We start from the raw sequence: 46,517 nt of genomic DNA, 5'->3' as shown, positions 1-46,517 counted from the left end.
CCACCCCTGGGGCAAGGGGGCTCCGCCCCTGGCCTGCGGCCACCCCAGGCCCGGGCCTGCCTCCGGACCAGCCTGCCATGACGCCTCAAGAGGCTCCCCCACACACCACGGGACGGCGCTCTCGCCTCGATTGGGGGCCGGGCTCCCCGGCTGGCCCACTCCCGCACACGCCCCCTCCCGCACGCCCGCCCCCGCGAGCCCCCTCCCACACCTGCCCCCTCCCCCACGCCCGCCCCCGCGAGCCCGCTCCCGCACGCCCATCGGCGTACGGAAAGTCCCACCATCCGATGAACCCGCGGCGTGGCAGGGCCCACACCCCGGAGCCGGTCCGCCCCACCCGCACTAGCATCGCCACCGTGCCGTACGACGACAGCCCCCCGCCCCCGGAGTCCGCCCACGCGATCAGCCCGGACCGCCCGCGCCTGCGACGGTCCACGCTCGTGGTGGCGATCGCAGCCCTCGCGCCCACCGCGCTGGCGGGGTGGCTGCTCGTGAGCGTGCTCACCGGCGGCTCCGACCAGCAGCCTCCCCAGGTGCTCCCGCTGCCCTCCGCGGCGGCCGGGGACGCCAAGCCCACCACCCGGGCCGGCGCCACCGGCAGCCCCGCCGCGACCCCGGGCACCGGAACCGGCACCGGCACCGGTAAGGCCACCGTCCCCGCCGGCATCCCCACGGCCCCGCCCGACCCCCGCCCGCGCGGCCCGCTGGCGGGCCGTACCGTCGTCGTCGACCCCGGCCACAACCCGCACAACTTCGACCACGCCGCCGAGATCAACCGCAAGGTCGACATCGGCACCACGCGCAAGGAGTGCGACACCACCGGCACCACCACCAACGCCGGTTACACGGAAGCCGCGTTCACCCTCGACGTGGCCCACCGGCTGCGCGCCGCGCTCGAAGCCCAGGGCGCGAAGGTCGTGTTCACGCACACCGGCGAGCGCGCCTTCGGCCCCTGCATCGACGAACGGGCGCGGATCGGGAACGCGGCCGCGGCCGACGCCGTGGTCTCCATCCACGCGGACGGCTCCTCGGCCGGCAACCGCGGCTTCCACGTGATCCTCCCCGCCCGGGTCAAGGGCGGCGCGGCCGACACCGCGGCCATCGTGGGCCCCTCGCGCCAACTCGGCGTCCGCATCGCGGGCAACTTCGCGCGCAGCACCGGCCTCGGCCCCTCCAACTACGTCGGCGCCGGCACCGGTCTCGTCGTCCGCGACGACCTCGGCGGGCTCAACCTCTCCACCCGCCCCAAGGTGTTCATCGAGTGCGGCAACATGCGCGACCCGAAGGACGCGGCCCTGCTCACGAGTCCGCAGTGGCGGCAGAAGGCGGCACAGGGCATCGCGAACGGCATCGTCGGCTTCCTCGGCGGATAGAGCGGATAGAGCGGCCTCCCCGGCGGGTAGACAAGAACCCCGGACCACCAGCCCCGCGCCCGAACTCCGGGACGCGGGGCACCCGCGCGCGTTCGGATCCGTACGATGGTCCCCGCCCACCCCCTGCCGACGAGACCGAGAAGGACATCATCCAAGTGAACATCCGCTCCCTGACACGAGCCGACGGCGTGGTGATCGGAGCAGCGGCGCTGCTGTTCATCGCCTCGTTCCTCGACTTCTACTCCGTCGCGTGCGGAGCGGTCACCAACCGCTTCTGCGACCTGCCGAGCGCGTGGGACACCGACTACTACGGCATCGCGCTGCCGGCGATCTTCCTCACCGGCTTCGTCGCCGCCGCGCTGATCATCCTCGGTCGCGCGCTGCCGAACCCGCCGAAGTTCGCGAACCTGACCCTGGACAACTGGGGCACCGTCCTCTCCGTGGCCGCCCTGTGGTCGGCGCTGTGGGCGCTGGTGGTGGGCAACTCCAACCTGGGCCCGGGCGCGATCATCGCCTTCCTCGCCGTCCTGGCGCTGGCCGGCGTCGCGGTCTTCGGCGGCCAGGTCCCGGCACTCAAGGGCCCGCTCCTGCCCGCCCCCGGCCCGCAGCAGGCCGCGCCGTTCGGCGGCCAGCCCGGCCAGCCGGGCCAGCCCGACGGCTACGGCTACCCCGGCCAGGCGTACGGCGCCCAGGGCGCGAGCCCGTTCGGCGGCCCCGAGCAGGCCGGCGCCCAGCAGCACGCGCCCCAGCACCACCAGAACCCGCAGGACCACGGCGCGCACGCCCCGCAGCGCCAGCAGCCGAACCCGCAGGCCCAGGAGCAGGCCCAGCCCCAGCAGGCGGCCCCGGCCGGCGACTTCGCCCCCTTCTGGTTCGCGGTGCCGGTCGTCCGCCCGCTGCTCTCCGAGGACGGCTCCCCCGCCCCCGTCGCCGAACTCGCCCCCGGCAACTGGTACCTGGCCGTCGAGCAGCGCGGTGGCGCCCTGGTCGCCCAGACCCAGGACGGCCGCCGCGGCGTCCTCCAGGACACCTCGGGCATCCAGCGCGGCTGACCCGCCGAGCTCCGACGACGGCCCCCCGCCCTTCCGGACGGGGGGCCGTTGCCGTACAGTCCCCTGACCCAACGAATATGACGCCTCGTCAGATCGCCCCGCCGAACCTGGTGCACCCGCCGCACCCGCCGCACCGTAGGACACCGCCCGCCCGCAGAGGGGACCCGGCACCATGCGCCTAGGACTCGCACTCGGCTACTGGGGCCGCGGCCCCACCCCCGGCCACCTCGACCTCGCCGTCGAGGCCGAACGGCTCGGCTACGACTCGGTGTGGACCGCCGAGGCCTGGGGGTCGGACGCCTTCACCCCGCTCACCTGGATCGCCGCCCGCACCTCACGCATCCGGCTGGGCACCGCGATCGCGCAGATGGCCGCCCGCACCCCCACCGCCACCGCGATGCACGCCCTCACCCTCGACCACCTCTCCGGCGGCCGCATGATGCTCGGCCTCGGCCTGTCGGGGCCACAGGTCGTCGAGGGCTGGTACGGCCGGCCGTTCCCCGCGAGCCCGCTGACCGCCACCCGCGAGTACGTCGACGTGATCCGCCAGGTGCTGCGCCGCGAAGCCCCGGTCACGCTCGACGGCCGCTTCCACACCCACCCGTACGCGGGCCCCGACGGCACCGGCCTCGGCAAACCCCTCAAGCCCATCACGCACCCCCTCCGCGCGGGCCTGCCCGTCCTCCTCGGCGCCGAGGGGCCGAAGAACATCGCCCAGACCACCCGCATCGCGGACGGCTGGCTCCCCCTCTACTGGTCCCCCACCCGCACGGACGTCTACCGGGCCTCGCTCTCGGACCTCCCCTCCGGCTTCATGATCGCGCCGATGGCCCGCGCCCAGCTCTGCGACGACGTCGCCCAGGGCCTGCTGCCGGTGAAGGCCATGCTGGGCTTCTACATCGGCGGCATGGGCGCCGCGGCCCGCAACTTCCACGCCGACCTGATGGCCAGGATGGGGTACGGGGCCGAGGCCCGCCGCATCCAGGAGCTGTTCCTGGCCGGCCGCCGCGAGGAGGCGGTACTGGCCGTCCCCGACGCGTTCGCGGACGAGATCTCCCTCGTCGGCCCCCGCGAGCGGATCGCCGAACGGCTCGACCTGTGGCGCAAGGGCCCCGTCACCGACCTCCTGGTCACCGCCCCCGACCCCGCCACCCTCCGCGTCCTCGCCGAGCTCAACACCTAGGCCCGATCGTCGGTCTATCGTGTCGTCGGCCGACCCCCCAGTGGATCGCATCGAGCCCTTGATGCCGAAGATCTCGGAAGCCGTCCCCCGGCCCGGGCATCCGGGACTCCACAGGTGATCGGCGTGCGCCGGGGTGGGGACGGGGCAGGCCGAACCCTGCACGGAATACCGAGCATCCGTGCACGGAGGGCACATTGCGGCCACCCCAGGAAGGGTTTAATCGGGCACTGACCAACCCGCAGTGGAGCGCCGTCCACCACGCCCTGGGGAAGCCTCTTCTGCAACCGGGTCCGGCTTCGGCCCGCACCGTCGACGCCGTGCCGTCAGAGTTCTTGCCGTCAGATTTATGGAGATCACGCGACATTCACCTGGTTCAGGCGAAGGACGACCGTGATCGACTGCATGAGGGGGATTTGATTCCGTGCGCCTTGACATCACCAAGTCCGTCCGCCGCGTCCTGAGTGCCGCCGGGGGCGCGCTGCTCATCTCGCTGGCCCTGCCCGCCTCGCCCGCCGCCGCCGTCGACCTGTCCGAGTGGGGCACGCTGGTGAACCGCAACGGCGGCCTGTGCCTGGAGCTGGGCGCCTGGTCGACTGCCAACGGTGCCGGTGTCAGCCAGTGGTACTGCAACGGGGGCGCCAACCAGTCCTGGGCCGGGGTCGCGTACGGAGGCGGGTACCTGATCTACAACCGGAACAGCGGGAAGTGTCTGGAGGTGCAGGGTTGGTCCAAGGCCAACGGCGCCGCCATCGGTCAGTGGGACTGCCACCGCGGCGCCAACCAGCAGTGGATGGTGCGGGAGCTGGGTGGCGGAATGGTGAACCTGGTCAACGTGAACAGCGGGAAGTGCCTGGAGATCGGTGGCTGGAGCACCGACGTCGGCGCCCCGGCCACCCAGTGGGACTGCCACGGGGGTGTCAACCAGGAATGGCTCTAGTGGCCTGAGTCGGAGTTTCTTCGTCAGATACGACGTTCGATCACGGCCGGGCCGCGCCGCTGCTCGAGTTCGTTGATGCATCGCCCGACCGTGTTGCGTTGCCCGTAGGCGTCGCGGTCGGGGGCCGGCGGACGGCCGCCGCGGCGGCCGTCCGCCGCTTGCGGTTGGGCCGCCTGGGAGGCGGGCCCGCTCGGGCGGTTCGGTTCAGCGGAGGCCGTGGTCGTCGTGCGTCCGGTCGTAGGCGAGCCGCGCTTCGGCGATGGCGGCGCGGTTCCCGAGCGACCAGTCGGCGAGCGCCTTGACCAGGTGGGTCAGGCCGGCCCCGGTGTCGGTCAGGCGGTAGTCGACCCGGGCCGGCACGGTCGGGTACACGGTGCGCAGCACGAGGCCGTCGCGTTCGAGCCTGCGCACGGTGAGCGTCAGCATGCGCTGCGAGATGCCGTCGACCGCGCGCTGCAGTTCCCGGAACCGGCGCGGTCCGGCGGCGAGTTCGACGAGGACGAGCACCGACCACTTGTCGCCGATGCGGTCCAGCACGTCGCGGATGCCGCAGTCGGGGTGGTCGTCGCGACCGCAGGGTTCGAGGTCGGCGGGGGTGGTTACCCCGGTGTGCGTGGGTGACATCGAAGTGCCTTCTTGTGGCCGGTGGGCGGGCGTTCGAGGATCAAGCGTAGTGACCGACGAGAACCACGACGGAAGACTGCGACTGACATGATCTTGGTGACGGGAGCCAACGGGAACCTGGGCTCCGCCACTCTGGGGGCGCTCCGCGCCCGCGGCGCGGCCGTGACGGGTGCCAGCCGCACGCCGGGCGACGGGAAGCGGCGCCTCGACTTCGACGACCGCGCGGGCCTGGGCCTCACCGGTGTCTCGACCCTGGTGCTGGTCTCCGCCGGCTACGCCGAGGACGACCAGGTCGTCGGCCGCCACGCCGCGGTGCTGGACGCCGCCGTCCGCGACGGTGTCGCCCACGTCGTGTACACGAGCCTGACCACGGCCGGCGACCACCTCGGGTTCGCGCTCGCGCACCGGGCCACCGAACGCCTCGTGCGGGCCTGCGGGTTGCCGTGGACGATCCTGCGGAACGGCCTGTACGCGGAACTCTTCGGCGGCCTGCTGGCGTGGGCCGGCGACGGGCTGGAATCCCCGTTCGGGGACGGCGCCCTGGCGGCCGTCGCACGCGCGGACCTCGCCGACGCGGCGGCGGGCGTCGCGGCGGCCCCGGCAGGGCACGCCGGGCGCGTCTACGACCTCGTCGGCACGCCGATCACGGCGGGTCAGGTGGCCGAACGTCTGGGGGTGCCGCACCGCGTCGTAGGGCTGGGCGCGTACCGGCGCAGGCTCCTCGAAGAGACGCCGGGCCTGCTGCCGTTCCAGCCGCCCATGCTGGCCTCGATCGCGACGGCCGTCCGGCACGGCTTCCTGGACGGCACCTCCCCCGACCTCACGGACCTCCTCGGGCGCCCGGCCCGCGACCCGCTGGCCGCAGCGGTCGCGGCCGCCTCCGCCGCCCGCCCGGCGGCAGGCCGGCCGGAGGGGGATCTCCACCGGCGCACCGGTGGGGCCGGGCAGGGCACCAAGGTGCCAGGCCGCTAGCTGCCAGGCCGCTCCCCTTCCGCGGAGAACCCCGGTTCAGCAGGATGTTGATCACCGGGACGGCGGGGCAGGAGCCCCACCCAGGCCAGGGCCGCACGGCCGGACCGGTGCAGCGCTGATCCACCCGTCCACACCGTCGTGCCCGTCGCAGGAGATCCTCATGTCCCGTAGTCGGTTGACCTCCTCGGCCGACGGCCCGTCCACCACCACCGACGCCGCCACCGCCACTGCCGTGCCACGGGGCCACGCCCTGGTCCGGACGCACGCCAGGGGTCCCGCCGCCACCCGGGGACCCGTCCTCCGCACCGCCTGATCCACCGCACTTCCGGCACCCGCGTCGTCCGCGGGCGTCGACCGGCCGGCAGCCGGCTCCGCGTGATCGCTTCCGCCGCGCCCGCTGCCCGCCCTCCTCGCTTCGACCTCCCGGCACCGGCCGTTCCTCCGGCCTGCCCTCACACCAGTGGAGCACACCCATGTCCCGCGCCCTGCGCCGTACGTCCACCACCGCCCTGCTCGCAGCCGGCCTGGCCTCCGTCGTGCTGACCACGACCGTCCCGGCCCACGCGGCCGGCTCGCCCGCACCGCGGTCCACGACCGCCCGGGCGGGTCAGGGCACCATCACCCCGTTCACCCCGACGGTCCCCAACCCGACGACCGCCACCCGAGCCCAGCTCAACGCGGCGGTGCCCGCGGGCAGGAAGAAGGTCTCGCCGTTCCTCGCCGCGCCCCAGGGCCTGGCGGCCGCCTCGAGCGTGGCCGGCCCGATCAGCCGCGCCGAGGTCATCGCCCGGGCCAGGACCTGGGTGGACGCCGGCGTGCCCTACAGCATGTACAGCTACCGCACGGACGCGAACGGCCGCTACCGCACCGACTGTTCGGGCTTCGTCTCCATGGCTTGGCACCTCGCCTCGTCCTCGGCCAACAACTGGGGCGAGACCACCGGCACCCTCCTGGAGTTCACCTCCTCCATCGGCAAGGAGTCCCTCAAGCCCGGTGACGTCCTGCTCAACCCGGACCCGGGTGCCAGCGGCCACGTGGTCATCTTCAACGGCTGGGCCAACGCCGAGCACACCCGCTACGACGCCTACGAGCAGGCCGGCAGCGTCGGCGCGGTCCACCGCGAGATCCCCTACCCGTACTGGTCCGGGCACGGCACCTTCAGCCCCCGCCGCTACGACAACATCATCGACGACGCGGCGCCGGCCGCCGGCGCGGCCCGGACCATCGGGGCGGACTTCAACGGCGACGGCAAGCAGGACATCGCCGGCATCGACGCCTACAGCAACATGAAGCTCTACACCGGCGACGGCGCCGGCCACGTCTCCGGCGGCAGCAACATGCTCGGCGACAACGGCCTGTGGAAGAACTTCAAGTCCATCGCCGCGGGTGACTTCAACGGCGACGGCAAGCAGGACATCGCCGGCATCGACGCCAACGACAACATGAAGCTGTACACGGGTGACGGCGCCGGTCACGTCTCGGGCGGCGGCAGCATGCTCGGCGACAACGGCCTGTGGGCCAACTTCAAGGCGATCACGGCCGGTGACTTCAACGCCGACGGCAAGCAGGACGTCGCGGGCATCGACGCCAACAACAACCTGAAGCTCTACACCGGCGACGGCGCGGGCCACCTGGGCGGTGGCAGCGACATGCTCGGCAGCAACGGCCTGTGGGTCAACTTCAAGGGCATCACGGCGGGCGACTTCAACGCCGACGGCAAGCAGGACGTCGCCGGCATCGACGCCAACAACAACCTCAAGCTCTACACCGGCGACAACGCCGGCCACCTGGGCGGCGGCAGCGACATGCTCGGCAGCAACGGCCTGTGGAAGGGGTTCCGTTCCCTGCTCTCGGCCGACTTCAACGGCGACGGCAGGCGCGACGTCGCCGGCATCGACGCCAACAACAACATGAAGATGTACGCGGGCGACAACGCGGGCCACGTCTCGGGCGGCATCGAGATGCTCGGCAACAACGGCCTCTGGGCCGGCTTCTAGAGCACCCCTCCCCCGTTCCCGCGCCGTCCCTCACCCAGAATCGAGCCCGTTCCCGCATGCGCAAGAACAACAAGGCCCTCTCCGGCGCCGTCGTCGGCCTGGCCTCCCTCTCCTCCCTCCTCCTCGCCACCACCGGCGCGGACGCCGCGTCCGTCAGCACCTGGGACAAGGTCGCCGCGTGCGAGAGCGGCGGCAACTGGAGCATCAACACCGGAAACGGCTACTACGGCGGCCTGCAGTTCTCCGCGTCGACCTGGACCTCGTTCGGCGGCGGCGCGTACGCCTCCCGGGCGGACCTGGCCACCAAGAAGCAGCAGATCCTCATAGCCGAGAAGGTCCTCGCGGTGCAGGGGCAGGGCGCCTGGCCGAGCTGCGGCCCGCGCGCCGGCCTGGGCGCCGACCACGCCGACCCGTACCCGTCGACCCCCGACCCGCAGCCGACGAAGCCGATGGCCCGGACCGTGGCCGGTGACTTCAACCGCGACGGCAAGCAGGACATCGCCGGCATCGACGCCTTCAACAACCTGAAGCTGTACGCGGGCGACGGCGCCGGCCACGTCTCCGGCGGCAGCAACATGCTCGGCGACAACGGCCTGTGGAAGAACTTCAAGGCCCTCGCGGCGGCCGACTTCCAGGACGGTCTCGGCACGGACATCGCCGGCATCGACGCCAACAACAACATGAAGCTGTACATCAACCAGGGCCTCGGCAACGGGAACCTCTACGCCGGTGACAACTACATGCTGGGCAGCACCGGTCTCTGGGCGAACTTCAAGTCCGTCGCCGGCGGCGACTTCAACGGCGACGGCAGGCCGGACATCGCCGGCATCGACGCCTACGACAACCTCAAGCTGTACGTGGGTGACAGCGGCGGACTCACCGTCTCCGGCGGCACCGACATGCTCGGCAGCAACGGCCTCTGGAAGAACTTCAAGGCGATCACCGCCGGTGACTTCAACCGCGACGGCAAGACCGACATCGCCGGCATCGACGCCAACGACAACCTGCGGCTCTACACGGGCGACGGCGCCGGTCACGTGGGCGGCGGCAGCGACATGCTCGGCAGCAACGGCCTCTGGAAGGGATTCCGGTCCCTCATGGCGGCCGACTTCAACGGCGACGGCAAGCAGGACATCGCCGGCATCGACGCCAACGACAACATGAAGCTCTACACCGGCGACGGCGCCGGCCACGTCTCCGGCGGCACCGACATGCTCGGCAGCAACGGCCTCTGGGCGGGCTTCTGATGCGCGGCGCCCTCCTGACGTCGCGCCGTCACCGCCGGAAGGCCCGGCCGCGCGTGCCGCGCACGACGACCACCCTGGCGGTCACCGCCGCACTCGGAGCCTGCGCCGCCTTCTCGGCGGCGGCTCCCGCGGCCGCCGCCGTGCAGCCCGCACCGCCGGTGCTGCGGGTCATGCCCCTGGGCGACTCGATCACCGACGGCTACCAGAGCTCGACCTCCGCCGGCTACCGGCTGCCCCTGTGGCAGAAGTCGCAGGCGCACCCGCGCTTCCGCGTCGACTTCGTCGGCTCGCGGCAGTCCGGCTCGGCCCCGGACAACGACAACGAGGCCCACAGCGGCAGTATGACCAACGACTTCCGCGGCAAGGCCGGCGACTGGGTGCGCGGTGCCGAGCCGGACGTCGTCCTCCTCCACCACGGCATCAACGACCTGGACCGGGGGACCGACAAGGCCGGTGCGCCGGCCCGACTGGCGGCGGTGACCGACGAGATCCTCGCCGCGCGGCCCGGGGTCACCGTCCTCGTGATGGGTCTGATCCCCACGTCCGGACCGGCCGGCGTGCCCGCCTTCAACTCCGCGGTGCGGACCTGGGTCGGCGCCAGGGCGAAGGCCGGCGCCAAGGTCCGCTACGTCGACGCGCCCGCGTTGCTGTCCGGCGAGATGGCCGACGGGTTGCACCCCAACGACGCCGGCTACCGCAAGGTGGCCGACGCCCTCTTCGACGGCGTCGACAAGGCCGTCACGGACGGCACCGCCGTCCGTACCCACAAGGGTCGGGCGGGCACGGAGTCCGGCGGCGCCGACCGGCGGCGCTGGGCCGACTGGGACGGTGACGGGCGCGCCGACCGCGTCCTGGTCGCGGACAGCGGGGCGGTCCGCGTCCTGCTGAACCGCGGCGGTGACGGGCGGGGCGGCTGGGAGGACCTCGGGCAGGTCGCCACCGGTCTCACCACGGACCGGACACGGGTCAGGTTCGCGGACTGGGACGGCGACGGAAGGGCCGACTACCTCTGCATCGCGGAGACGGGCTCGGTGTCCGTCTACCTCAACCGCGGCGGCGACGGCCACGGCGGCTGGACCCCCGTCGGCAACGTGGCGACCGGGCTCACCCGGGACGCCGGCCAGGTCCGGTTCGTGGACTTCGACGGCGACGGCCGCACCGACTACACCCTGGTCCGCCCCGACGGCCCCGTCACCGTCTTCCTCAACAAGGGCGGTGACGGCCACGGCGGCTGGCAGGACCGCGGCACCGTCGCCGCCGGCGTGACCAACGATCCCGGCCGGGTCCGGTGGACCGACTTCGACGGGGACGGGTACGCCGACTACTCCGTGGTCCGGCCCGACGGGTCGGTGGACACCTACCTGAACCGCGGCGGCGACGGCCACGGCGGCTGGTCCGCCCCCGGCACGCCCGTCACCACGGGGACGGCGGCCGACCCGCGGTACACGGCCTTCGCCGACTTCGACGGCGACGGCCACAGCGACCACGTCCTGACCGGCCCCGACGGGTCCCTCACCGTCCGCCTCTGGAACGGCGGGAACGGCACCGCCGGCTGGACCGACCTGGGCACGGTCGCCGACCCCGGCTGAGCCCGACCGCCCGCCCCGAGGACGGCTGACACCACACCGGAGGGCGGGGCCCGGCATCCGGCCGGACCCCGCCCCCGCGCGCCTACCCGCCCAGCTGCGACAGGCTCGGCACCTGGTCGGTGACCGTGGCGCCAGCGCTCTGGCCCGCGCTCTTCACGTTGTTGATAACGTCCTCGAAGGACGAGATATCCCCGTCACCGGCCTGCCCCTTGCGGACCTTCGTGGTCAGGTTCTTGAGGGACTCGACGCCGGCCGTCAGCGGCGCCAGCGCCTTGGACAGCAGCGGGTCGCCCTTGGCGTTCTCGATGGCCGCCTTCAGCCGGTTGTAGGCGAAGGCGCCCGCGAGGCCCGCCTTGATGAGCGCGAACGTCCGGCCGCTCGCGCCCTTCTTGAACTTGCCCGCCCGGTACGGCTTGATGATCCACTGGTAGGTCGCCCCGGCCGCCAGGCCCGCGTTGAGCACGAACCGCGTCTTGGCGAACTTCTGGCGCTCGGCCGTGGTACTGGGCGAGGGCGAGGCCTCGACGGCGGCCACGGCGTCCGGGTCGGCGACCAGGGCCGCCTCCTGCAGCGCCAGGGCCTGCGCCAGCGCCGCCTGCAGTTGCACGGCCTCCAACTGGTCCGCCTGCGCCTGCCGGTGGGCGGCCGGGGCGACGTGGAGCGACCCCGCCCCGCCCCGGCCCGTGGCCTCCGCCCCGGCGGCGCTCGCACCACCCCATCCGGTGGCTCCGGCGAGCAGCGCGGCGGACAGCGTCACGGCCGTCAGGATGCGGCGGACTCGGATGGTCCTGCGTGTCGGCACGGTGCGGGACACGGTCTCGGACACGGATTCGGACACGGTTTCCTCCAGGTGCGTGAGGGAGGTGTCCCCCGCAGCGTCACCCGGACGGCGGGGCCCCGCCACTCGGGCCACCCGTTCGGACGCCCCCGGTGGCGCGGGCCCGTACCCGTACCGCATCATGCGGCGTTCGCCCCGCCCCGAACCGCGTCACCCGGCGGTCCGCCCCACCCCGAAACCGCATCGTGCGCGGGTTTCGCCCCGTCGATCGCGGCAAGAAGCGGGACATGCAGGAGCGAGTGGTCCCACGTGGGCCGGGCGCGACCGTGGGCCGGGTCGTGGCCCTGGCCGCCGACGTCGCGGCCCTCGTCCTGGTGGTCTGGATCGCCCTGGACCTGCTGGACGCCAACCAGGCCAACGCGGTCGTCCAGTGGTTCCACGACGCGGCGAACTGGCTGTCGGGCTGGTCCCGCGACCTCTTCGACATCCACCGCGAGTGGGTGCAGGTGGTCGTGGGCTACGGCCTGCCCGCCGTGGTGTACCTGCTGGTGGGGCACGCGCTGGCCCGCTTCCTCCACCGGGTCTGAGGGCCGCGGCGCGGCAGAACGTGTGGGGCTGCGCCCGAGGCTGCGCGCGGCCCCACACACCCGCTCCGGGCGTCCGGTGTCAGCAGCAGTCGGGGTCGAGCCCGGTCGGAAGGCGCTCGCCGCCGAAGACCTCCGTGGTGGCCTCGTCGCCGCCGAGCGCGGCCACCGCGAGCAGCAGCGAGCCCGCCGTCCAGGTGGTCTGCTCGACGGGCCAGACGGCGTCGTCCTCGAAGACGTACCCCGTCCAGTACATGCCGTTCTCGGCCCGCAGGTGGCCGATCGAGCGCAGGATCTCCAGCGCCCGGTCGGACTCCCCCATCGCCCACAGCGCGATCGCGAGCTCGCAGCTCTCGCCGCCGGTGACCCAGGGGTTGGGCAGCACGCAGCGCACGCCCAGCCCGTCCACCACGAACTCGTCCCAGCGCCCCTCGATGCGCGCCTTGGCGTCCGCGCCCGTGAGCGCCCCGCCCAGCACCGGGTAGTACCAGTCCATCGAGTAGCGGTCCTTGTCGAGGAACCGCTCCGGGTGGCGGCGGATCGCGTGCGCCAGTGCGCCCGCGGCCAGCTCCCAGTCGGGCTGCGGCTCCTCGCGGTGCTCGGCGATCGCCAGCGCGCAGCGCAGCGCCTGGTGGACGGAGGAGCTGCCGGTCAGCAGCGCGTCGGTCACCGGCGTGCCGTCCGCCTCGCGCTTCCAGCCGATCTCGCCGCCCGGCTGCTGCAGCGCGAGGACGAACTCGACGGCCGCGTAGACCACCGGCCACATGCGGTCGACGAAGGCGTCGTCGCCGGTGGCGAGGTAGTGGTGCCAGACGCCGACGGCGACGTACGCGGTGAAGTTCGACTCCTGGCCGGCGTCCTGCGGGGTGGTGGTGTCCACGCCCGCCGGGCGGTCGGCGTAGGCGGCGTACCAGGAACCGTCCTTGTTCTGGTGCCGGGCGAGCCACTCGTAGGCGCGCGCGGCGGCCTCGTGCTCGCCGGCGACGTCCAGGGCCATGGCGGCCTCGGTGTGGTCCCACGGGTCGAGGTGGTGTCCGCGGAACCACGGTATGGCGCCGTCCTCGCGCTGGACGGCGAGGATGCCGGCGACCGTCTGCGCGGCCTGCTCGGCGGTCAGGACGCCGGGCAGCACGAGGTGTTCGGTGCGGCCGGGGGAACTCACTTGCCCACACCCGCGGTCGTCGCGGCGGCGGTGTCGACGGCCACGCCCGGGAGGTGCGGCTTGGTCGCGTACGCCACGAAGCTCTTGCCGATGACCGGGTTCAGGGCCTGCTCGGCGAGGCGGGTGGCCAGGGGCTTCTTCATGATGTCCCAGACCAGGAGCTTGTGGTAGGCACGGACCGGCAGGGCCTTGTCGTTGTCGACGCCGAAGGCGCACTTGAGCCACCAGTACGGGGAGTGCAGGCCGTGCGCGTGGTGCGTGCCGTACGGCTTGAGGCCGGCCTCCTCCATCTTCTTCAGCAGCTCGTCGGCCTTGTAGATGCGGATGTGGCCGCCCTCGACCTCGTGGTACGCGTCGCTCAGCGCCCAGCAGATCTTCTCGGGGCCGTAGCGGGGCACGGTGATCGCGATGCGGCCGCCCGGCTTGAGGACGCGGACCATCTCGGCGAGCACGCCCTTGTCGTCCGGGATGTGCTCCATGACCTCGGAGATGATCACGACGTCGAAGGAGTCGTCGGGGAACGGCAGGGAGAGCGCGTCGCCCTCCATGGCGGTGGCGGTGGCACCGGCCGGGGCCTCGCCGGCCTCCTTCATGGCGGCGAACCACTTGGCGACCTCGCGGATCTCCTCGCCGTTGCGGTCGAGGGCGACCACCTGGGCGCCGCGCCGGTAGCACTCGAAGGCGTGCCGGCCTGCGCCGCAGCCCAGATCGAGCACGCGGTCGCCTGCGGCGAGCGGGAACCGGGAGAAGTCGACGGTCAGCACGGGGGCGGCCTGCTTTCGCGTGGGTGGTGGGTCGTGCGGGGTGCTGCGGAGTGCTGGGGTGGTGCGGTGCTGCGGTGCGTCGGGTCAGCGCGTCCGGGCGCCCGCGGCGCCGCGGGCGGCGGCGATCGCGGCACGGTAGTGCGCGGCGGTGCCCTCGGCGGCCCGGGCCCACGTGAAGTTGGCCAGAACCCGCTCGCGGCCGGCCGCCCCGAGGCGGGCCCGCAGTTCCGGGTCCTCGAACACCCGGCCGAGGGCGGCGGCGAGTGCCCCCGCGTCGCCGGGCGGCACGGCCAGGCAGGTCTCTCCGTCGCGGCCGGCGACCTCGGGGATGGCCCCGCCGGTCGTGGCGACCAGGGCGGTGCCGGTGGCCATGGCCTCGGCCGCGGGCAGCGAGAAGCCCTCGTACAGGCTGGGCACGCAGGCGACCTGGGCGCTGCGCACGAGGTCGACGAGCTCGGCGTCGGTGACGCCCTTGACGAACCGGACGGCGTCCTGGAGCCCGTACGCCTCGATGGCCTTGGCGACGGGGCCGCGCTCGGCGCGCTTGCCGACGACGACGAGGTGGGCGTCGGGCCGCTCCGTACGCAGCTTCGCGAGCGCCTCGACCAGGAAGACCAGGCCCTTGAGGGGCACGTCGGCGCTCGAGGTGGTCACGATGCGGCCCGGGACCTCGGCCACGGACGGGTCGGGGGACCACAGGTCGGTGTCGGCGCCGATGTGGACGACGTGGATGCGGTCGTCGCGGACGCCGAGGTGTTCCGCTATCTCCTGCTGCGAGGAGCCGGAGACGGTCAGGACGGAGGGCAGCCGGCGGGCGACCCGGCCCTGCATGCGCGTGAAGGCGTACCAGCGGCGCACCGAGAGCCGCCGCTTGCGGTCCTTGGCGGCGTCGAGCTCCAACTGGCGGTCCACGGTGATGGGGTGGTGGATCGTCGTGACGAGCGGCGCGCCCAGGTCGCCGAGCAGGCCGTACCCCAGGGTCTGGTTGTCGTGGATGACGTCGAACTCGCCGCGGCGGGCCAGGAGGTGGCGCCGGGCGCGCAGCGAGAAGGTCAGCGGTTCGGGGAAGCCGCCGGTCCACATGGTGGCGACCTCGAGGGCGTCGATCCAGTCCCGGTACTCCTCGCGCTTGGGCGTGCGGAAGGGGTCGGGCTGGCGGTAGAGGTCGAGGCTGGGGAGCTCGGTGAGGGTCTGGCCGGACTGCGGGTCCAGGACGGGGTAGGGCTGGGCGCCGATCACCTCGACGGTGTGGCCGAGGCGGGCCAGCTCGCGCGAGAGGTGCCGGACGTAGACGCCCTGACCGCCGCAGAACGGGTTCCCCTTGTACGTGAGGAGTGCGATGCGCAACGGGCGGTCGCCGTCAGTGCCGGAACCCGCGAAAGGGCTCGTCACCATGGCCTCAGCGGACACTCTCGGCCCCCTTCTCACTGCACTTTCGCCGGAGCGTAACCGCTCGGATAATGTAGAACAAGTTTCAGACTTGATCCGTCAAGGAGCATTGAATCTACCGGCCGGAAACCACACCGTAAGAGGCGGAGCAGGTGATTCGCGCCACGGCCCCGACGCCTGACATGCTGAGCGGCCCGACGGCCCGCGACACGGGTCACGGAGCCGGTTCACACCGGTACGCAGAGGCATACGGGCCGCTCGGGACCGGGGCACGGAGGCGGTTCGGGCCGGGGTGCGGAGCATCACCCGGGGCGGGCCGCGGAGGCGGCACGGACCGCAGGAAGAGAACGGCAACGCCGGGCGGACAGGCACCGGGAACAGGTGGGTCCGGCGAACGGCACGGATGGGGACTTGGGACTGATGTCAGCGGAAGCCAGAGCCGTCACCACCCCGGCGACCCCGCCCTTGACCGAACGCCAGGAGGCGCGTCGGCGGCGGATCCTGCACGCCAGCGCCCAGCTGGCCAGCCGGGGCGGGTTCGACGCCGTGCAGATGCGCGAGGTCGCGGAGTCGTCGAGCGTGGCGCTGGGCACGCTGTACCGGTACTTCCCGTCCAAGGTGCACCTGCTGGTCGCGACCATGCAGGACCAGCTCCAGCACATGCACACCACGCTGCGCAAGCGCCCGCCGGCCGGGGAGTCCGCCTCGGAGCGGGTGGCGGAGACGCTGATGCGAGCGTTCCGGGCGCTGCAGCGCGAGCCGCACCTGGCGGACGCGATGGTGCGGGCCCTGACCTTCGCCGACCGCAGCGTCTCGCCCGAGGTCGACACCGTCTCGCGGCTGACGACCGCGATCATCCTCGACGCGATGGGGCTCGACGCGCCGCCCACGGCCGAGCAGCTGTCCGCCGTGCGGGTCATCGAGCACACCTGGCACTCCGCGCTGATCACGTGGCTCTCGGGCCGGGCCTCCATCGCCCAGGTCAAGATCGATATCGAGACGGTCTGCCGCCTCATCGACCTCACGTCCCCACCCCGCCCCTGAACCGGGCCGCCCGCGCCCGCCCCGGCACATCCAGCCCGCGCGGCGTTCGAGCGCACCCGGCGCGCGGCGCCGGGGTTTCCCGGGGGGCCCGGCGGCGGCCCCGCGCGGAGGCACCCCGGCACGGGCCCGACGTGGCGTGAAACCGTCCGGGGCTTGACGGGGACCTATCAGCTGTGTGATCAACTGATGCTCATGACGCGCACTTTGTATCTGTTCGGTTCGGCCGCCCCGCCGCTCTTCGACATCGCCTGGGTCGCAGAGGCGGCGCAGGCCAGGGGCTGGGACGTCTGCCTCGGCCTGACGCCCGCCGCGGCCGAGTGGGTCGCGGGCAGCGTCGACGGCCTGAGTGCGCTCACCGGCCACCCCGTCCGCTCCCGCTACCGGCGCCCCGGCGAAGCGGACGTCTGGCCCGCGCCGGACGCGATACTCTTCGCGCCCGCCACGTTCAACACCGTCAACGCCCTGGCCCTCGGCCTGACCGACCGGTTCGTGGTCGGCGTCGCGGCCGAGGCCATCGGCAAGGGCGTCCCCATGGCCGTCATGCCGTGCGTGAACACGGCCCTGGCCCGCCACCCCCAGTTCGACCAGAGCCTGGCCACGCTCCACAACGCGGGCGTCCGCACGCTCTTCGGCGAGCACGGCTTCGCCCCGAACGCCCCCGGCGAGGACGTCGTCGAGGGCTTCCCGTGGGAGACCGCCCTCGCCGCCGCCGACGCCCTGGTGGCCACCCCCCAGGCCTGAGGCCCGCCCCGAGAACGCATCGCGCCCGCCCTCCCGGACACGGGGAAGGGCGGGCGCACCGCGCGGCGGCCACCACGGACGGCGGGAGGTCGTGAACGCCCCTCCCGCGTCGGCCGAGTCGGCCGGCCTCTCACGACGTCGGTTCCTCGCGGTCAGGCTCGGCGGCGTAGGACGCGAGGCGATCGGCGAGCGCGATGACGAGGTCGCGGAGTTCGTCGGGGCGCTCGATGACGAACGGCCGGTCGAGTGAGGCGAGTACCGGGGGCAACCAGTCGAGCCGCTCCGCCCGCAGCTCGGCGCGCCGCCAGCGCTCGGTCGCGCGGTCCTCGCCGGCCGCGGGCTCGTGCTCCTCCAGGCTCGCGACGCCGGCCGGAAGGCGGGCCCGGATCTGCTCAACCGTCCCGTGGATCCGCAAGGTCACCTCATGCTGGTACTCGGCCGTGGCGAACCCTGACAACACGCGCTGTTCCGGACCGGGACCCACCGGCGCTTCGAACGAGCCGGGCAGGGTCCGCGCGTCTGCGATGCGGTCGAGCCGGAAGGTTCGGTCCTCGCCGATCCGGGCGTCCTCGCCCGTGACGTACCACCGGCCGGCATGGGCGACGATCCCGTACGCGTGCAGCGTGCGTTCGCTGCGCCGTCCGTCGCGGTCGGTGTAGCGGATCGAGACCGGTCGGTGGTGGCGCACCGCATCGGCGATCGTGAGCAGGACCCCGGAGTCCGGGGTGTCGAACTCGCCGGGCCGATCCGTGAAGGCGAGAGCTTCCAGGAGCGTGTCGAGCCGACGGGCGACGTGCTTGGGCAGCACCCGCCGGATCTTCGCCGACGCCGTCTCGCTCGCCGTGCGCTCCGTCGTCGTCAACCCTGCTCGGCGGCCGGCGACCAGGCCGAGCACCACGGCCAGCGCCTCGTCGTCGCTGAGCATGAGCGGAGGCAGGCGGTACCCGGGAGCCAGCCGGTACCCGCCGTAGCGGCCGCGCACCGATTCCACGGGCACGTCGAGGTCGATCAGTTGGTCCACGTACCGGCGCACGGTGCGCCCTTCGACGCCGAGCCGGTCGGCGAGTTCGGCCACCGTCCGGGTGCCGCCCGACTGCAGCAGCTCCAGGAGTGTCAGCACGCGGCCGGTCGGTCGAGGCATGTCGGCAGCCTAACGCCAATACAGGACCGATTCTGTCCACTATTCCTCCTAGCCTGCGACGAGCACGCCTCCAGCACGGCCAAGGAGATTCCCATGGACTTCGTCTCGATCCGCATCATCACCAGCGACGTCGCACGCCTCGTCGACTTCTACGAGCGAGCCACCGGGGCGGGGGCGACGTGGGCCACCGAGGACTTCGCCGAAATCCGGACCGCGGGCGCCACCCTCGCGATCGCCGGCACCCGCACCGTCCCGCTGTTCGCCCCGGGATCTGCCCGCCCGGCGGACAACCACAGCGTGATCACCGAGTTCCTCGTCGACGACGTGGACCGCGTTCACCAGAACCTGACCGGCTTCGTCACCGACTTCGTCACCGAGCCCACCACGATGCCCTGGGGCAACCGGTCGCTGCTGTTCCGCGACCCCGACGGCAACCTCGTCAACTTCTTCACCCCCGTCACCCCGGCGGCCATCGAAAAGTTCGCACGCTGACGCCACGCACAGCCGCGCTCACGCGGGAGCCCCGAGATCCCGGGGCTCCCGGTGAACGCGGCCGCCGAGTCCAGGCGCCACCAGCAGCGGCCGCCCGCAGCGCTCGCGGACATCCCGCAGCAGCTCACCTTCGAGGACGTCGCGTAACCAAGGTCCCGAGACACCACACCTAGTCCTCGGGCGGGAACACCGCCTCACCCGAGGCCAGCGTGATCGTGATCGCCTCCACCGGGCACCCCTCGGCGGCGGTCAGCACCGGCTCGTTCGCGTCCGTGTCCGCCGCCACCGGGTGCGACTGCCGGGCCGAGTCGAGGGAGAAGCCGTCCGGGGCGTGGTTCACGCACATCCCGGAGCCGATGCACACCCCCCGGTCGACCTCCACGCGCCACCGGTCGCCCATCAGGCACCGTACCCGGCGGGCAGGTGGATCATCTTGTGCTCCAGGTACTCGCTCAGCCCCTCGGGCCCGAACTCCCGCCCCAGTCCGCTGCTCTTGTAACCACCGAAGGGCCCCATCATGTCGAGGCTGAAGGTGTTGACGTTGAACGTGCCCGTCCGCACCCCGCGCGCGAAGTCGATGCCGCGCTCGACGTCCGCCGTCCAGACGCTGCCGCTCAGGCCGAAGTCGGAGTCGTTGGCGATCCTGGCCGCCTCCGCCTCGTCCCCGTACGGGATCAGGCAGACCACGGGCCCGAAGATCTCCTCGCGGGCGATGCGCATGCCGTTGTCCACGTCGCCGAAGAGCGTCGGCTCGACGTACCAGCCCTGCTCCAGCCCGGCCGGCACGCCGCCGCCCGTGAGGACCTTGGCGCCCTCCTCCTGCCCGAGCTTGATGTAGTCGAGCGAGCGCTGCTGCTGCCGCTTGGCGACCAGCGGCCCGAGCTGGGTCGCCGGGTCGAGGGGGTCGCCGACCGCGAGCGCGCCCGCGGCGGCCGCGAAGGCCTCCGCGAACTCCTCGTAGCGGCTGCGCGGCGCGAGGATGCGGGTCTGGGCCACGCACGCCTGGCCGTTGTTCATCCAGGCGGCGGGCACGATGCCGGCGACGGCCGTCGCGGCGTCGGCGTCCGGCAGGATCACGGCCGCGGACTTGCCGCCGAGTTCGAGGGTGACGCGGGTGAGGTTGCGGGCGGCGACCTCCATGACCCGCTTGCCGGCCGCGACCGAGCCGGTGAAGGCCACCTTGTCGACGCCCGGGTGGCCGACGAGGTACTCGCTGACCTCGCGGTCGGCGGGGAGGACGGACAGCACGCCCTCCGGCAGCCCGGCCTCGCGCGCGATGTCGGCGAGGATGTACGAGTCCAGCGGCGCCTCCGGCGAGGGCTTGAGGATCACCGACGAGCCGGTGAGCAGCGCCGGGCCGAGCTTGGCGGCGGCCACGAACTGCGGGACGTTCCACGGGATCACGGCCGCGACGACGCCGACCGGCTCGCGGCGCACGAGCAGCGGGCCGAGCACGCCGTCGCGCCGCTCCTCGTACGGGTACGCGGCGGCGACCTTGATCGCGGAGTCGTAGACCATCATCGCGCCCAGCGCCTGGGCGAGGATGCTCCAGGAGTAGGGGGAGCCGTTCTGCGCGCTGATGGAGCGGGCGATCTCCTCGTGGCGCACGGCGATCGCGTCCTTGATGCGCGTCACGACGGCGATGCGCTCGTCCAGGGTCATGCGCGGCCAGGGGCCGTGCTCGAAGGCCCGGCGGGCGGCGGCGACGGCCGCGTCGACGTCGGCGGGGGAGGCGTGCGGGACGCGCCCGAAGACCTGTCCGGTGTGGGGGGAGACGACCTCGATGGTGTCGCCGCCCAGCGGGTCGGCCCACGCGCCGCCGATGAACAGCTGTCCGTGTTCCACGAGCTCGGTCATGGCTGATGCCTCCTGCGGCCCGGTACCTGTTGCTGAAGCTGCTGCTGCTGTCGCTGTTGCCGCCACGCCACTGTCCTGACGGGATTTCAGAACTGATACCAGTTCTAGTTCCACTAGTCCACGGATGGGACGCAACCGCCGCGGACCGGCCGGAGAACCCGCGCCGCGGCGGGCGACCCGGCGCCGCGGACAGTGGCCATCGATGGTCGACTTGGGCTACTACTGAAACCAGTTCTCGAAACAGGTGTGACAGCGCGGTGCGACGGCGCACCGCCGACGCCAGGCGACAGGGGGACCCGGCATGACGGAGCACGCAGCACCCGACGTGGCAGCACCCGACGAGGCAGCGCCCCACGCGCAGACATCCGACGTGGCAGCACCACCCCACGCGCAGGCACCCCACGCGCAGGCACCCCACACGCAGACATCCGACGTGGCAGCACCCCACGCGCCGGCACCCGAGGGCACAGCACCCGACGTCAACGACCACGACGTCATCAACCACGACGTCATCGACCACGGCGGCGGCGTCCACGCCCTGCGCGTACCGATCCCCGACAACCCCCTCGGCCACACGCTCGTCCACGTCCTCGACACCGACCGCGGCCCCGTCCGGGTCGACACCGGCTGGGACGACCCCGCCGCCTGGGACGCCCTCACCGCCGGGCTCGGCGCGCTCGGCATCGCCGTGGCCGACGTGCACGGCGTCGTCATCACCCACCACCACCCCGACCACCACGGCCTCTCCGGCCGGGTCCGCGAGGCCTCCGGCGCCTGGATCGCGATGCACCCCGCCGACATCGAGGTGGTCCAGCGCACCCGGTCCGCCGAACCCGCCGTCTGGCTCGACTACCTCGCCGCGAAGCTCACCGCCGCCGGCGCCCCCGAGGAACACGTCGGCCCGCTGCGCGCCGCCCGCGCAAACGGCCGGATGCGGACCCTTCCCGGGCTGCGCGCCGCGGTGCCGGACCGGGAGATCGTCCCGGGCGAGCTGCTGCCGCTGGCCGGCCGCCGGCTGCGCGCCGTCTGGACCCCGGGGCACACCCCCGGCCACGTGTGCCTGCACCTGGAGGAGGACCACCCGGCCGGGCTGCCCGGCCGCGGCCGGCTCTTCTCGGGCGACCACCTGCTGCCCGGGATCAGCCCGCACATCGGCCTGTACGAGGACCCGGAGGACACCCGCGGCACCGACCCCCTCGGCGACTACCTCGACTCCCTCGAACGCATCGGCCGCCTCGGACCCGCAGAGGTGCTCCCGGCCCACCAGTACGCGTTCACCGACGCCCCCGCCCGGGTGCGCGAGCTGCTCGCGCACCACGAGGAGCGGCTGCGCGGACTGCTCGAGCTGCTGAGCGACCCGGTGACGCCGTGGGCCCTGGCGGAGCGGATGAAGTGGAACCGGCCGTGGGAGCAGATCCCGTACGGCTCCCGCAACATCGCCGTCTCGGAGGCGGAGGCGCACCTGCGGCGACTGGTGAAGCTGGGCCTGGCGGAGCCGGTCCCGAACACCGCGCCGGGCGAGCCGGTGAGGTACCGGGCCGTGTGAGGCCCGCCCCGTCCAAGGACGCCGCCGGCCCACCGCAGGCGTCCGGCTCCCCCGACTGCCACCGGGTCCACACATCCTTGGCGGTGGCTGGTGGGTCCCGTGGTGTGTGGGGGAGGCGCTTGACAGGGGTGGCAGGCTGGTCCGGAGGCAGGCCCGGGCCGAGGGGGGCCGCAGGCCCGGCCGAAGGCCCAAAGCCCTCGGGGTGGGCCTGCCGCAGGGCCTGCAGGCCACCCCTGTCAAGCACCGAGGGGACCCACACACCACGGGACCCACCCCCGAAGCCACCCCACCCCGACGCCGTGCCCCACCCCCGAAGCGAGGGGACGCACACCAGAGGACCCACACCCACCCACACCGCACCCGCACCCGCACCCACACCCACCCCCGCACCCCCACCCCGCACCCATCCCCACCGCCCCGCACCCCGCCCCGAAGCCGGGCCGGTACAGTGTGCGGGTCGTCATCACCCACGCGGGGAGAAGCCGGTGCGAGACCGGCGCTGACCCGCAACCGTGAGCCGCCCCCGCGCGGCGAGCCGGACTGCCCCGCGGGACGTGCACGGCTCAGTCGCCGGTTCGGCCCGAGGCCCGCCTCCGTTCCGATCCCGGTGACCGGCAACGTCGAGGTTTGCGGAGCCGGAGCCCGGGCGCCTCGCGTGCCTGCCTCCTGCTCCCCCGCAGGAGAGGCTTCCGCCCGTCATGACCGTCCGCCGCAGCGCCGCAGCGCTCGCCGCCACCGCCGTGCTCTGCGTGGCCGCCGCTCCCGCGGCGCTCGCCGCCCCGGCCGCCCCGAGCACGCCGCCCGTGATCCCGTCCGGCCTGTACGGCAAGGCGGACCCGACGTACGACGGCGTGTGGCGGCAGTCCTTCGCCCTGCTCGCCCAGGACACGGTGGGCCTCAAGCCCGCCCCGCAGGCGCTGGACTGGCTGACCGGCCAGCAGTGCGCGAACGGCGCGTTCCCCTCCTTCCGCGCCGACGCCGGCAAGGCCTGCGACGCGAAGACCATGCTCGACACCAACGCCACCGCCGCCGCGGTGCAGGCCCTGGCCGCGCTGGGCGGCCAGGACGCGGCCGTCAAGAAGAGCGTGGCCTGGCTGAAGTCCGTGCAGAACCCGGACGGCGGCTGGACCTACTCCCCCGGCCCGGGCGCGGCCAGCGACGCCAACTCCACCTCCATCGTGATCGGCGCGCTCATCGCGGCCGGCGAGAAGCCGGCGGCCGTGAAGTCCAAGGCGGGCAAGTCGGCCTTCGACGGCCTGCTGGAGTTCCAGGTCGGCTGCGCCGTCCCGGCCGCCGACCAGGGCGCGTTCGCTTACCAGAAGGACAAGAACGGCAAGCTGCTCGCGAACGCCGACGCCACCGCCGCGGCCACCCTGGCCGGCTTCGGCAAGAGCGCGGTCGTGCCCCCGGCGAACACGGGGAACAGCGCCGACAACGCCCAGATGCCGCTGATGGCCCCCGAGTGCCCGGCCGGCTCGACCGGTGCCGCGGACATGCCGACCGCCGCCATGGGCTCCGAGTTCTACCTGGTCCAGACGCTGCGGAAGAACGGCAACCACCTCGTCGCCGTCACCCCCGGTGCCGACAAGCCCACCCCCGACTTCGGCAACACCGCCGACGCGGTGATCGCCATCGCGGCCGGCGGCCACGGCTCGGCGGCCAAGGAGTCCTACGACTGGCTGCAGAAGAACGCGGCCGCGTGGGCCAAGGACAACCCGGCGGGCCTCGGCACGCTCGTCCTCGCCGCGCACGCGGTGGGCGCCGACCCGAAGTCCTTCGGCGGCACCGACCTCGTCGCGCAGCTGAACGCGACCGGCCCGGCCCCGCAGGCCGCCACCGCCTCGGCATCCCCGTCCGGCAAGGACGAGAAGAAGGACGAGGACGGCGAGGACTCCGGCTCCAGCGTCTGGTGGATCATCGGCGCGGGCGCGTTCTTCGGCATCGGCATCGGCTTCCTGCTGAGCGGCCGCAAGAAGTCCCAGCAGCTGTGATGCGTCCGGGTCGTCGCGCGTACGGGGTGCTCGTCCTGGGCACCCTGTGCGCGCTGCTGCTCGGCGCCGGCCCGGCGGCCGCGACCGGTTACCGGTACTGGTCCTTCTGGGACGGGGCCGGCGGCACCTGGCGGTACTCCGGCCAGGGCCCCTCCACGGCGCGCCCGGCCGACGGCGACGTCCAGGGGTTCCGGTTCGCGGTGAGCGAGGACTCCACCGACGCGGACCGCCCGCGGACGGAGCCCGACTTCGCGGCCGTCTGCGGGGCGACGCCCCCGGCCGCGGGGAAGAAGCGGGTCGCGCTAGTGATCGACTTCGGCGTACCCGCGGACGCCCCGACCGGCGAGACCCCGCCGCGCACCGCCCCGCGCACCGCCTGCGCCACCGTCGCGCCCGACGCCACGACGGCCGAGGCCCTCGCGGCGGTCGCCAAGCCGCTGCGCTACGACAGCGCGGCCCTGTTGTGCGCGATCACGGGCTACCCGGAGCGGGGCTGCGGCGAGCAGATCTCCGCCTCCGACCCGCAGCGCTCCGCGGCCCCGTCGACCTCCACCGACACCCCCGCAGCCGATTCCGACCCGGACGCCGGCTCCGGCTCCGGCTCCGGCTCCGGCTCCGGCTCCGGCTCCGGCTCCGGCTCCGGCTCCGGCGGCACCGTGGGCCTGGTCCTGGGCGTCGGGGCGGTCGCCGCCCTGGGAACGGCCGCCGCCCTGAAGTCCCGCCGCCGCTCACGATGACGCCGCACGAGAACAACCAGGACCGCGCCCTCCGCACGGTCCGCCCACTCCGCACGCCCGCCCCGAACGCACCCGAGGCCGCCGACGGCGCGCAACCACCCACGGGCACCACCCGCACCCCCATCCTCGCCCGCCTCACCGCCCCCACAGCCACCCGCGCCAACGCGATCCCCGCCCTCGCCTGGTGGATCTGGGCCCTCGGCCTGGCGGCCGCGGCCAGCCGCACCACCAACCCCCTCCTCCTGGCGCTGGTCCTCACCACCGCCGGCTACGTCGTGGCCGCCCGCCGGACCGACGCCCCCTGGTCCCGCTCCTACGGCGCCTTCCTCAAGCTCGGCCTCGCCGTCCTCCTCCTCCGCCTCGCCTTCTCCGTACTCCTGGGCTCCCCCATCCCCGGCACGCACACCCTCGTCACCCTCCCCGAGGTCCCCCTCCCCGACTGGGCCCAGGGCATCCGCCTCGGCGGCCGGGTCACGGCCGAGCAGCTGGTCTTCGCGGCCTACGACGGAGCGAAGCTCGCCACCCTGCTGGTCTGCGTGGGCGCCGCGAACGCCCTCGCCAACCCCACCCGCCTCCTGAAGTCCCTCCCCGCGGCCCTGTACGAGGCCGGCGTGGCCGTGGTCGTCGCGATGACCTTCGCCCCGAACCTCGTCGCCGACGTCGCCCGCCTGCGTGCCGCCCGCCGCCTGCGCGGCCGTTCCACCGGCGGCATCAGGGCGGTCCTGCAGATCGGGCTGCCCGTCCTGGAGGGAGCCCTGGAGCGCTCGGTCGCGGTCGCCGCGTCGATGGACGCGCGCGGCTACGGCCGTACCGCCCGGGTCCCGGCCGCCGTACGCCGCCTCACCGCCCTCCTCACCCTCGGCGGCCTGCTCGGCGTCTGCGCCGGAACGTACGGGCTGCTGTCCGCCGAGGGCACCGGTTACGGCCTGCCCGTCCTCCTCATCGGCCTCGGGGGCGCCCTCGCGGGGCTGTGGCTGGGCGGCCGGCGGAGCGTCCGTACCCACTACCGGCCCGACCGCTGGGGGGTGCGGGCCTGGCTGGTCGCCGGCTCGGGAGCGGCCGTCGCGGCCTGCCTCGTCCTCGCCTCCGCGGGGTCCCCCGAGGCCCTGCGACCGGGGGTCGTCCCCCTCGTGGTCCCCGCCCTCCCCCTGTGGCCGGCCGCCGCGATCCTCCTGGGCCTCCTCCCGGCCTTCGTCACGCCCGTTCCCGAGGAGCAAGAGCAGTGATCCGCTTCGAGCAGGTGTCCGTCACCTACGACGGGGCGGCCGCCCCCACCCTCCAGGGTCTGGACCTGACCGTCCCGGAGGGCGAGCTGGTGCTGCTCGTCGGGCCGTCGGGCGTCGGGAAGTCCACGCTCCTCGGCACGGTCTCCGGCCTGGTGCCGCACTTCACCGGGGGCACGCTGCGCGGCCGGGTCACGGTCGCGGGGCGTGACACCCGTACGCATCCGCCGCGCGAGCTGGCCGACGTGGTCGGCACCGTCGGCCAGGACCCGCTCGCCCACTTCGTCACCGACACGGTCGAGGACGAGCTGGCGTACGGGATGGAGTCCCTGGGGCTGGCCCCGGCCGTCATGCGCCGCCGGGTCGAGGAGACCCTCGACCTGCTGGGCCTGGGCGACCTGCGGGACCGGCCCATCGCCTCCCTCTCCGGCGGCCAGCAGCAGCGCGTCGCGATCGGCTCCGTGCTCACCCCGCACCCGGCCGTCCTGGTCCTGGACGAGCCGACCTCCGCCCTCGACCCGGCGGCCGCGGAGGACGTGCTGGCCGTACTGCAGCGCCTCGTCCACGACCTGGGCACGACCGTCCTGATGGCCGAGCACCGCCTGGAGCGCGTGGTGCAGTACGCCGACCGGGTCCTGCTCGTCCCGGGACCCGGCGAGGCCCCGCGCCTGGGCACGCCCGCCGAGGTCATGGCCGTCTCCCCCGTCCACCCGCCGGTGGTCTCCCTGGGCCGCCTCGCCGGCTGGTCCCCCCTCCCCCTGTCCGTCCGCGACGCCCGCCGCGCGGCACTCCCCCTCCGCGCCCTCCTGGCCCCGCCCACCACCGCTCCGACCCCCGGTCCGGCCCGTCCGGCGTCCGGGGACCGGGGTCCGGGGCGGGGTGGGGGAACTCCCCCCACCGGCGACCCCGTCGCCACGGCGAAGTCCCTCCACGTGCGCCGCGCCCGCACCGAGGTGCTGCGGGACGTGGACCTCACCCTCCACGCCGGCGAGGTCACCGCCCTCATGGGCCGCAACGGCGCCGGCAAGTCCACCCTCCTCTCGACGCTCGTCGGCATGACCGCCCCCCACTCCGGCGGGGTGACGGTCGCCGGACACGCCCCGCACCGCACCAAGCCCGCCACCCTCCTCCGCCACGTCGGCCTCGTCCCCCAGGAGCCCCGGGACCTCCTGTACGCGGACACGGTCGCCGCCGAGTGCACGGCGGCCGACCAGGACGCGGGCGCGGACCCCGGCACCTGCCGGGCGCTGGTCGCCCGCCTGCTCCCCGGCGTCGCCGACGACACCCACCCCCGCGACCTGTCCGAGGGCCAGCGGCTGGCGCTCGCCCTGGCCATCGTGCTCACCGCCCGCCCCGGGCTGCTGCTGCTCGACGAGCCGACCCGCGGACTCGACTACGCGGCCAAGGCCCGCCTGGTCGAGGTGCTGCGCGAGCTGGCCGACCGGGGCCACGCCGTCCTGCTCGCCACGCACGACGTCGAGCTGGCCGCCGAACTGGCGCACCGCGTGGTGATCCTCGCGGGCGGCGAGGTCGTCGCGGACGGTCCGACGGCCGAGGTGGTGGTCTCCTCACCCGCGTACGCCCCCCAGGTGGCCAAGATCCTCACGCTCGGCGGCGCCCCGGACGCCCCGGCGGCCGCCCCGTGGCTCACGGTCGGCCAGGTCGCGGCCGCCCTCGCGGCGCACCGGCCCGCGCCGCCGCACCCGGCAACGGCCCACCCGCTCCCGCCCACCCGCTGCCCGCACCCGTCCGACGCCGTCCCGCCCGCGCCCGCGACCACCCCGCTCCCGCCCCAGGAGCCCACCCCGTGAGCCCCACCGCCGACCGGCCCCCCACACCCGCGACCACACCCGCCACCGCACCCACGACCTCCCCCGCCACGGCCCCCGCCCCGAAGCCCCCGGCCCCGGGATCGCGGGCCCGCCCGCTCCGCATCGGCCCCCGCGGTGCCGCCGCCCTGGTCCTGGTCAGCCTCGTCGGCGTCGCCGCCTTCGGCTGGCCGCTGCTCGCCGACGCGCAGTCCGGCCTGAGCCACTCCCAGGACGCCCCCTGGCTCTTCGCAGCGCTGCTCCCCCTCCTCGTCGGCGTCGTCGTCGCGACCCTGTCCGACGGCGGGGTGGACGCCAAGGCCGTGGCCATGCTCGGCGTCCTGGCGGCGGTCGGCGCGGCCCTGCGGCCGCTGGGCGCGGGCACGGCCGGCCTGGAGCCGATGTTCTTCCTGATGGTGCTCAGCGGCCGCGTCCTCGGCCCCGGCTTCGGCTTCGTGCTGGGCGCCGTCACGATGTTCGCCTCCGCCCTGCTGACGGGCGGGGTGGGGCCGTGGATGCCGTTCCAGATGCTCGCCATGGGCTGGTTCTCGCTGGGTGCCGGCCTGCTGCCCGCCCCCGACCGGCTGCGCGGGCGCGGCGAGCTCGCGCTGCTGGCGGCGTACGGCTTCGCGGGCTCCTTCGCGTACGGCACGGCCATGAACCTGCAGGGCTGGGTGCTGCTCCAGGGCATGTCCTCCGGCATCTCCTTCCACCCCGGCGACCCGCTGGGCGCGAACCTGGCCCGCTTCCTCGCCTACTGCGCCGCCACCTCCCTCGGCTGGGACCTCGGCCGGGCCGCGCTGACGGTGGTCCTGACGCTGACCCTGGGCGGCACGCTGCTGCGCGCCCTGCGCCGGGCCACGCGGAAGGCCTCCTTCGTCGCCCCCACCACCTTCGAATCACCTTAAATCGGACATTTAGAACACCCCAAAAACAGGTCCATCTCGTGACGGAACGCGACATCCGAGCCCTCCGCCGGTGAGGCGGCCCACAGGACGTACGTCACATACGAAGCCGGTTCGTAGGGCCTGACCCCCAGCCTTATGTCCCTTATGCCCCACACACCTACCCCCTGACCTGCACGGACGCGTGCCACACGGCTCCGGGGCGCCGGCCCCCCGGCTCCTACCGGGGCTAGTAGCAGGGGTCGTTGCCAACCGCCGGCGGACCGCCGTAGAACTGGATGCGTCGCCACGGCGGCCCGGGCCTCAACCACCCGGGATCCCGGATCCGCAAGGGTCCACCGGGATCACCCCGCTGTAAGGCAGCCGGCCGGACCGGCCCCCCTGGGAAGCCAGGGCCGGGCCCTCCCGGTGACCGGACCGCACGGCCCCCCGTCACCCGACGTGAGCGGCCCCGCGCGTCCCCAGTCTGTCGCGACCGCCCTGCCCCCTACGGAAGGCCCCTCCGTGTCCTACGCCATCATCCGCCGCATCGCCACCTCCAAGAAGACCCTCGCGGGCACCGTGGTCGGCCTTGCCGCCGCCGGTTCCCTGCTCGCCACCGTGCCGGCGCAGGCTGCCGCCCCGACGAGCGCCAAGGCGATCGCCCAGCAGATGATCAAGGACCCGGCGCAGTTCGCGGCCTTCAGCAACATCGTCGAGCACGAGAGCGGCTGGGACTACACCGCCACCAACGCCTCCTCCGGCGCCTACGGCCTGGTCCAGGCCCTGCCGGCCTCGAAGATGTCCTCCGCCGGCGCGGACTGGAAGACCAACCCGGCCACCCAGATCAAGTGGGGCCTGGACTACATGAACTCCCGCTACGGCTCCCCGGTCGGCGCCTGGAACTTCTGGCAGGCCAACCACTGGTACTAAGCCACCAGCGGGCAAAGACGTACGAAGGCCCCGGTGGCCGGCCTCCCCAGGCCGGCCACCGGGGCCTTCCCCCATCCCCAGGGGCCCAGAAGGGTCTCGAGGGCGCCGGAACCCGTCACCGCGCACGTGACCGCGGCGACGGGGCGGCGCTCCGCGCCTCAGAGGCGCTGGATGATCGTCCCGGTCGCCAGCGCGCCGCCCGCGCACATCGTGATCAGCGCGAACTCCTTGTCCCGCCGCTCCAGCTCGTGCAGCGCGGTGGTGATCAGCCGGGCGCCGGTGGCCCCGACGGGGTGGCCGAGGGCGATGGCGCCGCCGTTGACGTTGACCTTCTCCAGGTCCTGGCCGAAGACCTTGGCCCAGCTCAGCACCACCGACGCGAACGCCTCGTTGATCTCCACCAGGTCGATGTCCTTCAGGGACATCCCGGCCTTGCCCAGCACCGCGCGCGTCGCGTCGATCGGCCCGTCGAGGTGGTAGTGCGGGTCCGCCCCCACCAGGGTCTGGGCCACGATGCGCGCCCGCGGTTTCAGCTTCAGGGCCCGCGCCATCTTCCGCGAGGCCCACATCACGGCCGCCGCCCCGTCCGAGATCTGCGAGGAGTTGCCGGCCGTGTGGATGGCGGTCGGCATCACCGGCTTCAGCCCGGCCAGCGCCTCCATGCTGGTGTCGCGCAGGCCCTCGTCCCGGTCGACCAGCCGCCACATGCCCTGGCCGGCCCGCTGCTCGTCCTCGGTCGTGGGCACCTGCACCGCGAAGGTCTCCCGCTTGAAGCGCTCCTCCGCCCAGGCCTGCGCGGCCCGCTGCTGCGACAGCACCCCGAGCGCGTCCACGTCCCGCCTGGTCAGCCCGCGGTTGCGGCCGATGCGCTCGGCCGCCTCGAACTGGTTGGGCAGGTCGACGTTCCACTCGTCCGGGAACGGCTTGCCCGGCCCGTGCTTGGACCCCGAGCCGAGCGGCACGCGGCTCATCGCCTCGACCCCGCACGCGATGCCGATGTCCATGACCCCGCCCGAGATCATGTTCGCGACCATGTGGTTGGCCTGCTGCGAGGAGCCGCACTGGCAGTCCACGGTCGTCGCCGCGGTCTCGTACGGCAGGCCCATGGCCAGCCACGCGGTGCGCGCCGGGTTCATGGACTGCTCGCCGGCATGGGTGACCGTACCGCCGACGATCTGCTCGACGCAGTCGGCGTGGATGCCGGTGCGGGCGAGCAGCTCGCGGTAGGTCTCGCCCAGCAGGTAGGCGGGGTGCAGGTTGGCGAGCGCGCCTCCGCGCTTGCCGATGGGGGTGCGTACGGCTTCGACGATGACGGGTTCCGCGGCCATGAGCTCGTCCTCTCTGCCTCTCTGCGCGGCAGCGGGCCGTCCCGGCGACCCCTGCCTCCAAACTAGTACGCGTTCTAGTTCTCCCCGCAGTCTTATGACCGGAACCCCCGCTCCGCAAGGGTCTTGCGCGGGACTCGCACAGATTCCGCACGCGTACGCGCCTGGCGCGGCTCCTCGCGCGGCGCAACAGTTGACGCCGGAGGCCTTGTCACTTCTAGAACTCGTTACTACCTTTCGAGCCAACTTCTGATGGACCGTCAGAATCAAGGCACGGATTGCACGGATCCATGACGAGTCGGACTTTGGAGTTGCCGATGCCCTGCCCCGCGCTTCCCGAGGGGTTCGACGCCACCGACCCCGACCTGCTCCAGGCCCGCGTCCCGTTCCCCGAGTTCGCGCTGCTCCGGCGGACCGCGCCCGTCTGGTGGTGCCCGCAGCCCCGCGGCGTCACCGGCTTCGACGACGAGGGCTACTGGGCCGTCACCCGGCACGCGGACGTCAAGTACGTCTCCACGCACCCGGAACTCTTCTCCTCCCACACCAACACCGCGATCATCCGCTTCAACGAGCACATCCAGCGCGAGGCGATCGACGCGCAGCGGCTGATCATGCTGAACATGGACCCGCCCGAGCACACCCGGGTCCGCCAGATCGTCCAGCGCGGCTTCACCCCGCGCGCCATCCGCGGCCTGGAGGACGCGCTGCGCGAGCGGGCTCGCCGGATCGTCGCGGGCGCGCGCGCCGCGGCCGAGGGCGGCGACTTCGACTTCGTCACCCGGGTGGCGTGCGAGCTGCCGCTGCAGGCCATCGCCGAACTCATCGGCGTACCGCAGGAGGACCGCTCCCGGATCTTCCACTGGTCGAACCAGATGGTCGCGTACGACGACCCCGAGTACGCCATCACCGAGGAGGTCGGCTCCAACGCGGCCGTCGAGCTGATCGGTTACGCGATGAACATGTCCGCCGAGCGCAAGCAGTGCCCGGCCAAGGACATCGTCACGCAGCTCGTGGCCGCCGAGGGGCAGGGCAACCTCAGCTCCGACGAGTTCGGCTTCTTCGTCCTGCTGCTGGCCGTCGCGGGCAACGAGACCACCCGCAACGCCATCAGCCACGGCATGCACGCCTTCCTCACCCACCCCGACCAGTGGGAGCTCTTCAAGCGCGAGCGCCCGGCCACCGCCGCCGAGGAGATCGTCCGCTGGGCCACGCCCGTGGTCTCCTTCCAGCGCACCGCCACCCAGGACACCGAGCTGGGCGGGCAGAAGATCCGGGCCGGCGACCGGGTCGGCCTGTTCTACTCCTCCGCCAACCACGACCCCGAGGTCTTCGAGCACCCCGACGCCTTCGACATCACCCGCGACCCCAACCCGCACCTGGGCTTCGGGGGCGGCGGACCGCACTTCTGCCTCGGCAAGTCGCTGGCGGTCCTGGAGATCGAGCTCATCTTCAACGCCGTCGCGGACGCCCTGCCGGACCTGCGGCTGACCGGCGACCCGCGGCGGCTGCGGGCCGCCTGGCTCAACGGCATCAAGGAGCTCCGGGTCAGCCACGGGTAGCGCCGCACGGCACGTCCGGGTCGGCCGGCGCGGGCCGACCCCCGTGTCCCTCCATGGTCCGGGGCGGACCGCGCTCCAGGGCAGCCGGCCGGCCCGGGTCCCGGGCGGCAGGGGCCTCTCTCCTCCCACGCCCCGGCCCCTGTCGCCCATCCGGGTGGCGGCCCGCCCCGATCGGGGCGATCCTGACTGGACGCGGCGATCCACCCGAAAGGGCGCCGGGGGCACCGGTGGTGCACCCCGGCGCCCTTTCGGCCGCGATCCCGTGCCGCCGCGCGGCGGGGGCCCGAGCCGCTCCGCGGCGGCCCCGTGGGGCTACTTCGTGAGCGCGCGCTCGGGGCGGCCGGCGTCCCGCTGGGCGGGCGGCCTGGGGCCGTCGGCCGGCCGCGGCCCGGGCGGTGCGTCGGTGCATCCTTCCTCGCGTCCACCCGCGTCCCGCGCGGCGGTGTCACGGGCTGCGGTGTCACGGGTGGCGGTGTCCGGGGCGCCGCCGTCCCGCGCGCCCGTTCCCCGCAGGCCCCCGTCCCGCAGGCCCGCATCCCACAGGCCCGCATCCCACAGGCCCTCGTCCCGGACGCCCGTACCCCGTACGCCCGTGCTCCGCGGCCCCGACAGGACGCGCACGAGGCCGAAGCCCGCGGCGACGACGGCCGCGCCGCCGACCGCGTCCAGCACCCAGTGGTTGGCGGTGGCGACGATCGCGCACACCGTGACCAGCGGGTGGACCAGCCCCACCGCCTTCTGCCACCGCCGCCGCGCCAGGACGAAGACGACCACCCCGCACCACAGCGACCAGCCGAAGTGCAGCGAGGGCATCGCCGCGTACTGGTTGGAGATCGCGGTCATGGCGCCGTACTGCGGGTTCGCCAGGTCCTGCGGCCCGTGGACGGTGTCCACGAAGCCGAGCCCGGGCATCAGCCGCGGCGGCGCCAGCGGGTAGAGCCAGAAGCCCACCAGCGCGATGACCGTGGCCAGGCCCAGGGAGGCGCGCGCCCACCGGTAGTCGGCGGGGCGGCGCCAGTACAGCAGGGCCAGGATCGTCAGCGGCACCACGAAGTGGAAGGAGGTGTAGTAGAAGCCGAAACCCCCCTTCAGCCAGGGGTGGCCCACCACCCACCGGTTGACGCCGTGTTCGATGTCGATGCCGAGCGCACCCTCCAGTGCGTGGATCTGCCGGCCGTGGCCCTCGGCGAGGGCCCGGCCGTTCGGGGCGGATGCCCGGATGAGCGAGTAGATCGAGTAGCCGACCCGGATGAGCAGCAGCTCCAGCAGGAGGTTCGGGCGGCCGAGCGCCCGGCGCCAGAGGGGCGGCAGCGGTATTCGCGACCACCGCGCGGGGGTGGCGGCGGGGGCGGCGTACCGGGTGGGGACGGGGCGGCGCCAGTACGGGGACGTGCGGCTCACGAACGGCACGGCGCAGGCGGCGGCGAGGGCCGCGATGAGCAGGGTGTTGTCGCGTACGGGAGCCAGGGCGTCGACGTGGGGCAGCAGCATGTCGCCGGGCAGGGTCACGACCAGCGCGACGGCCACCGGCCACACCGCGCGGTCGGCGGCCCGGGTGCCGACCTTGCCGACGGCGGCGAGCAGCACCCATAGGAGCTGGTGCTGCCAGCCGGTGGGCACGACGGCCGCGGCGGCGCAGCCGGTCAGGGCGACGGCCAACAGGTGCTGGCCGTCGTGGGCGTACCGCACGGCCCGGCGCAGGCCGAGCCCGCAGACGACCGCGGCCGCCACCGCGAACAGCACGGCCGCCGCCGGGCCGGTCAGCCCGAGGCGCAGCAGCGCGCCGTGCAGGGACGGGTCCGCGAGGGGGCCGGGACGGCCGCCGGGGCCGGTACCGGCGAGGTGCTGGACGCCGTGCGTCCACGGCCCGTACGCCCGTGCCGCCCACGCGAGGGCGGTGCCGGCGGCGAACGTGACGGCGGTCGCGCGGGCCGCGCCGCGGCGGCCGGTGGACCACAGGAGCGGGACGAAGAGGAGCAGGGCGGGCTGGAGGACGGCGGCGCTGCCGACGAGGGCTCCGGAACCGCGCTCGTCGGGCACGCACAGGCAGCCCAGGAGGACGAGGAGGACGAGGAACACCGGGACGAAGCCGGTCCGCTCCGGAGGGAGGGCGCCGTGACCCGGCAGCGCGACCAGCAGCAGGCTCGCGGCGGCGAGCCCCAGCAGGACGCGGGCAGCGGGCGGCCGGTCGGTGGTCGGGGAGCCCGTCGCACCGGCTCGTACGGCTATGGCCCGGGCGCGTACGGTCGCCGCTCCGCTGTGCTCCGCCGCATTCGCCACGCGCCGTCGGCCTCCCGCCGTACGCCCGGTCCGCGTGCCTCCGGGCGCCGCGGACCACGGCAGCCGTGGTCCGCCCGGCTGCCGCTCCGGATCTACCCGGACGACGATAGTGCGGGGCCCGGGCGTCCCGGACCAGGCTCTCTGCCGGGTCCGGACCGGTTCGCGGCCCGAGCGGACGCCCCCGTTCCGGGGCGGGCGCGGCGGGAGCCGGCGGAACGGCCCGTCACGGCGGGGCGGCGGGCCCCGGACGGGGCGGGGACGGGGGTGCGCGCGGCACGGGGAACGGCCCGCCGCGCGGGCCGGTGACGTCCTCGCGGACCATCCGTTCGGGTGCCCCGCGAGCCCGGCCTGATCCGAAAGGCAGTCCCTAGTGCTTCGGGGCGGCCTGCTGCACCACCTCGAACGACCAGAGGGTCGAGCCCGACGCGGCCGGCTTCGGCCGCTCGCCGCCGCCGTGGCCGCCCTCGCCGCCCGCCGCGCCCTGGTGCGCGGCCTTCATCGGCCCCTCCATCCAGGCCTGGAACGCGGCCTCGTCGCGCCAGCGCGTGTACACGAGGTACTGGTCGGTGCCCTCGATCGGCCGCAGCAGCTCGAACCACTCGAAGCCGTCGGAGTTCTCCACGGAGCCGGCCCGCGCGGAGAAGCGCTTCTCCAGCACCTCACGCTGCTCGGCCGGCACGGTCAGCACATTGATCTTCACGACGGACACGCAGGACACCTCTCGGGAGACACCGACCGGGCCCGCCCGGGCCCGGCCTCGATCACGTGCCAGCAGTCTCCTACATCCCGGGTACGTCAGGCGGCGGCCGGGCCCCAGAAGGCGTTCTCCTCGTCGATGTCCTCCGTGCACTGGTCCATGTCGGTGATCTTGCCGCCGACGATCGTGAAGAAGATCCCTTCGCGGATCTCGATGCCGCGGTCGCCGCGGTCCGCCCGCACGGTGTGGAAGGCCATGACGTGCCCGCGCCCGTCGGCGAGCACCGACTCCAGCAGCACCTGCATGGTCCCGTTGGTCTCCTGGCCGAGCCGCCGGTAGAAGTCGAGCACGTGCTCGCGACCCTTGTGGTGCCCGGAGAACTGGTTGTCGCCGGGGACGTGGTGGATGACGTCCGCGGTCAGGAGCCGCGAGAGTTCGTCCATGTCCCCGTTGGAGAAGGCGAGGTACCCGCGGCGTACGAGGGCGGCGTCCGGATGCTCCGACATGGCGATTCACACCCCTCAATCCCTGTAATTGGCGGTTTTTCCTATCATCCGTCCGCGCCTGTGGATATTCCACGCGACGGGTCGGCAGAAGTCGGCATCATGGCGGCATGACCGCACAGCACACCCAGAACACAGCCCTGAACTGGACCGTTGCCCCCGAGCCGATGACGGGTCCCGACGCGGGCGCACTCGCCCGGGACTACCTCGCCGAGGTGGCCAGCCGCTACTGGAACCGGCCCGCCACGGAGGCGGAGCTGGACGAACACATCGCCGACGACCCCGGCACCGAGCTCGCCCGCCCGACCGGCGAGTTCCTGGTCGGCCGGTACGGCGGAGAGCCCGGCGCGTGCGCCGGGCTGCGGCTCCTCGACGCCCGGACCGCGGAGCTGACGCGCGTGTACGTACGCCCGGCCCTGCGCGGAACCGGCGGCGGCGCCGCCCTGATCACCGCCCTCGAAGAGACCGCCAGGTCGCTGGGTGCCGAGCGGATACGCCTCGACACGCGCACGGACCTGGTGGAGGCCCGCGGCCTGTACGCGAAGCACGGGTACGCCGAGATACCGGCGTACAACGACGGCCCGTACGCCCAGCACTGGTTCGAGAAGCGGCTCGTCTGACACCGTCGCGGCACGCCACCCCGCCGTGCCCCGCGCAGGCGCCTGCGCGGAGCGCGGCGGGACCGGCCCCCGCCCGCACGGTCAGGGCGCGGCGTGGTCCCGGGGGGCCAGGGCGTCGTACGGCTCCTCGGCGTCCGACCCGCACAGCTCCCGGTTCAGCTCCTCCACGAGCCGGATCAGGTCCGTCGGACGGTCCGGGCCCCACCAGTCGCCCAGCAGCTCGGCGAGGGACTCCTGCCGGGCGTCGGCCAACCGGTCGGCGGCCACCCGGCCGGCGTCGGTGAACACCAGGGGCAGGCCCTCGCGCACCGCGAGGCCGCGCTGCTCCACCTGCCGGGCGGCGTCGGTGATCACCCGCAGGGGGACCGCGGTGCGTTCGGCGAGCGCCGCGGGCTCCGCCGACCCGTACTTCCGGATGCGCAGCAACAGCCAACTGGAGGCGGGCAGCAGGTCGTAGCCGGCCTTCGCGGTGACCTTCTCGTAGATGTGCTTGCGGCCCTGGTGGGTGCCCAGCACCGACAGCGCCCGGGCCACCTCGTCGCGGGAGGAGCGCTGCACGGGGTTGGAGGCGAGCGTCTCGCTGACGTCCGGGGCGGTCACCGAGGCCCGCAGCGTGTCCTCCTTCAGGAACCAGGACACGGCGAAGGCCACGAGCACGACGGGCACCGCGTAGAGGAAGACGTCGGTGATGGCGGTGGAGTAGGCGTCGAGCACCTGCGGCTGCAGGTTCGCGGGGAGGAGGGAGATGGATCGCGGGTCGGCCTCGAGCTGCGCGGTCCCGGCGCCCGGCGGCAGTGTCTGGCCGGCCAGGGTCCGGGCGAGCGTGTCGTCGAGGCGGTTGGTGAAGACCGTTCCGAAGATCGCCACGCCGAAGGAGGCCCCGATCGACCGGAAGAAGGTGGCTCCCGAGGTGGCGACGCCGAGGTCGGCGTAGCTGACGGCGTTCTGCACGGCCAGCACCAGCACCTGCATGACCAGGCCGAGGCCCGCGCCGAAGACGAAGAAGTAGACGCTCATGGTCCAGGTGGAGCTGGTGCGCTCCAACTGGTGCAGGAACAGCAGGCCGACGGCGGTGACGGCGGTGCCGGCGATGGGGAAGACCTTCCAACGCCCGGTGCGGCTGACGATCTGTCCGGAGGCCGTGGAGGTGACCAGCATGCCGAGCACCATCGGCAGCATGTGCACGCCGGACATGGTGGGCGAGACGCCCTGGACGATCTGGAGGAAGGTCGGGAGGTAGACCATCGCACCGAACATCGCGAAGCCGACGATGAAGCTGATGACCGAGCACAGGGTGAAGGTGCGGATGCGGAACAGCTTCAGGGGGAGCACCGGTTCGGCGGCGCGGCGTTCGACGAGGACGAAGGCGATCAGCAGGACGACGCCCAGCACGGCCAGCGAGACGATCATCGGCGAGCCCCAGCCCCAGCTGCCGCCGAGCGACGCGACGAGCACGAGACAGGTGGCGACCGAGGCGATGAGGACGGTGCCGAGGTAGTCGATGGTGTGGCGTTCGGAGCGCACCGGGATGTGCAGCACCGCCGCGATGACGACGAGGGCGACGACACCGATGGGGAGGTTGATGTAGAACACCCAGCGCCACGACAGGTGGTCCACGAACAACCCGCCCAGCAGCGGGCCCAGGACGCTGGTCGCGCCGAAGACCGCACCGAACAGGCCCTGGTACCTGCCACGTTCGCGCGGCGGGACGATGTCGCCGACGATCGCCATCGACAGCACCATCAGCCCGCCGCCGCCCAGGCCCTGGAGCGCGCGGAAGCCGATGAGCTCCGGCATGTTCTGGGCCAGGCCGCACAGGGCCGAGCCGATCAGGAAGAGCACGATCGCGCCCTGGAAGAGCTTCTTGCGCCCGTACTGGTCGCCGAGCTTGCCCCAGAGCGGGGTGGCCGCGGTGGAGGCGAGCATGTACGCCGTCACGACCCAGGACAGATGGTCCATGCCGCCGAGATCGCTGACGATGGTCGGCAGCGCCGTCGAGACGATGGTCTGGTCGAGAGCGGCGAGCAGCAGGCCCAGCAGCAGGGCTCCGATCGCGACCATCACACTGCGTCGGGTGTGCTCGGCCGCGGGTCCGTCGCCGGGGTCCAGGGGTGTGGGGGCCACTTCCTGAGCCATGGACTCCTCCTAGGGGCGCCGATGACATATCCATCCTGGGGGGTCTGTCCGGTTATGGCCTGTCGGGCGGTTGGGCGGACCGCCGCGGGTCTGCATAATCGCTGGCAGTTCTCAGGGAGGGGATCCATCGGTGAGCGACGAGCGCTGTCCGGATTGCAACGCCGCACGGTCGGCGGGCTGCACCTGCGCGCCGACGACCGGCTACGACCCGCTGCGCATACGCCCGTACGTGACCCGCCCGAACCGCCCGACGGGCGCCTCGGACTGGTCCCCCACCGGCACCGGCGGCACGGACCACGGCCCGACGGCTCCCGCGACCCCGGGTCCCGGCACGGCCGCGCCCGGCACCCCGGGCTACGGCCCGACCGGACCGGGCCCCGCCGGCCCCCACGACACGGCCGACGCGGGCCGGGGCGAGCCGCACCCGGTCCTGGGCGTGGTGCAGCCCCCGAACGCCATGACCCAGCCCTTCCCCGCCTTCGGGACCCCGCAGCCGGCGGCCCCCCACCCCGAGGGCGCGCCCGGGAGCCACCCGGAGCCGCCCCCCTACGACGGCACCACGCCCCCGCCCCACCCCGGCGACCCGGGCCGGCCGGTGGCACCCGCCGAGGAGTACGCGACCCAGCCCCTGCCGGTCACTCCGGCGGCCACGGAGCACGACCCCGCGCACGAGCCCGGCGGGGACACGATGATGCTGCGCGCGGTGGCCCTCCCGCACGGCCCCCGGGGCGTCGCCCCCCAGGTCTCCGGCCCGCGCGCCGCCGGCCGGGGTCAGGGCCGCGGGCGGCGGTCCGGCCGGGAGGGCCGGCCCGTTCCGCTGATGGCCGGGGCGGCGGTGGCGGTACTCGCGACAGCGGCCCTGGTGGCGTTCATGGTGCCGGGCGACGAGGACGGCGACCAGGCGGTGGCCGGCGCGCGGCCGGCGCGGACCTCGGGGGCGGACGCACCGACGTCCTCGGCGGACTCCGAGGTCCCCGGCGCGTCCGCCGCCCCCTCGTCCGCGGACCCGGAGGCCTCCACCTCGCCGGAGGCGTCCGACACGCCCTCCCCGAGCGCGTCGGCGGACCCGACGGAGAGCCCGTCGGCCGACCCGAGCACGCCGGCCTCGACCCCCTCCCCGCGCCCGACGCGCTCCAAGGCCGCGGACCCGGGCGGCCCGACCCTCAGCACCGGCGACGCCGGCGCCGAGGTCACCGAGCTGCAGCGCCGGCTGGCGGAGTGGGGGACGTACCGGGGGCCCGTCAACGGCCACTACACGTCGAAGCTGAGGTCCGCGGTCGCCGACTTCCAGGACTCGGCCCACGTCTCCGGCGACCCCAGCGGCGTCTACGGCCCCGCCACCCGCCAGGTCCTCGAGAAGATCACCCACGAGCCGTAGGAACACCCCCGGAGGGCCACGCCCCCGCCCGCCCCGCCGTCACGCGTGGGGCGAGCGGGGGCGTTCGCGTGCCGGGCCGACGACGCCCGCGATGCACCGCCTCCCGCACGGACGGCCAGGTCAGAGCCCCTGCGGAGCACGCAGAGGACACGGGCTGGCGCAACCCGCCCTCGGTTTTGTATCGTGTAGGAACAAAGTGGTTCCGTCCGTACTCCCTGACCGGCGGACGGAACCGCTCTGTCCTCTTTCCCGCGCCCCGGAGCCTGGAGCACACCGATGCCGGCCAGCACCACCGCCCTCGAAGCCGCCCCCGTCGAGCCGGTCGTCCTGACCGCCAAGGCCCTCCTCCTGGACATGGACGGCACCCTCGTGAACTCGGACGCGGTGGTGGAGCGCTGCTGGCGCGACTGGGCCGAGCGGCACGGCCTGGACCCCGACGAGGCCCTCGAGATCGCCCACGGCCGCCAGGGCTACGCCACGATGGCCATCCTGCTGCCGGACCGCCCGATGGAGCTCAACCACGCGGACAACGCGGTGATGCTCGCGCGCGAGACCGCCGACATGGACGGCGTCGTCCCCGTACCGGGCGCACCCGCCTTCATGACCGCGATCGCGGCCCTTCCGCACGCCCTCGTGACCTCGGCGGACGAAGCCCTCGCCACCGCCCGCATGGCCGCTACGGAGCTGCGGATGCCCGAGGTACGGGTGACCGCCGAGCAGGTCGGGGCCAGCAAGCCGCACCCCGAGGGGTTCCTGAAGGGCGCCGCCGAACTGGGCGTCGACCCGGCCGACTGCGTCGTGTTCGAGGACTCCGGCGCCGGCATCGCGGCGGGCCGGGCGGCCGGCATGCGCGTGGTGGGCATCGGCCCCCGCGCGGGCGCCCACGGGCCCACCGTGCACGTCGCCGACCTCACCGAGGTCGAGGTCAGTCCGACCCCCGACGGCACCATCCGCCTCACGGTCCGCCCGTCGTACGCCGCCCCCACCGCCGCCTGATACGTCGGCGGCCCGTGGCGGTCGGGCGGGGCGGGCGTCCCCACCAGCCTTCCGGTCCGGACCCGGCGCCACGGTGACCGCCTTCACAAACCGCATCCGCCGACCCATGAGGGCGGCCACCGGGCAGGGCGCGACCAGGACGAGCGCGGCCGCCGACACGAGCCGGACGGGCGCCCCCAGCAGCTGCCCGGACACCACCTCTGCACCTCATCAGCGTGCGGCCGCCCGACGACACTCGGCACGGATGTCGCGGCCGTCCGGCACGGGGCCGACGGGAGACGTCGGCGCCACCGGCGCGACACCCACGCGCGACGAACGCACGACCACCGAATCAGCGGCGAAACCGCCCACGGCACGGCCCCGGACCGCCGCCCGCATCAGGCGATGGCCTCGTACAGGCTGAAGGCCGCCAGGGCGCCCATCACCACGGCCGCGACCTTCGTGATCAGCCGAAGCGGCACCCGCTTCATCAGCGTGCGGCCGCCCAGGATGCCCAGCCCCGCCACCGCCCACAGGGCCAGCACCGCACCGATGCCGACCGAGACAGGGTCGTCGTACCGGGCGGCCAGGTTGGCGGTCATGATCTGCGTCAGGTCACCGAACTCGGCGACCAGGATGAGCATGAAGCCGGCCCCGGACACCTTCCAGAAGGACTGGTCCTTCGGCGCCTTGACGGCCTCCTCGCCCTCGTCCTTCTTCAGCAGCAGCATCGCCGCACCGATCAGGAAGAGCACGCCGACGAACGCCTGCACCAGCCGGTGCGGCAGCAGGCTCAGCACGCTGCCCGCGGCGATGGCGAGGCCCACGTGCACGGCGAAGGCGGCGGCGACACCGGCGAAGACGTACGAAGCGCGGTAGCGGGTGCCCAGCATGAGCCCGGCCAGGGCCGTCTTGTCGGGAAGCTCGGCGAGGAAGACAACGCCGAAGGCGATCGCCAGGATGCTGAAGCTGATCACGGAGTGGAACCTCAATCGGTCGGGGCGGGACGCCACCGGGCCGAGAGACCGGACCTGCACTGTTCCAGGGGTCGCTTCGGCTCGACAGCGCCCCGTACGCAAGGACAGACGAAATACGTACGCGGAACTGTGGCCGAAGGTCTCGCTGGCCGACCCGGCACCCGTGCCGTGGTCTGCCTCCGGGCGCCGGCTGGGACTGGCCCAGCAGTATGTCGACGGTCCGGCGAAGAGCTACTCCCCTTCTGCTCCCCCCAGCATACGGGACGCCGGATCCCCACCATCAGGGACTTTGGTCCCGAACCGGCCCCGCCCCCGCCACCCTCCCGCACCCCTCGCACCCCTCGCACCCCTCGCACCCACCCACCGACAGCCCCACCGCACCCATCACCCCACCCGCCCCATCCACCCCACCCCACCCACACATCCACAGAACCCCAGATATCAACAGAAACCCCCAGACAGACCGTCAATTTCCAGCCAACAGAAGCGTGTTCAGCACCTTGTTGTGACGTGGCCATGTCGTCACCCTGTTACCTGGCGCCCACCGCCAGGTAACCCTGCGGCGCCACCATGACCCGGGCCCCCGCAAGGGCCCGCCCGGCCATTTCCCCGCATCAAGGAGCTCTCATGTCCGGTGTCTACGCGCGTCGATTTGGCATGCTCGCGGCAGCAGCCACGGTCGCCGTCACCGCCCTCATCAACGCTCCGGCCGCCCAGGCCGCGCCCCCCGCCCCGATCAGCGCCGCCGCAGCCCGCGCCTACCTCGCCACCGTCACGCCGAAGGCGGACGGCTCGTCCAGCGGGTACAGCCGCGACCTGTTCCCCCACTGGAGCACCGTCTCCGGCACCTGCAACACCCGCGAGACCGTCCTCAAGCGCGACGGCGTGAACGTCGTCACCGACTCCAGCTGCGCCGCCACCAGCGGCTCCTGGTACTCCGCGTACGACGGCGCCACCTGGACCCTGGCCTCCGACCTCGACATCGACCACGTCGTGCCGCTGGCCGAGGCGTGGCGTTCGGGGGCGAGCTCCTGGACCACCGCCAAGCGCCAGCAGTTCGCCAACGACCTGACCCGCCCGCAGCTCATCGCCGTCACCGACAACGTGAACCAGGCCAAGGGCGACCTCGACCCGGCGAAGTGGATGCCGTCCCTGGCCTCGTACCGCTGCACCTACGCCCGCATGTGGGTCAACGTGAAGCAGTACTGGGGCCTGAACATGGACTCCGCCGAGAAGACCGCGCTCGTGAACACCCTCAACGGCTGCTGAGACGAACCGTTTCAGCTACGTCCGCCACGACCGGAACCCACGATCGCGGCACCGGAATTGACGGACAGCCGGCCACCGAGGACACCGGGGCCCGGGCACCAGGAAGCCCGGGCCCCGGCCCCTCCCGGCGCGCAGCGGCCACACCCCCACGGTCCACCGGCCCCCACCTCCCCCGACGCGCTCGGGTACCGGATTCCGGTCACCGCGGCCGAGCCGGAACCACACTCCCCCTTCCCGTCGTAATTTGTCCGAGGGGCTACGGAAGAGGGGGAGTTGCGTGACCGGGGTGACTGGGATGCCCGCATCCAACGACAGGACCGACACAACGGCCGGGACCGCGGCACGGACCCGACCGGAAGCGGAAGCCGAACCGCCCGTCCCCACCACGGACGCCCCCACCACCGGCGTCCCGACCACCGGCGTCCCGACCACGGACGCCCCCACCCTGGACATCCCCACCGCGGACGCCCCCACCTTGGACGTCCCCGCCCCGGAACTCGCCGCCGCGGACGCCCCCACCCTGGACGTCCCCACCCCGGACGTCCGCACCTTGACCCTCCCCGCCCCAGACATCCACGCCCCGGGCCTCCCCGCGCTGCGGCTGGGCCCGCTCCTGCGCCACGTCGACTGGGCCACCGGCACGACCGCCACCGTCTGGGTCGAGACGGACCGCCCCGGCACCGTCGAGGTGCGGTGCGCCGACGGACCGGCGACCGGGACCGAGCGGACGTTCGCGATCGCCGGGCACCACTACGCCCTGATACCGGTGACCGGACTGACGCCGGGGACCACGACGGCGTACGAGGTCCTCGTCGAGGGGCACCGCGTCTGGCCGCTGCCCGACAGCCCGTTCCCGCCGAGCACCATCACCACGCCCCGGCCCGCCGTCCCGGGTCGCCCGGCACCGCCGGTGCGCGTGACGTTCGGCTCGTGCCGCCAGGCCGCCCCGCCCGTGGCCGACGCCCCCCGGCCGTCCCCGCCCCCCGACGCCGGTGACCACGCAACACCCCACCCCCCTGCCGCACCCCAGCAACACGAACACGACGAACACCGCCTCCACCACCTCCACCGCGAGCGCGCCCAGGGCCGAGGCCCGCACGAACCCGACGCGCTCGACGCCCTCGCCGCACGCCTCGTCGCCCGTCCCGACGCGCCGCGCCCCGACGTGCTCGTGCTCCTCGGCGACCAGGTGTACGCCGACCAGGTCACCCCCGCGACCCGCGCCTGGCTGGCCGCCCGCCGGGACCTCGACGTACCGCCGGGCGAGCAGGTGGCGGACTACGAGGAGTTCACCCACCTGTACTACGAGTCCTGGCTCGACCCCGAGGTCCGCTGGCTGCTCTCCACGGTCCCCAGCTGCATGATCTTCGACGATCACGACCTGATCGACGACTGGAACACCAGCGCCACCTGGCTGGCGGAGATGCGGGCCGCGCCGTGGTGGCACGAGCGCGTCCTCAGCGGCCTGATGTCGTACTGGGTCCACCAGCACCTGGGGAACCTCTCCCCCGCCGAACTGTCCGCCGACCCCCTCTACGCGGCCGTGCGGGCCGCCGACGACGGCACGGCAGAGCTCCGCCGGTTCGCCGCCCGCGCCGAATCGGCCCCGGGCGACGTGCGCTGGAGCTACCGCCGCGACTTCGGGCGCACCCGCCTCCTGATGGTGGACACCCGCGCCGGCCGCGTCCTCGACGAGCACGCCCGCGCCATGATCGGCCCGGCCGAACTCGCCTGGCTGCGCGAGAACGCCCTGGAGGGCCACGGCGGCTACGACCACCTCCTGTTCGGCGTCTCGCTGCCGTGGCTGCTGCCGCCGCTGATCCACGACGCGGAGGCGTGGGACGCGGCGCTGTGCCGCGGCGTACGGGGGCCGCGCTGGGCCCGGATCGGCGAGGACCTGCGGCGGCGCAGCGATCTGGAGCACTGGGCGGCGTTCCCGCGGTCCTTCACCGCCCTCGGCGACCTCGTCGAACAGGTGGCGACGGGACCGCGGGCACCGGCGACGGTGTGCGTCCTGTCCGGCGACGTACACCACTCGTACGTGGCCGAGCCGCGGCTCGCGACCACCTCAGGGGTGTTCCAGCTGACCTGCTCCCCGGTGCACAACTCGGTGCACCGACTGGTGAACCTCGGCTTCCGGTTCGGCTGGAGCCGGGCGGGACGGTGGCTCGGCCGGATGCTCAGCCGGCACGGCCGGACCGGGCGGCCCCCGCTGACGTGGCGTCGTACGGGCGGGCCGTGGTTCGGCAACCAGCTCATGACGCTGGCCCTGGAGGGGCGTACGGCCCACCTCGCCCTGGACCGGGCCGCCACCGCCGGAAGGTGGCGGCGCCGCCGCCCGGAAGGCGCCGCCCGCCTGACGACGGTCGCGGAACGCTGGCTGGCGGCGTCCGGCCCGGACCCCGACCCACGGGTCCCGGCACAGGGTCACGCGACGGCCGCCAGCGGGCCGGTCCCGGACACGACCGGCCACCCCGGCTGACGCACCCGCCGACCGGAGACCGTCTCCCGGGCCCTGCGCAAGACCCGTCGCGGCGCGCGGCGAAGGGCCGGACCCAGGTGCACGAGATCACGAGCCGCCACCCCGAACCACCAACCCCCTGGGCGGTGACCCAGGTGCACGATCTCGAGGGAGTGCCGCCCCGTGGTGTGTGGGGGAGGCGCTTGACAGGGGTGGCAGGCTGGACCGGAGGCAGGCCCGGGCCGGAGGTGGCCGAAGGCCAGGGCGAAGCCCCAAAGCCTCCGGGGTG

At 73.8% G+C, this 46,517-nt stretch carries 39 protein-coding genes, 1 pseudogene and 1 riboswitch; of the genes and pseudogenes, 26 read left to right on the top strand and 14 right to left on the bottom strand.

Annotation, left to right across the window (positions count from 1 at the left end):
* The first annotated feature begins 356 nt into the window (after positions 1–356).
* The 4 genes from ACIQCH_RS33095 (at position 357) to ACIQCH_RS33080 (ending at position 4,545) form a co-directional block, all read left to right on the top strand.
* On the top strand, positions 357–1,373 hold the full coding sequence (locus tag ACIQCH_RS33095) for an N-acetylmuramoyl-L-alanine amidase (protein WP_402587082.1): 1,017 nt from the start codon (positions 357–359) through the stop codon (positions 1,371–1,373).
* Between the two features lie 155 nt (positions 1,374–1,528).
* Positions 1,529–2,425, top strand: a complete 897-nt coding sequence (locus tag ACIQCH_RS33090; RefSeq protein WP_402587080.1) for a hypothetical protein — start codon at positions 1,529–1,531, stop codon at positions 2,423–2,425.
* Between the two features lie 172 nt (positions 2,426–2,597).
* Positions 2,598–3,608, top strand: coding sequence for an LLM class F420-dependent oxidoreductase (locus tag ACIQCH_RS33085; protein WP_402587078.1), 1,011 nt, complete (start codon positions 2,598–2,600; stop codon positions 3,606–3,608).
* Between the two features lie 421 nt (positions 3,609–4,029).
* Positions 4,030–4,545 (top strand): RICIN domain-containing protein, encoded by a 516-nt coding sequence (locus ACIQCH_RS33080; protein WP_402587076.1) that lies wholly within the window; start codon positions 4,030–4,032, stop codon positions 4,543–4,545.
* A 204-nt stretch (positions 4,546–4,749) separates the two neighbouring features.
* Here ACIQCH_RS33080 and ACIQCH_RS33075 read toward each other — a convergent pair whose 3' ends face one another.
* Positions 4,750–5,169, bottom strand: coding sequence for a winged helix-turn-helix transcriptional regulator (locus ACIQCH_RS33075; RefSeq protein ID WP_402587074.1), 420 nt, complete (start codon positions 5,167–5,169; stop codon positions 4,750–4,752).
* Positions 5,170–5,256: 87 nt separating this feature from the next.
* Between ACIQCH_RS33075 and ACIQCH_RS33070 the strand changes: the two genes are divergently transcribed.
* The 5 genes from ACIQCH_RS33070 (at position 5,257) to ACIQCH_RS33050 (ending at position 10,974) form a co-directional block, all read left to right on the top strand.
* The gene (locus ACIQCH_RS33070; RefSeq protein WP_402587072.1) at positions 5,257–6,141 is read left to right on the top strand and encodes an NmrA family NAD(P)-binding protein; all 885 of its coding nucleotides are present in this window, start codon (positions 5,257–5,259) and stop codon (positions 6,139–6,141) included.
* 160 nt (positions 6,142–6,301) lie between these two features.
* The gene (locus tag ACIQCH_RS33065; protein WP_402587070.1) at positions 6,302–6,454 is read left to right on the top strand and encodes a hypothetical protein; all 153 of its coding nucleotides are present in this window, start codon (positions 6,302–6,304) and stop codon (positions 6,452–6,454) included.
* A 160-nt stretch (positions 6,455–6,614) separates the two neighbouring features.
* Positions 6,615–8,138, top strand: a complete 1,524-nt coding sequence (locus ACIQCH_RS33060) for an FG-GAP-like repeat-containing protein (RefSeq protein WP_402587068.1) — start codon at positions 6,615–6,617, stop codon at positions 8,136–8,138.
* Positions 8,139–8,194: 56 nt separating this feature from the next.
* Complete coding sequence (locus tag ACIQCH_RS33055) at positions 8,195–9,385, top strand: transglycosylase family protein (RefSeq protein ID WP_402587066.1); 1,191 nt, start codon at positions 8,195–8,197, stop codon at positions 9,383–9,385.
* Between the two features lie 53 nt (positions 9,386–9,438).
* Positions 9,439–10,974, top strand: a complete 1,536-nt coding sequence (locus ACIQCH_RS33050) for an FG-GAP-like repeat-containing protein (protein ID WP_402587064.1) — start codon at positions 9,439–9,441, stop codon at positions 10,972–10,974.
* Between the two features lie 82 nt (positions 10,975–11,056).
* On the opposite strand, the gene ACIQCH_RS33045 is transcribed toward ACIQCH_RS33050, so the two are convergent.
* The gene (locus ACIQCH_RS33045) at positions 11,057–11,545 is read right to left on the bottom strand and encodes a hypothetical protein (RefSeq protein ID WP_402587092.1); all 489 of its coding nucleotides are present in this window, start codon (positions 11,543–11,545) and stop codon (positions 11,057–11,059) included.
* Between the two features lie 494 nt (positions 11,546–12,039).
* Between ACIQCH_RS33045 and ACIQCH_RS33040 the strand changes: the two genes are divergently transcribed.
* The gene (locus ACIQCH_RS33040; RefSeq protein WP_402587062.1) at positions 12,040–12,339 is read left to right on the top strand and encodes a hypothetical protein; all 300 of its coding nucleotides are present in this window, start codon (positions 12,040–12,042) and stop codon (positions 12,337–12,339) included.
* A 79-nt stretch (positions 12,340–12,418) separates the two neighbouring features.
* On the opposite strand, the gene ACIQCH_RS33035 is transcribed toward ACIQCH_RS33040, so the two are convergent.
* From ACIQCH_RS33035 to ACIQCH_RS33025, 3 genes are all read right to left on the bottom strand, one after another.
* On the bottom strand, positions 12,419–13,498 hold the full coding sequence (locus tag ACIQCH_RS33035) for a prenyltransferase (RefSeq protein ID WP_402587060.1): 1,080 nt from the start codon (positions 13,496–13,498) through the stop codon (positions 12,419–12,421).
* Positions 13,495–14,262, bottom strand: coding sequence for a class I SAM-dependent methyltransferase (locus tag ACIQCH_RS33030; protein WP_402587058.1), 768 nt, complete (start codon positions 14,260–14,262; stop codon positions 13,495–13,497). The genes ACIQCH_RS33035 and ACIQCH_RS33030 overlap by 4 nt, the downstream gene beginning before the upstream one ends.
* An 84-nt stretch (positions 14,263–14,346) precedes the next feature.
* Positions 14,347–15,672 carry a glycosyltransferase family 4 protein gene (locus ACIQCH_RS33025; protein ID WP_402587056.1) on the bottom strand — a complete coding sequence of 442 codons (1,326 nt, stop codon included), beginning with the start codon at positions 15,670–15,672 and terminating at the stop codon, positions 14,347–14,349.
* Positions 15,673–16,071: 399 nt separating this feature from the next.
* Between ACIQCH_RS33025 and ACIQCH_RS33020 the strand changes: the two genes are divergently transcribed.
* Both ACIQCH_RS33020 and ACIQCH_RS33015 read left to right on the top strand, forming a co-directional pair.
* Positions 16,072–16,695: a TetR family transcriptional regulator gene (locus ACIQCH_RS33020; protein ID WP_402587054.1), complete on the top strand. Its 624-nt coding sequence runs from the start codon at positions 16,072–16,074 to the stop codon at positions 16,693–16,695.
* A 192-nt stretch (positions 16,696–16,887) separates the two neighbouring features.
* A complete protein-coding gene (locus ACIQCH_RS33015) occupies positions 16,888–17,436 on the top strand; it encodes a flavoprotein (protein ID WP_402587052.1) in 549 nt (182 codons plus the stop codon).
* A 130-nt stretch (positions 17,437–17,566) separates the two neighbouring features.
* Here the strand turns inward: ACIQCH_RS33015 and ACIQCH_RS33010 are convergent, their stop codons facing one another.
* The gene (locus tag ACIQCH_RS33010) at positions 17,567–18,577 is read right to left on the bottom strand and encodes a helix-turn-helix transcriptional regulator (RefSeq protein WP_402587050.1); all 1,011 of its coding nucleotides are present in this window, start codon (positions 18,575–18,577) and stop codon (positions 17,567–17,569) included.
* Positions 18,578–18,670: 93 nt separating this feature from the next.
* Between ACIQCH_RS33010 and ACIQCH_RS33005 the strand changes: the two genes are divergently transcribed.
* Positions 18,671–19,069, top strand: coding sequence for a VOC family protein (locus tag ACIQCH_RS33005; RefSeq protein ID WP_402587049.1), 399 nt, complete (start codon positions 18,671–18,673; stop codon positions 19,067–19,069).
* A 169-nt stretch (positions 19,070–19,238) separates the two neighbouring features.
* Here ACIQCH_RS33005 and ACIQCH_RS33000 read toward each other — a convergent pair whose 3' ends face one another.
* The gene (locus tag ACIQCH_RS33000; RefSeq protein ID WP_402587047.1) at positions 19,239–19,469 is read right to left on the bottom strand and encodes a ferredoxin; all 231 of its coding nucleotides are present in this window, start codon (positions 19,467–19,469) and stop codon (positions 19,239–19,241) included.
* Positions 19,469–20,926, bottom strand: a complete 1,458-nt coding sequence (locus tag ACIQCH_RS32995; RefSeq protein WP_402587045.1) for an aldehyde dehydrogenase — start codon at positions 20,924–20,926, stop codon at positions 19,469–19,471. The genes ACIQCH_RS33000 and ACIQCH_RS32995 overlap by 1 nt, the downstream gene beginning before the upstream one ends.
* A 496-nt stretch (positions 20,927–21,422) precedes the next feature.
* On the opposite strand from ACIQCH_RS32995, the gene ACIQCH_RS32990 reads away from it, so the two are divergent.
* From ACIQCH_RS32990 to ACIQCH_RS32960, 7 genes and pseudogenes are all read left to right on the top strand, one after another.
* Complete coding sequence (locus ACIQCH_RS32990; protein ID WP_402587090.1) at positions 21,423–22,472, top strand: MBL fold metallo-hydrolase; 1,050 nt, start codon at positions 21,423–21,425, stop codon at positions 22,470–22,472.
* A 481-nt stretch (positions 22,473–22,953) separates the two neighbouring features.
* A riboswitch (cobalamin riboswitch) is annotated at positions 22,954–23,012 on the top strand.
* Positions 23,013–23,170: 158 nt separating this feature from the next.
* Positions 23,171–24,463, top strand: a complete 1,293-nt coding sequence (locus ACIQCH_RS32985; protein WP_402587043.1) for a prenyltransferase/squalene oxidase repeat-containing protein — start codon at positions 23,171–23,173, stop codon at positions 24,461–24,463.
* Positions 24,463–25,200, top strand: coding sequence for an SCO2322 family protein (locus tag ACIQCH_RS32980; RefSeq protein WP_402587041.1), 738 nt, complete (start codon positions 24,463–24,465; stop codon positions 25,198–25,200). Before ACIQCH_RS32985 ends, ACIQCH_RS32980 begins: the two co-directional genes overlap by 1 nt.
* Positions 25,197–26,426, top strand: coding sequence for an energy-coupling factor transporter transmembrane protein EcfT (locus tag ACIQCH_RS32975; RefSeq protein ID WP_402587040.1), 1,230 nt, complete (start codon positions 25,197–25,199; stop codon positions 26,424–26,426). Before ACIQCH_RS32980 ends, ACIQCH_RS32975 begins: the two co-directional genes overlap by 4 nt.
* Positions 26,423–28,102 (top strand): annotated as a pseudogene (locus ACIQCH_RS32970) (ABC transporter ATP-binding protein); the annotation flags it as partial. The gene ACIQCH_RS32975 and the pseudogene ACIQCH_RS32970, both read left to right, overlap by 4 nt.
* A 254-nt stretch (positions 28,103–28,356) precedes the next feature.
* Entirely contained in the window at positions 28,357–29,139 is a 783-nt protein-coding gene (locus ACIQCH_RS32965; protein ID WP_402587088.1) for an ECF transporter S component, read from the top strand.
* A 501-nt stretch (positions 29,140–29,640) separates the two neighbouring features.
* Positions 29,641–30,048, top strand: a complete 408-nt coding sequence (locus tag ACIQCH_RS32960) for a transglycosylase SLT domain-containing protein (RefSeq protein ID WP_402576303.1) — start codon at positions 29,641–29,643, stop codon at positions 30,046–30,048.
* Positions 30,049–30,206: 158 nt separating this feature from the next.
* Here the strand turns inward: ACIQCH_RS32960 and ACIQCH_RS32955 are convergent, their stop codons facing one another.
* Positions 30,207–31,376 carry a steroid 3-ketoacyl-CoA thiolase gene (locus tag ACIQCH_RS32955; protein ID WP_402587038.1) on the bottom strand — a complete coding sequence of 390 codons (1,170 nt, stop codon included), beginning with the start codon at positions 31,374–31,376 and terminating at the stop codon, positions 30,207–30,209.
* A gap of 314 nt (positions 31,377–31,690) precedes the next feature.
* Between ACIQCH_RS32955 and ACIQCH_RS32950 the strand changes: the two genes are divergently transcribed.
* Positions 31,691–32,932 (top strand): cytochrome P450, encoded by a 1,242-nt coding sequence (locus tag ACIQCH_RS32950; protein ID WP_402587086.1) that lies wholly within the window; start codon positions 31,691–31,693, stop codon positions 32,930–32,932.
* A gap of 312 nt (positions 32,933–33,244) precedes the next feature.
* On the opposite strand, the gene ACIQCH_RS32945 is transcribed toward ACIQCH_RS32950, so the two are convergent.
* The 3 genes from ACIQCH_RS32945 to ACIQCH_RS32935 form a co-directional block, all read right to left on the bottom strand.
* Entirely contained in the window at positions 33,245–35,320 is a 2,076-nt protein-coding gene (locus tag ACIQCH_RS32945) for a phosphatase PAP2 family protein (RefSeq protein WP_402587084.1), read from the bottom strand.
* 259 nt (positions 35,321–35,579) lie between these two features.
* Positions 35,580–35,921 (bottom strand): antibiotic biosynthesis monooxygenase family protein, encoded by a 342-nt coding sequence (locus tag ACIQCH_RS32940; RefSeq protein ID WP_402587036.1) that lies wholly within the window; start codon positions 35,919–35,921, stop codon positions 35,580–35,582.
* 86 nt (positions 35,922–36,007) lie between these two features.
* On the bottom strand, positions 36,008–36,415 hold the full coding sequence (locus ACIQCH_RS32935) for a nuclear transport factor 2 family protein (RefSeq protein ID WP_402587034.1): 408 nt from the start codon (positions 36,413–36,415) through the stop codon (positions 36,008–36,010).
* A 107-nt stretch (positions 36,416–36,522) separates the two neighbouring features.
* On the opposite strand from ACIQCH_RS32935, the gene ACIQCH_RS32930 reads away from it, so the two are divergent.
* The gene (locus ACIQCH_RS32930) at positions 36,523–37,032 is read left to right on the top strand and encodes a GNAT family N-acetyltransferase (RefSeq protein WP_402587032.1); all 510 of its coding nucleotides are present in this window, start codon (positions 36,523–36,525) and stop codon (positions 37,030–37,032) included.
* 81 nt (positions 37,033–37,113) lie between these two features.
* On the opposite strand, the gene ACIQCH_RS32925 is transcribed toward ACIQCH_RS32930, so the two are convergent.
* Positions 37,114–39,168, bottom strand: coding sequence for a DHA2 family efflux MFS transporter permease subunit (locus ACIQCH_RS32925; RefSeq protein ID WP_402587030.1), 2,055 nt, complete (start codon positions 39,166–39,168; stop codon positions 37,114–37,116).
* A gap of 130 nt (positions 39,169–39,298) precedes the next feature.
* On the opposite strand from ACIQCH_RS32925, the gene ACIQCH_RS32920 reads away from it, so the two are divergent.
* Positions 39,299–40,546, top strand: coding sequence for a peptidoglycan-binding protein (locus ACIQCH_RS32920; RefSeq protein ID WP_402587028.1), 1,248 nt, complete (start codon positions 39,299–39,301; stop codon positions 40,544–40,546).
* Positions 40,547–40,822: 276 nt separating this feature from the next.
* The gene (locus ACIQCH_RS32915; RefSeq protein ID WP_402587026.1) at positions 40,823–41,542 is read left to right on the top strand and encodes an HAD-IA family hydrolase; all 720 of its coding nucleotides are present in this window, start codon (positions 40,823–40,825) and stop codon (positions 41,540–41,542) included.
* A gap of 377 nt (positions 41,543–41,919) precedes the next feature.
* Here ACIQCH_RS32915 and ACIQCH_RS32910 read toward each other — a convergent pair whose 3' ends face one another.
* The gene (locus ACIQCH_RS32910) at positions 41,920–42,498 is read right to left on the bottom strand and encodes a TMEM165/GDT1 family protein (RefSeq protein ID WP_402587024.1); all 579 of its coding nucleotides are present in this window, start codon (positions 42,496–42,498) and stop codon (positions 41,920–41,922) included.
* Between the two features lie 627 nt (positions 42,499–43,125).
* Between ACIQCH_RS32910 and ACIQCH_RS32905 the strand changes: the two genes are divergently transcribed.
* Positions 43,126–43,767, top strand: a complete 642-nt coding sequence (locus ACIQCH_RS32905) for an HNH endonuclease family protein (protein ID WP_402587022.1) — start codon at positions 43,126–43,128, stop codon at positions 43,765–43,767.
* Between the two features lie 295 nt (positions 43,768–44,062).
* Positions 44,063–46,249 carry an alkaline phosphatase D family protein gene (locus ACIQCH_RS32900; RefSeq protein WP_402587020.1) on the top strand — a complete coding sequence of 729 codons (2,187 nt, stop codon included), beginning with the start codon at positions 44,063–44,065 and terminating at the stop codon, positions 46,247–46,249.
* Positions 46,250–46,517: the final 268 nt, after the last annotated feature.

The sequence above is a fragment of the Streptomyces sp. NPDC093225 genome, from assembly GCF_044753805.1.
Lineage (GTDB): Bacteria > Actinomycetota > Actinomycetes > Streptomycetales > Streptomycetaceae > Streptomyces.
This window is presented reverse-complemented; position numbering and strand designations above follow the sequence as displayed.

What these genes read in the sequence shown, in the direction of transcription:
- ACIQCH_RS32930 (WP_402587032.1), top strand. Translation starts at nt 36,523, where the DNA reads ATGACCGCACAGCACACCCAGAACACAGCCCTGAACTGGACCGTTGCC.
- ACIQCH_RS33020 (WP_402587054.1), top strand. Translation starts at nt 16,072, where the DNA reads ATGTCAGCGGAAGCCAGAGCCGTCACCACCCCGGCGACCCCGCCCTTG.
- ACIQCH_RS32900 (WP_402587020.1), top strand. Translation starts at nt 44,063, where the DNA reads ATGCCCGCATCCAACGACAGGACCGACACAACGGCCGGGACCGCGGCA.
- ACIQCH_RS33065 (WP_402587070.1), top strand. Translation starts at nt 6,302, where the DNA reads ATGTCCCGTAGTCGGTTGACCTCCTCGGCCGACGGCCCGTCCACCACC.
- ACIQCH_RS33040 (WP_402587062.1), top strand. Translation starts at nt 12,040, where the DNA reads ATGCAGGAGCGAGTGGTCCCACGTGGGCCGGGCGCGACCGTGGGCCGG.
- ACIQCH_RS33015 (WP_402587052.1), top strand. Translation starts at nt 16,888, where the DNA reads ATGACGCGCACTTTGTATCTGTTCGGTTCGGCCGCCCCGCCGCTCTTC.
- ACIQCH_RS32985 (WP_402587043.1), top strand. Translation starts at nt 23,171, where the DNA reads ATGACCGTCCGCCGCAGCGCCGCAGCGCTCGCCGCCACCGCCGTGCTC.
- ACIQCH_RS33055 (WP_402587066.1), top strand. Translation starts at nt 8,195, where the DNA reads ATGCGCAAGAACAACAAGGCCCTCTCCGGCGCCGTCGTCGGCCTGGCC.
- ACIQCH_RS32935 (WP_402587034.1), bottom strand. Translation starts at nt 36,415, where the DNA reads ATGTCGGAGCATCCGGACGCCGCCCTCGTACGCCGCGGGTACCTCGCC.
- ACIQCH_RS33060 (WP_402587068.1), top strand. Translation starts at nt 6,615, where the DNA reads ATGTCCCGCGCCCTGCGCCGTACGTCCACCACCGCCCTGCTCGCAGCC.
- ACIQCH_RS33070 (WP_402587072.1), top strand. Translation starts at nt 5,257, where the DNA reads ATGATCTTGGTGACGGGAGCCAACGGGAACCTGGGCTCCGCCACTCTG.
- ACIQCH_RS32955 (WP_402587038.1), bottom strand. Translation starts at nt 31,376, where the DNA reads ATGGCCGCGGAACCCGTCATCGTCGAAGCCGTACGCACCCCCATCGGC.
- ACIQCH_RS33085 (WP_402587078.1), top strand. Translation starts at nt 2,598, where the DNA reads ATGCGCCTAGGACTCGCACTCGGCTACTGGGGCCGCGGCCCCACCCCC.
- ACIQCH_RS33005 (WP_402587049.1), top strand. Translation starts at nt 18,671, where the DNA reads ATGGACTTCGTCTCGATCCGCATCATCACCAGCGACGTCGCACGCCTC.
- ACIQCH_RS32975 (WP_402587040.1), top strand. Translation starts at nt 25,197, where the DNA reads ATGACGCCGCACGAGAACAACCAGGACCGCGCCCTCCGCACGGTCCGC.
- ACIQCH_RS32915 (WP_402587026.1), top strand. Translation starts at nt 40,823, where the DNA reads ATGCCGGCCAGCACCACCGCCCTCGAAGCCGCCCCCGTCGAGCCGGTC.
- ACIQCH_RS32925 (WP_402587030.1), bottom strand. Translation starts at nt 39,168, where the DNA reads ATGGCTCAGGAAGTGGCCCCCACACCCCTGGACCCCGGCGACGGACCC.
- ACIQCH_RS32905 (WP_402587022.1), top strand. Translation starts at nt 43,126, where the DNA reads ATGTCCGGTGTCTACGCGCGTCGATTTGGCATGCTCGCGGCAGCAGCC.
- ACIQCH_RS33075 (WP_402587074.1), bottom strand. Translation starts at nt 5,169, where the DNA reads ATGTCACCCACGCACACCGGGGTAACCACCCCCGCCGACCTCGAACCC.
- ACIQCH_RS32980 (WP_402587041.1), top strand. Translation starts at nt 24,463, where the DNA reads ATGCGTCCGGGTCGTCGCGCGTACGGGGTGCTCGTCCTGGGCACCCTG.
- ACIQCH_RS32995 (WP_402587045.1), bottom strand. Translation starts at nt 20,926, where the DNA reads ATGACCGAGCTCGTGGAACACGGACAGCTGTTCATCGGCGGCGCGTGG.
- ACIQCH_RS32950 (WP_402587086.1), top strand. Translation starts at nt 31,691, where the DNA reads ATGCCCTGCCCCGCGCTTCCCGAGGGGTTCGACGCCACCGACCCCGAC.
- ACIQCH_RS33000 (WP_402587047.1), bottom strand. Translation starts at nt 19,469, where the DNA reads ATGGGCGACCGGTGGCGCGTGGAGGTCGACCGGGGGGTGTGCATCGGC.
- ACIQCH_RS33010 (WP_402587050.1), bottom strand. Translation starts at nt 18,577, where the DNA reads ATGCCTCGACCGACCGGCCGCGTGCTGACACTCCTGGAGCTGCTGCAG.